We start from the raw sequence: 54,088 nt of genomic DNA, 5'->3' as shown, positions 1-54,088 counted from the left end.
TTCTGCGCGTGCGGGCCGCCCCCGTTTTTGTGGGGGGGGGGGGGTGTCGGGGTGGGGTGACGGGGGGGGGGGGCGGGGCGGCGGGGGGCCCGCGGCCGGCCAGGGGCTGGGGGGTGCCCCCGGGGGGGGGGCCCCCCCACGGCATTGTCCTCAGTGGACGACGATGCCCTCCTGCGGCGAAGGTGCCGCGGTGCTGCGGAAGAGCCGGGCGAACAGCTCCAGGTCGGCCGGCCTGCCGTCGATCGCGATGCGGCCCGTGCGGACCGCCTCCGCGGCGCTCGTCCGGCCGCCGATCACGTCGAGGAGGACCCGGCCGCGGTCGTCGGTGAGCTTGTACACCACGCTCGCGTTCGTGCGGTCATCGGTCCTCACTTCGTGAGTGGGTGGAACTGGTTGTGGTCGCCTTCGGAGATGAGCTCGCGGTGCAGCAGCTGCAGGTCGTCGCACGGCTCGACGCCCAGCTCCTCGGCGAGCCGGCGGCGCAGGTCGCGGTACACGGCCATCGCGTCGGACCGGCGGCCACTGCGGCCCAGCACCCGCATCAGCTGCCCGTGCAGTGCTTCGTCCAGCGGGTTGCCCCCGGTCAGCGACCGCAGCTCGCCGATCAGCTCGCGGTGCCGTCCGCTGGCGATCTCCGCCTCGACCAGCAGGTGCAGCGTGGTGCGGTGCTGCTCGGCCAGCTGGGTCACGTACGACTGCAGCACCGGTCCACAAGAGACGTTCGCCAGCGGCGGGCCCGACCACAGGTCCAGCGCCTCGCGGAACCGGCCCGCCGCGTCGTCGTGCCGCCCGTTCCGTTGCAGGACCTGCCCTTCCTGCTGCAGCCGGTCGAAGCGGAAGACGTCCACCTGCGCGGGGTCGATGCGGAAGACGTAGCCCGGGTTCTTGGTGACGAGCAGGTCGTCGGCGTTCTCCGCGAGCCCGTTCTGCTGGATGCACCGCCGCAGGTGGTAGACGTAGGTGTGCAGGGTGGTCCGCACCGTGCGGATCGGGTCGCTGGCCCACAGCTCCTGCATGATCGAGTCGGCGTGGACCAGCCGGCCCGGCCGGACCACCAGCAAGGCCAGCAGCTGCAGGACCTTCGGCGTCGTCGGCGCGTAGTCGACGCCGTCACGCAGGAGGCCGAGCGGGCCGAGGACCGTGAAGCGGACGACACTTTCGGATGGTTCCCGTGGCCGCGGGGTCGCCGTGGCCGCTAGCCTTGTTTCGGAGTACATTGCCGAACGCCTCCAGTGTGCAGCCGTCTGCCGGCTCCCCAGTAGTGCCGCGTCAGGACCGATGTACTCCCGATGTACCGTCGATCCTCCGGCTGTCCACACTCGAATGTGACAGAGCGGCCGGGGTGCGGCCAGTGAGCCGCCCACCAGAGTCGAACTGTGTTTCTCCGCCCGGGCCCGTGCGTTCCGCACTTTTCGCGGCCGCGTGCCGCGGACTCCCGACCGGCCGGATTGGCCGTCCGGATCATGCCGCCCGGCCGGGCGAACGGCGGAAGGCCGGTGCTCACTCGCCGTGTCGGGGCAGCTTTCACAACGGATCCGTGCGAAGTGCACGACGGGAGCCGTGCCCTTCGCACGGGTTCGGCGTTCCCCGCCGACAGCGCCTTCTCCGGTCTCCGCCGAGGCTCGATCGGTCGTCCACCGACCCGCGACATCCGGCGTCTTACCTGGCGGCGAGGGAAATCCAAGCGGAGGAATTCGAGGTTGGACTGATGATCTTGCGATCGGTTGCGTACCCGGGGGCGCAGCGGGAGGCCGGCGAGCCACCGGAGGACGCGGACCGGCTCAGACGCGAACAACCCGTCCAGCCGGCGATCCTGCGGGCGATCGAGCTGCTGCTCGAACGCTACTTCGAGCCCATCACCCTGTCGGCACTGGCCGCCGAGGTGTACGTGAGCCCCTTCCACTTCTCGCGCATCTTCGCGAAGGCGACCGGGGTCACTCCGGGCCGGTTCCTGACGGCCGTGCGCCTGTTCGAGGCGAAACGGTTGCTGCTGACCACTTCCCTGACCGTGTCGGACATCGTCTGCAGCGTCGGCTACAGCAGCGTCGGCACCTTCACCAGCCGGTTCGTCCGGGCCGTCGGCATGACGCCGACCGAGTACCGCGAACCGGACGTCGGCGAGCTGCTCGTCGCGCACTCGGCGTACTTCCAGCGGCTGCCGTCGCAGCGGTCGCTGCGCGAAGCCGGCTGCGCTTCGCAGCCGATGGGCACCGGCCACCTGGACGTCGACCTGGTGTTGCCGGACGACGCGGCCCCGGCCACCGTTCTCGTCGGCGTGTTCGCCGACAACGTGCCGCAGCGCGGCCCGGTCGCCTTCGGCGGCTCGGCCAACACCCGGTCCGGGCGGTTGACCGTGCACGGCGTGCCGGAAGGCAACTGGACCGTGATTGCGATCGCCGACCACAGCGTGCACGCCAAGAGCGGCCCCGCTTTCACGGTCGGGACCGCCTCGGCCGCCGTGTCGCCGTTCGACCCGCCGGGCGTCACCGTCCGGCTGCGTCGGCCCGCGCTGACCGACCCGCCGATCGCGATCACCCTGGCGTCGCGGCCGACGCCGTCGAGCCGGCAGCAGTTCGCCACGCAACGGCCGCACCTGCGCGCCGTCGCCTGAGCCCCGTTCCTCCGACGACAGGAAGATCCGGATGTCGACTCTGCTCGGCGTGCTGCGCAAGCGCGTTCTCGCTCCCTCCCTCGCGTCCGTCGGCTTCGCCGAGCGCGGGTTCCCGGTGGTGCACACCGACGCCACGGCCCGCCTGGAAGCGGTGCCGCAGGCGGTCGTGTGCGGGTTCGAATGGGCCATCGAAGGCGCGTCGCTGTGGGAGATCGAGCGGCGCCTCGCGCTGATCGAGCCCGAACAGCGCGGGTTCGCCTACGAGGGCGCGGCGATGGGCTATTCCGTCCTCGACGCCATGCCCGGCGGCGGCTCGGACCGGACCCGCGAGCTGCTCGAAGGACCGGGCCGCCCGCACATCTTCCTGACCTACATCGGGATCGGGTTCGCGATGGCGCGGCTGCCGCGTCCACTGTGGAAGAAGATGCTGCCCGAGCTGACCGGGGTGGCCTACCACCCGGTGATGAGCTGGCTCGCCGTCGACGGCTACGGCTTCGACCGCGCCTACTTCGACACCGGGAAGTGGGTGGAGCGGCAGGCGGCCCCGGAGCCCTACCCGTGGGCCGGCCGCCCGGAGTACTTCGCCCGCGCGTTCGACCAGGGGGTCGGCCGCGCGCTGTGGTTCATCCACGGCGGGAACCCGGACGCGGTGGCCGCCGCGGCCGGCCGGTTCGCCGAATCCCGCCGCGCCGACCTGTGGAGCGGGATCGGGCTCGCCGCGACGTTCGCGGGCGGCAGCGACGAGCTCGGGCTGGCGCGGCTGCGCCGGGCGGCCGGCGGGTACCACGACGAGCTCGGCCTGGGCGTGGTGTTCGCGGTGAAGGCGCGGACCTATTCCGGATACGTCCCGGCGCACACCGACCTCGCGTGCGGTGCCCTGGCCGACCTGACCGTGCAGGAGGCGCAGAACCTGGCCGACCGCACCGAGCGCGCCGACGGCGACGACGGGCCGGTGCCGCCCTACGAGCTGTGGCGGGAGCGGATCCGGGAAGAGCTCCGTCCCGCCGCCGCGCGACGGGCGAGCTGAGCGGTGATCTCACGCAACCGTGGAGTAGACCGCCGACCAGCGGATCTGTGACCGTGGAAGAGACGAGCAGAACCAAGTCTCATTCGACCCGTGAGGGGGAGAGTGCGTTGGGCAATGGCTGGCGCGCGCTCAGACGCCGCATCCTGACACCGAACGTTTCGGAGACCTCGCTGGAAAAGCGTGGCTTCCACCGCAAGAGCCCAGCCGCTCAAGAACGACTCGAGACCATCGGGGAGAAATTCCTCCTCGGGTACGCGCACGCGGTCGAGGCCCGTTCGGTCGAGCAAGCCGAAGAATGGCTGGAGCGCATCCCACCGCAGTTCCGCGGCTTCGCCTACGAAGGCGCGGGAATGGGGTACGGCGTCCTCGACGGGCTGCCGTTCGGCAAGAGCACGAACATCGCCGAATTCCTGGCCGGCCCCGGTGAGAAGCACGACTACATCATCTACGTCGGGGTCGGCTGGGCCATGTGCCGGCTCCCGCGGTTCGCGTGGCCGAAGGCCTCGGCGTTCGACCCGCTGCTGCGCTGGCTCGTGCTCGACGGCTACGGCTTCCACCAGGCGTACTTCAAGACCGACCAGTACATCCGGCAGCAGTACCAGGAGCCGGGTTTCTCGTGGCCGGACAAGCGCTACGACGGTTACGCGTTGCGCGCCATCGACCAGGGCATCGGCCGGGCGCTGTGGTTCATCTGCGGTACCGACGTCGAGCTGGTGACGAAGACGATCGAGGAGTTCCCCGAGTCGCGCCACGGCGACCTCTACGCCGGGGTCGGGCTGGCCTCGACCTACGCGTGCGGCGTCACGGCCGACGAGCTGCGGGAACTGGTCGACCGGGCCGGCATCCACCACGGGCCGCTGGCGCAGGGAAGCGCGTTCGCGGCCGAGTGCCGGGTGCGCTCGGGCCTGATGATCCCGGAGACCGAGATGGCGGCCCGGGCGATCTGCGGGCTCCCGGCCGAGCGCGCGGCGGCCATCACGCAAGAGGTCCGGCCGGAGGTGGTCGTCGACGGTGACGACGTCCCGGCGTTCGAAACCTGGCGGCGGCGGATCGCCGACGAAGTCCTGACGCACGGAGGTGTGCACGAATGACCGCGACCTTGGGCCGGCTGCGCAAGCAGCTGGCGGGCATCGTGGCGCTGGCGCTGATCTTCACCCTGTTCCTGGTCGCGCGCCTGCCCAGCGTCTCCGCCGCCGAGCAGGACTCGATGGCGAGCAAGTTCCACTTCACGCCGATGTCGATCGCGCTGCCCGCGGCGAAGAAGGCGCAGTCGATCCGCACGGTGAACAAGGAGTACGAGGACATCGCCGCGTGGATCTCCTCGGTCGGCGCCGCGATCGCGCTCAACGACATCAGCGGCACCGGCAAGGCCAACGACCTCTGCCTGGTCGACACCCGCAGCGACCAGGTCGTCATCACGCCGTCGCCGGACTCGGGCCCGCGGTACGCGCCCTTCGAGCTCGACCCCGCGCCGGTGCTGCCGACGTGGGACTACATGGCGCCGATGGGCTGCGTCCCGGGTGACTACAACGAAGACGGCCGTACCGACGTCCTGGCCTACTACTGGGGCCGCACGCCGGTGCTGTTCCTGCAGAAGGCCACCGCGGCGAAGTTCGACGCGGCCGCGTTCCAGCCGGTCGAGCTGGTGGCGGGCAACCACCGCGGCCCGGACGGGAAGTACAACGGCCCGATGTGGAACACCGACTCCGCCACCATCGGCGACTTCGACGGTGACGGGCACGTCGACATCTTCATCGGGAACTACTTCCCGGACAGCCGGGTCCTCGACCCGAACGCCGACGGCGGCATCACGATGAACCAGTCGATGTCGCACGCGCTGAACTCGGGCGCGAAGTACATCTACCGCTGGACCGGCGCCGCGTCCGGCGCGAACCCGAGCGCGCAGTACGTCGATGCTTCGCAGGGCATCCCGGAAGTCGCCCGCTACGGCTGGACGCTGGCCTCCAGCGCGACCGACATCGACGGCGACAGCCTGCCGGAGCTCTACATCGCCAACGACTTCGGGCACGACCGGCTGCTCTACAACAAGTCCACGCCGGGTCACATCGAGCTCGCCGAGGTCACCGGCGTCCGCGGGATCACCGACCCGAAGTCGAAGGTGCTGGGCAACGACTCCTTCAAGGGCATGGGCGTCGACTTCGGCGACCTGAACCACGACGGGCTCTACGACCTGTTCGTCAGCAACATCACCACGTCGTGGGGCATCGAAGAGTCGAACTTCCAGTTCATGAACACCGCGAAGAACACCATGGACCTGCGCAAGCAGCTGCAGGACGGGGTCGCGCCGTTCGACGACGTGAGCGGCAGCCAGGGGACCGCCTGGTCCGGCTGGGGCTGGGACGTCAAAATCCAGGACTTCAACAACGGCGGCGAGAACCAGATCGCGCAGGCGACCGGGTTCGTCAAGGGCCAGGTCAACCGCTGGCCGAACCTGCAGGAGCTGGCCACGGCGCACGACGGCCTGCTGTCCAACCCGCTCTGGTGGCCGAACGCCCGTGCCGGTGACGACATCGGCGGCGACCACACCCTGCACTTCTTCGTGAAGAGCGCGGACGGCCGGTACACCGACCTCGCGCCGCAGCTGGGCCTGGCGGTCCCGGTGCCCACCCGCGGCATCGCCGTCGGCGACACCGACGGCGACGGCCTGCCCGAGTTCGCGGTGGCGCGGCAGTACGAGGCGCCGATCTTCTACCACAACGACAGCCCGAACCCGGGCAAGTACCTGCAGCTGAAGCTGACCACCGACGCCCCGGTGGCGCCCGGCCCGCTGCCCGCGGCCGGCCCGCCCGCGATCGGTGCCCAGGCCACCGTGACGACCGCGGACGGCAAGAAGTACCTCGGCCGGGTCGACGGCAGCAGCGGTGAGGCCGGCCGGCGCAGTTTCGACGTCCAGATCGGCCTCGGGCACGACGTCAGCGGCCCGCTCGACGTGCACCTGCAGTGGCGGGACCGGACCGGGCAGCTGCGGACCCAGAACCTGAAGCTCGAACCCGGTTGCCACATGTACCAGCTCGGCACCACGGCGAAGGAAGCGATGTGACGTGATGGCCACCCCGACTCTGACCAAAGTGGACACCACGCCACCCAAGCGGACCAACAAGGTCGTCACCGCCTTGCGCCGCTTCGCGATCTCGATCACGATCTTCAACATCATCGGCTACACCGTGCTCGGCTTCGAGCAGCCGTGGCTGTACCCGTTCGTCGCGCTGGCGACCGCGTACACCACGGAGATCCTGCTCGAAATCATCAACGCCCGCGTCACCTCCCGTGCGGTCCGCTTCAAGGGCAACGGGTTCAAGGGTCTGATGGAGTTCCTGCTCCCGGCGCACATCACCGGGCTCGCGCTGAACATGCTGACCTACGTCAACGACCGGATCCTCGTGATGATCTTCGGCGTGGTCGTCGCGGTCGGCGCGAAGTGGATCCTGCAGGCACCGGTGTACGGCCGGATGCGGCACTACATGAACCCGTCGAACTTCGGCATCACGATCATCCTGCTCGTGTTCCCGTGGGCGAGCATCGCCCCGCCGTACCACTTCACGGAGCAGATCCCCACCTGGGGCGGCTGGCTGATCGTCGGCATCATCCTCGTGTCGGGCACGGTGCTCAACGCGCTGCTGACCGGCCGGATGTTCCTCATCGCGGGCTGGCTGAGCTTCTTCGTCATCCAGGCCGTCGTCCGCGGCTGGCTCTTCGGCACGTCGATCCCCGGCGCGCTGGCGATGGCCACCGGTGTCGCGTTCGTGCTCTACACCAACTACATGGTGACCGACCCGGGCACGTCGCCGTCGAAGCCGGGTTCGCAGTTCGCCTTCGGGGCCGGGGTGGCACTCGCGTACGGCTTCTTCACCGCCGTGCACGTGGCCTACGGGCTCTTCCTGGCCACCGCGACCGTCTGCCTGATCCGCGGCATGTTCCTGTGGGCGCTGCACTTCTCGAACAAGGCGCGGATCAAGTTCGAGGCCGAGCAGGCCGAGCAGAAGGCGAAACTGGAGCTCGCGCCCGCGCCGGCGGAAGCGGACGGCGAGAAGCCGGGAACCGTCGCGGCATGACCGGCCGCCAGCACCGAGCCCGGGCGGCGCACCTCGCGCCGCCCGGGCCGCCGCGCCGGGCGACCCTCCGGTTGCTGAAGCAGCTCTTCACCGACCGGCTCGCGCTCATGGGCGACAACGCCGAGATCTACGGCGACGTCGTCCGCATCGCCATCGGCCCGAAGGCGATGTACCTGGTGAACCACCCGGACCTCGCGAAGCACGTCCTCGCGGACAACGCCGCGAACTACCACAAGGGCATCGGCCTGCAGGAGGCCCGCCGGGCCCTCGGCGACGGCCTGCTCACCAGCGACGGCGAGACGTGGCGCGAGCAGCGGCGGACCATTCAGCCGGTGTTCCAGCCGAAGCGGATCTCGCGGCAGGCCGCCGTCGTCGCGGCCGAAGTGGACGCGCTGATCCAGCGGCTCGCCGCGCACGACGGGCCGGTCGAGATCCTGCACGAGATGACCGGCCTGACCCTCGGCGTGCTCGGCAAGACGCTGCTCGACGCCGAGCTCGGCGGGTACGAAACGCTCGGCCACTCGTTCGAGGCCGTGCAGGACCAGGCCATGTTCGAGGCGGTCACGCTCAGCGCGATCCCGCAGTGGGTGCCGCTGAAGAAGCAGCTGGAGTTCCGCACCGCGCGCGACGACCTGCGCCGGATCGCCGACGAGCTCGTCGAGCAGCGGCTGGCGAACCCGGTCGAGAACGGCGAGGACGTGCTGTCGCGGCTGATCGCGTCCGGGTCCGCGCAGGGTGCGTCGCGCGAACGCATGCGGGACGAGCTGATCACCCTGCTGCTGGCCGGGCACGAGACGACGGCGAGCACGCTCGGCTGGGCGTTCCACCTGATCGACGAGCACCCGGACGTCGGCGAGCGGCTGCACGCCGAAGCCGTCGAAGTGCTGGGTGACCGCCTGCCCGAGCACGAGGACCTGCGCCGGCTCACCTACACCGCGGCCGTGGTCGAGGAAGTCATGCGGCTGTACCCGCCGGTGTGGCTGCTGCCGCGGGTCGCCCAGGCCGACGACGAGATCGGCGGGTACCACGTGCCGGCCGGCTCCGACGTCGTCGTGGTGCCCTACACGCTGCACCGGCACCCGGGGTTCTGGACCGACCCGGAGCGGTTCGACCCCGGCCGGTTCGACCCGGCGAACCCGGCCGGACGGCCGCCGCGCTACGCCTACATCCCGTTCGGCGCCGGGCCGAGGTTCTGCATCGGCAACAGCCTCGGCGTGATGGAGGCGGTGTTCGTGCTCGCCATGGCGGCGCGGGACCTGGTGCTGCGGAAGGTGCCGGGCAAGGTCGTCGACCCCGAAGCGATGCTCTCGCTGCGGGTGCGCGGCGGGCTGCCGATGACCGTGCACCGCCGGGAACGGGTGCGGCGGGCCGAGGCCGCCTGAGTTCACTGTGGACATTCGATGAGGAGGTAGGCCGGTGCAACCCGAAGCCACCGAAGAAGAACGCGTCAAGAACCTGACCCTCGAGGCCTACGCGGACACGATCGTGCCGGGGGAGAAGCGGAACGAGGACGACCGGGCGATCGCCGGGGCCGCGCCCGGCCCCGGCGCGGTGGCGGCGGGCGCGCTCGAGCTGCTGAACTTCGACGCGACCGGCGTCACCGTCGGCCTGCCCTACCTCGCGCAGTCGCTCAACGATCACGCGAAGACCTACGCGGGCGAAGTGGAGCTCGCGCTCGACCACGACGTCCCGCCGTTCGTCGCGCTGCCCTACGAGCACCGCCGCGAGCTGGTGCGGCGGCTGACCGCACCCGGCCACCCGGAGAAGGACGGCTGGGTCAGCCTCGCGCTGTTCTGCAACATGGCCTTCGACAGCGCCGCGCACAAGCACACCGCCGACGCCATTCGCGAAGGGCACCCGGGCCTGCTGGCGTTGGGCTACACCCCACCGGATGCCGACGGGTTCTGGCGGTTCCCGAAGTACGGCTACGGCCGCAAGCTGGCCGAGCTCCACCCCGACACCACGCCTTCCGGGAGCCCCGCATGACTGCCATCGACAAGACCGACGTCGTCATCGTCGGCAGCGGCTTCGGCGGATCCATCCCCGCCTACCACCTCGCCGCCGGCGGGGCCAAGGTCACCGTGCTGGAGCGCGGGCCGTGGCTGGCCTCGGCCGACTTCGAGCACGACTACCTGCTCGGCTCGTCCTACACGCGGGCGTTCGACTTCGTCGTCGGCGACGGGATGAGCGTGCTCGGCGGCAACTGCGTCGGCGGCGGCAGCGTCGTGTACTTCGCCGCGATGCCGCGGGCGCCGAAGTTCGTCTTCGAGCGCCACGGCAGCATCGGGCGCCGGATGTGGCCGTGGGTGATCAACCGCGACTCGCTCGAGCCGTGGTACGACCGGGTCGACGAGTCGCTGCCCGTGTCCAAACAGGACTGGAGTGACGTCTCCTACGCCGGCGGGCTGTGGGCCGCGGCCTGCAACCACTCGGGCCGGACGGCCAACCCGGCGCCGGTCGCGGTCGACAACGCCACCTGCGTCAACTGCAACTTCATGATGGCGGGCTGCAAGTTCGACGCCAAGCGCTCGATGCTGACGAACTACCTGCCCGCGGCCCTCTCACACGGCGCGGAGATCCGCCCGCTGCACGAAGTCCAGCGGCTCGAGCGCACCGAGGACGGCGGCTACCGCGTCTACTTCGACCTGATCGACGAGGAAGACTACCGGATCCACACCGGTAGCGGCGTGATCGAGGCGAAGATCGTGATCATCGCCGCCGGCGCGGGGGCCACCCCGGTGATCCTGCAGCGCTCGGAGGCCGCGCTCGGCACGATGCCGCACGGTGTCGGCCGGTACTTCTCCGGCAACGGCGAGCGGCTCAACACCGCGATCATCGACGAGGACCGCGTCCGCGAGGTGCTGGGACTGTCCCGTGAGGACGGTCCGGTCTACTCGGCCAACCACATCGGCAAGGGCCCGACCGTCGCGAACTGGGACAAGCTCGACGGGTCGCTGCCGGAGTACGAGCGGTACTCGCTGGAGCAGCTGTACTTCCCGCCGGGCCTGGGCACCATCCTCGCCCAGGTGCCCGGCGGCGAGGAGCCGCGCTGGTTCGGGGCGGAGAAGAAGGAAATCCTCAAGCAGTGGGCCAACTGGCTGACGATCTTCCTGATGACCGAGGACGACAACGAAGGCGTGTTCGGCGCCCCGCCGCCCACCGGAAACGCCTACCGGATCTCGCAGCAGATGCTCGGCCGCGGCTCGCTGCGCTACGAGCCGACGACGAACACCCGGCGCGGCTGGGCGCTGGCCGACGCGGACTGCAAGGCGATCATCGAGAAGGACGGCCTGGCGAAGGTCGCGCCGTGGACCAACGACGTCGTCGGGGCGTACACCGTGCACCCGCTGGCGTCCTGCCGGATCGGTGACGACCCGGCGACGTCGGCGCTGTACCCGAACCACGAGCTGCGCAACCACCCGGGCATCTTCGTCACCGACAGCGCGGCGGTGCCGGGCGCGCTGACGGTGAACCCGGCGATGACCATCGCCGCGCTCGCCGAGCGGTCGATCCCGGGCATCGTCCGGGCCCTGCAGGCCCGCGACGTCGACGTCAAGTACGGCGCGCCGGCCCCCGACGGTTCGATCACGGGCCGCCGGGCGGTGTCCAAACTGGACCTGGTCGCCGGGAACTGAGGCACGAAACCCGGAACTCGCGTGATTGAAGCCGGAACTCGCGTGATTCGGCGCGGTACGGCTCTGATCACGCGAGTTACGGCTCCGATCACGCGAGTTCCGGCTCTGATCACGCGAGTTACGGCTTCCGGTACGCGGGTTCGCCGGGCTGAGGAGGAAGTATGGCGGCGGGGTTGGTGCGGGTTGCCTTGCGGCGGGTGCTGCGGGAGGTGCGGTACGTCGACGTCGTGCGGCCGGGGCGGGCGCAGGGGCTCGTGCGGGAGGTCTACCGGCAGGTCGAGCGGGACTTCGGGATGCTCGCCCCGCCGATCGCGCTGCACTCGGCGTCGCCGGAGGTGCTGGCCGCGGCGTGGCTGATGCTGCGGGAGTCGCTGGTGGCGGGCGGGTCGGCGAGCCGGGCCGGCAAGGAGGCCGTCGCGGCCGCCGTGTCCGCGGCGAACTCGTGCCCGTACTGCGTCGAGGTGCACGCGATGGCGCTCGGGTCGCTGGGCGAGCCGGCCGCCGCCGCGGCCATCGGCGCCGGGACCATCGCGTCCATTCCGGACGGTGCCCTGCGCGCGCTGACCGCGTGGGCGGGCGGCGAAGGCAGCCTGCCCGCGGACGTGCCGGACGACGTCGCGGCGGAGTACACGGCCGTGGCCGTCGCGTTCCACTACCTCAACCGGATGGTGAGCGTGTTCCTCGGGCCGTCGCCGCTGCCGGAGGCCGTTCCGCCGTCGGCGCGGGCGAAGGCCAAGGCCGTGCTGGGCTTCCTGCTCAAGCCGGGTGCCGCGCCGCCGGCCGGGCAGGCACTGGACCTGCTGCCCGCCGCGCCGGGGCCGGAGCCGGGCGACACGCTGTCGGACGCCTTCGCGCGGGCCGTGGTGGCGATCGAGGCCGCCGGGGAACGCTCGGTGCCGTCCCGCGTGCGGGAGCTCGTCCGCCGGGAACTCAAGGCGTGGGACGGGACACCGCCCGGGCTGAGCCGCGCGTGGGTGGAGCCGGTCCTGGCCGAACTCCCGGCGGAGGAACGCGCCGCCGGCCGGGTCGCCCTGCTGACCGCCCGGTCCGCCTACCAGGTGACGGACGCCGACATCGCCGCGGTCAGTCCGGAGCGGACAGACCACCGCGGGGTGGTCGAGCTGGTGTCGTGGGCGGCCCTCACCGCGGCCGTGGCGGCGGGCGACCGGCTCCGCCCGCGAAGAGAAGACTTCCCAGGCCGCAACGGTGATGATCGATCGGGAGAAGACGTCGCATCGGGGAAAGGACTGACAGGTGACTGACACCACGGGCGTGATCGCCGACCTGACCGCCGAGGCCGCCGAGGTGGACGCGCTCGTCGCGGGGCTCACCGAGGCGGAGTGGGACACCCCCACGCCCGCGCCGGGTTGGACCGTCCGCCACCAGATCGCGCACCTCGCGTTCATCTTCCGGATCGCGGGGCTGTCGGCGGCGCAGCCGGAGGCGTTCGTGGCCATGACGAAGTCGCTGTCCGGCGGGTTCGAGGCCGCGGTCAACGCCGCGCTGGAGGACTACGTCCACGACCCGGCCGAGGTGCTCCTGACGCGCTGGCGGGCCGAGCGGGACGCGGGGCTCAAGGCCCTCGCGGCCGTGCCCGGGAACCAGCTGGTGCCGTGGCTGGTGAACCCGCTGCCGCCGTACGTGCTGGCGTGCGCGGGGATGATGGAGGTGTTCGGCCACGGCCAGGACATCGCCGACGCGCTCGGCGTGCGCCTCGAGCGCACCGACCGGATCCGGCACATCGCCGGGTTTTCCGTTCGGGTCCGGGACTTCGGCTACGAGGCGCGGAACCTGACGCCGCCCGCGGAAGAGTTCCGGTTCGAACTCACCGCGCCTTCGGGCGCGCGCTGGGCGTTCGGGCCGGAGGACGCGGCCCAGCGGGTCACCGGCAGTGCCGAGGACTTCTGCCTGCTCGTCACCCGGCGGCGGCACCGCTTCGACCTCGACGTGCGGGCGACGGGCACGCTGGCCGACCAGTGGCTCGACATCGCCCAGGCCTATCGCGGGCCGGCCGGGGCGGGGCGCCGCCCCGGCCAGTTCGACGCATGAATCCTTTGTGGACAGTACAGGTCGGTGTCCGGTCGTGCTGACGACCCGGGCACGGGCAGCAAGAGGAGAAGCCGGTCCGCATCGCCCGGAGATGCTGGACCGGATGGCCCGGCGACCCGGAGCACCGGGCAGCGGCGGCGCCGCCAGACGGAGACAGGCCAGCGCCTGGACCCCGGGTCCCGCACCAGTGGGCAGCGGGGACCGGATGGTTCCGATGGTATGGGGCTCGAGAGCCAGTGGGAGTGCGGTGGCATGAGCGTAGAGCGGATTTCGATCGTCGGTATCGGTCTCCGGTACCCCGACGCGAGTTCTCCGGAGGAGCTCTGGGAAAACGTGCTCGCCGGGCGGCGGGCGTTCCGCAGGCTGCCGGACGAGCGGATGAACCGGGCGGACTACTACTCACCCGATCCGAAGGCACCGGACCGCTTCTACTCGCAGAAGGCGGCCGTGCTGCGGGGTTACGAGTTCGACCGGGTGACGCACAAGATCGCCGGCAGCACCTTCCGGGCGACCGACACGACGCACTGGCTGGCCCTCGAGGTCGCCGCGGAGGCCCTCGCGGACGCCGGGTTCGGTGACGGCGAAGGCGCCCCGAAGCAGAGCACCGGCGTCGTCATCGGCAACAGCCTGACCGGTGAGTTCTCCCGCGCCAACATCATGCGGCTGCGCTGGCCGTACGTGCGCCGCACGGTCGCGGCGGCGCTGACCGCCCGCGGCTGGGAGGACGAGGAGACCGCGAACTTCCTGCGGGAGCTCGAAGTCCAGTACAAGGAGCCGTTCCCCGAGATCAACGAGGACTCTCTCGCCGGCGGCCTGGCCAACACGATCGCCGGCCGGGTCTGCAACTACTTCGACTTCGCCGGCGGCGGGTACACCGTCGACGGCGCCTGCTCGTCCTCGCTGCTGTCGGTGGTGACCGCGGCCAACGCGCTCGTCCAGGGCGACTTCGACCTCGCCATCGCCGGTGGCGTCGACCTGTCGATCGACCCGTTCGAGGTGATCGGCTTCGCGAAGACCGGCGCGCTCGCCAAGCGCGAGATGAAGGTCTACGACGCCGATTCGAACGGCTTCTGGCCCGGCGAGGGCTCGGGCATGCTGGTCCTGATGCGCGAGAGTGACGCGCTGGAGCAGGGCAAGCGGATCTACGCGTCGATCGGCGGCTGGGGCGTGTCGTCCGACGGCAAGGGCGGCATCACCCGGCCCAAGGCGTCCGGGCACCGGCTGGCTCTCGAACGCGCCTACGACCGCGCGGGCTACGGCGTCGAGACCGTCTCCTACTTCGAGGGCCACGGCACCGGCACCGCGCTGGGCGACGAAACCGAGATCGAGGCGCTGTCCACGGCCCGCCGCGACGCCGACCCGCTGGCCAAGCAGGCCGCGCTCTCGACGATCAAGGGCAACATCGGCCACACCAAGGCCGCTGCCGGCGTCGCCGGCCTGATCAAGGCGACGCTGGCGGTGTACCACCAGGTCATCCCGCCCGCGACCGGACACCACACCCCGCACGAGTCGCTCACCGGCTCCTCGGCGCGGATGTACGTCCCGCGCGAGGCGACGCTGTGGCCGGAGGACCAGCCGGTCCGTGCCGGTGTCTCCGCAATGGGCTTCGGCGGCATCAACTCCCACGTCACGGTTACCGAGGCGCCGACCGCACCCCGGCGCCGGGAGCTCGACGAGCGGGCCCGTTCGCTGGTCGCCGGCCGCCAGGACGCCGAGCTGCTGCTGTTCGACGCCGACGACCTCGCCACCCTGCGCGGGAACATCGCCGCGGTGCTGGAAACCGTGCCGAAGCTGTCGTTCGCGGAGCTGACCGACCTCGCCGGCACGCTGGCGAAGGACCTGTCGGGCAAGCCGGTGCGCGCCGCGGTCGTCGCGGCCAACCCCGAGCACGCCGAGCGGAAGCTGACCAAGCTGCTCGAACAGCTCGAGTCGGGTGACTCGGTCTTCGACAGCGCCGACGGCATCTTCGCCGGCAGCCGCGGCTCCGCGCCGAAGATCGGCTACCTGTTCCCCGGCCAGGGTTCCGGCCGCGGTGGCGACGGGGCGCTGCGCCGCCGGTTCGCCGTGGCGGACGAGATCCACCGCGCCGCCGCGCTGCCCATCACCGGCGACCAGGTCGCCACCGAGGTGGCGCAGCCCCGGATCGTCACCGGTTCGCTGGCCGCGCTGCGGGTGCTGCGCTCGTTCGGCATCGAGGCGGCGACGGCCACCGGCCACAGCCTCGGCGAGCTGACCGCGCTGCACTGGGGCGGCGCGCTCGACGAGCGGGCGCTGCTGAAGCTCGCCACGATCCGCGGCAAGGTGATGGCCACGACCGTGGGCGACGGCACCGGCGCGATGGCGAGCATCGCCGCTTCGCCCGGCCGGGTCGAGGAGCTGGGCCTGGGCGACGACGTCGTCATCGCCGGGTACAACGCGCCCGAGCAGACGGTGATCTCCGGGCCGGCCGGGGCGATCGACCGGATCGTCGCCCGGGCGAAGGCCCAGGGGGTCACCGCGACCCGCGTCAAGGTCTCGCACGCCTTCCACTCGCCGGCGGTCGAGCCGGCCGCGAACGCCATGACCGAGCGGCTCGGCGAGTTCGCTTTCGCGCGGTTGGAGCGGCCGGTCGTCTCGACCGTCAGCGGGGACGTGCTGCACGCCGCGGAGGACCTGCCCGGGCTGCTGCGCGACCAGATCGTGCTGCCGGTCCGCTTCCGTGAGGCCGCCGCCAAGGTGGCCGAGCGCAGCGACCTGGTGGTCGAGGTCGGGCCCGGCCGGGTGCTGACCGGGCTGTTCGAGGAGATCGAGCCGGAGACCCCGGTGCTCGCGATCGACACGGACAACGCGTCGCTGCAGGCCCTGCTGCGGGTCGTGGGCGCGGCGTTCGCGCTCGGCGCGCAGATCTCGGTGGACGCGCTGTTCGAAGGCCGGATCGTCCGCGCCCTGCCCGCCGACGGCCAGTTCACCTTCCTGGCCAGCCCGTGCGAGGCGGGGGCGTCGATCGACAGCGAGCTGGCCGCCGAGCTGGCCGCGGAGAAGGCGGAGGCCGCCGCCTCGGACGCCGAGGCGTCCGACGCGGACACCGGTTCGACGCTGGACCTGCTGCGCAAGTTCGCCGCCGAGCGCGTCGAGCTGCCCTTGGAGGCGGTCACCGCCGACACGCACCCGCTCGACGACCTGCACCTGTCGTCGATCACGGTCGGGCAGCTGGTCAACGACGTCACCCGGGCGCTGGGCCGCCCCGCGCTGGAAGGCATGCCGAACTTCGCGACGGTGTGCCTCGGCGACCTCGCCGAGATGATCGACGAGCTGGCGCAGACGGCGAAACCGGCCGACACCGCCACCGGCGAGGCCCCCGGCGTGGGTCCGTGGGTCCGGCCGTTCGCGGTCGAGTACGTGCCCGCGCCGCGGCCCGCCGCGGACCTCACGTCGGGGGCGGGGAACGCCGAATGGCAGGTCTTCGCGACGCCGCGCCACCCGCTGGCCGAACCGCTGAAGGCCGCGCTCGCGCGGTCCGGCGCCGGGGACGGCGTGCTGCTCTGCCTGCCGGCGGACTGCGACGCCAGCCACGTCGGCCTGTTCCTCGAAGCCGGCCGCGCGGTCATGGCCGCCCCCAACGGCACGCGGTTCGTGGTCGTCCACCACGGCTACGGGGCGGCCGGCCTGGCCAGGACCCTGCGCCTGGAGGACCCGTCGGCGAAGACGACGATCATCGACCTCGCCGACCCGGAGCCGTCCACTGTGGACGCGATCGCGTCGGCCGTGACGACGGTGGTGGCCGAGGTCGCCGCGACCACGGACTTCACCGAAGCGCGCTACGGCGCCGACGGCGGGCGCACGGTGCCTCGGCTGTCCGCGCTGCCCGCCCCGAAGCCCGGCCCGCTGCGCGACTCGCTGGACGCGACCGACGTCCTGCTCGTCACCGGCGGCGGCAAGGGCATCACGGCGGAGAGCGCGCTGGCGCTCGCCAAGGATTCCGGGGCGCGGCTGGCCCTGCTCGGGCGCAGCGACCCGGAGTCCGACAGCGAGCTGGCGGAGAACCTCGACCGCATGGAGGCGGTGGGCATCCGCTACCGCTACGAGCGCGCCGACGTCACCAGCGCCCCGCAGGTGGCTGCGGCGGTCGCCCGGATGGAGGCCGAACTCGGCCCGGTCACCGCGATCCTGCACGGCGCGGGCCGCAACGAGCCGGCTGCCCTCTTCAGCCTGACCGAGGACAGCTTCCGCAAGACCCTCGCCCCGAAGATCGGCGGCCTCAACGCGGTGCTCGCCGCGGTCGACCAGGACCGGATCAAGCTCCTGGTCACCTTCGGCAGCATCATCGGCCGGGCCGGCCTGCGCGGTGAAGCGCACTACGCCACGGCGAACGACTGGATGACCGAGCTGACCCTGCGCTTCGGCCAGGAACACCCGAAGGCCCGGGCGATCGCACTGGAGTGGTCGGTCTGGTCGGGCACCGGCATGGGCGAAAAGCTCGGCGTGGTCAGCGCCCTGATGCGCGACGGCATCACGCCGATCCCGACCGAGGAGGGCATCGCCGTCCTCCGCCGGGTGCTGGCCGACCCGGCCGCGCCGCCGGTGCTGGTGGTCTGCGGTCGCACGGCGGGCCTGCCCACGCTGCCGATCCGGAAGCGGGAGCTGCCGCTGACCCGGTTCGTCGACCGCGCGATCGTGCACTACCCGGGTGTCGAGCTGATCACCGAGGCGGACCTGTCCGACGGGGCCGACCCGTACCTGACCGACCACCTGCTCGACGGGCAGCTGCTGTTCCCGGCGGTGCTCGGCATGGAGGCGATGACGCAGGCCGCGGCGGCGACGCTGGACCGCACCGGCACCCCGGTGCTCTCCGACGTCGAGTTCCTCCGGCCGATCATCGTCTCGCCCGGCGGGTCGACCACGATCCGGCTGGCCACGCTGGCCCGCGACGCCGACACCGTGGACGTCGTCATCCGCAGTGACGAGACCGGCTTCAGCGCCGACCACTTCCGGGCCCGGCTGAGCTTCGCCCGGCCGGCCGAGCTGGGGGAGAAGGCCGCCCGCGACGTCGCGCTGCCGCCGGTTCCGGTGGAGCCGATCAGCGAGCTGTACGGCTCGGTGCTGTTCCAGGGCAAGCGGTTCCAGCGCGTCCTCGGCTACCGGCGGGCGAGCGCCCGGCACGCGGTCGCCGAGATCGCGACCACCGCGGACTTCTCGTGGTTCGCGCCCTTCCTGCCGCAGGAGCGGCTGCTGGCCGACCCCGGCACGCGGGACGCGATGATGCACGCGATCCAGTGCTGCGTCCCCGACGCGACGCTGCTGCCGCAGGGCATCGAGAAGCTGTACCTGGCCGAGCCGGGCCGTCAGCACGACGAGTACGTCCTGCTGGACGCGAAGGAACGCTTCCAGGACGGCGACAGCTACGTCTACGACCTGGACGTGCGCAACCCCGACGGGACGCTGGTCGAGCGCTGGGAAGGCCTGAAGCTGCGCGCGGTCCGCAAGCGCGACGGCGCCGGGCCGTGGGTCCCCTCGATGCTGGGGTCCTATGTGGAGCGTTCCTGTGAGCGCCTGCTCGGCGGGACGCGGTCGGTGGTGCTCGAGCCGGACCCGGCCGGGCGCCCGGCCGGGGGCGTCGCCGAGCGGAGGGCGCAGACGGCGCTCGCCGCGGGCCGGGCGCTCGACCGGCCGGTCGAGATCCGGTACCGCCCCGACGGCAAGCCGGAGTGCGACGGCGGGGTCCACATCACCGCGTCGCACACCGCACAGCTGACCCTCGCGGTCGCCGGCACCAGCCCGGTGACCTGCGACATCGAGACGGCGATCGAGCGCAGCGAAGAGGACTGGGCCGGGCTGCTCGGCGAAGAACTCCTCACCCTCGGCCGGCTGCTGGCCGCCGACACCGGCGAACCGATCAGCGTGGCCAACACCCGGGTGTGGAGTGCGCTGGAGTGCGTGCGCAAGACCGGGTCGATGACCCAGGCGCTGACCGTGCGCCAGGTCGACGCCGACGGGTGGGCGCTGCTCGCTTCCGGGAACGCCCGGATCGCCACCTGGTCGACCACCGTCAACGACCGGACCGCCCCGATCGTCTTCGCCGTGCTCCAGGCAGAGGGGAACTGAGATGTCCGACTACTACGAGATCCGCCACACGGTCGGCTTCGAAGAGACCAACCTGGTGGGCAACGTCTACTACGTGAACTACGTGCGCTGGCAGGGCCGGTGCCGGGAGATGTTCCTGAAGGAGAAGGCGCCCGCGGTGCTCGAAGAGGTCCGCCACGACCTCAAGCTGTTCACCCTCAAGGTGGAGTGCGAGTTCTTCGCCGAGATCACCGCGTTCGACGAGCTGTCCATCCGGATGCGGCTGGAGGAACTCACCTCGACGCAGGTGCAGTTCGCCTTCGACTACGTCCACCTCACCACCGACGGCGAGGAGCGGCTCGTGGCGCGGGGCCGGCAGCGGATCGCCTGCATGCGCGGGCCGAACACGGCCACCGTGCCGTCCCGGGTCCCCGAGCAGCTGCGCGAAGCGCTGGCGCCCTACGCGACGGCCGCGGTCAACGGCAAGGGAGTCTGACGTGGGCCACGACGCAGAGCCTTCCGAGGGGGCTCCCGCGCTCAAACGGCTGCGGACGTCACGCGCCCGCAGTGGCCTCTCCGTCCAGCCGGGCCTGCGGCAGGTGATGGCCCAGTTCGCGACCGGGGTGACGGTGCTGACGGCGGGCGGGGAAGACACGCACGGCATGACCGCCAACGCGTTCTCGTCGGTGTCGCTGGAACCGCCGATGGTGCTGTGCTGCGTGTCCAAGGCGGCCCGGATGCACACCGCGATCGTCACCGCGGGCTCGTTCGGGGTCAACATCCTCGCGGCCGAGCAGCAGGAGCTGTCGAAGTACTTCGCCGACTGGCGCCGTCCCGACGGGATCGCCCAGTTCGACGCGGTCGGCTACACGGCGGGCGAGCTGACCGGCGCGCCGCTGCTCCACGGCGCGCTGGCGTGGCTCGAATGCGAGCTCGCCCAGGTGGTGGCGGGTGGTGACCACTCGATCTTCCTCGGCCGGGTGGTCGCCACCAGCCGCGGCGAAGGCGAACACGCGCTCGTCTTCTACGGCGGCGGCTACCACCGGATCGACGGGCGGGCCCGCGCGGCCTGAGGGAGGCGAACGTCATGCTGATCGCGGTCACCGGCGGCACCGGCTTCCTCGGGACCCACACGGTCGCGGCCCTGCTGCGGCGGGGGCACCGGGTGCGGCTGCTCGCCCGCGACCCCGGCCGGACCGTGCCGTCCACTGTGGACGTCGTGACCGGCGACGTCACGGACCCCGCCGCCGTCGCCCGGCTGGTCGACGGTGCGGACGCGCTGCTGCACGCGGCGGGCGTCTACACCTTCGACAGCCGGCGCCGGGCCGAGCTGTGGCGGGTGAACGCGGGCGGCACCGAAGTCGTGCTCGCCGCCGCACGCCGGGCGGGCACCGGGCGGATCGTGCACGTCTCCACCGTCGGGGCGCTGTACCCGGCGGCCGGGCCGGCGATCGGGGCGGCCAGCCCGGTCGGCACCCCGCGGGAGGCCTACCTCGCCTCGAAGGCCGAGGCCGAGCGGATCGCCCGCGCGCACCGCGCCGACGGCGTCCCGGTCACCGTCACCTACCCGCCGGCGCTGCTCGGACCGCACGACCCGCACCTGGGCGACCAGAACGCGCGGCTGCGGGACCTGCTGCGCGGGCTGATGCCGATCTGGCCGTCGGGCGGGCTGCCGATCGGCGACGTCCGCGACTCGGCGGAACTGCACGCGCGGCTGTTCGACGGCGTGCCCGGCGACGGGTACTTCGGGCCGGGCCACTTCCTGACCACCCGCGAGTACCTCGCCGTGGTCCGGGCCGCGACCGGGCGGCGCCTGCCGGCGGCGTTCCTCCCGGCGCGGGCGATGTTCCCGGTCGGCCGGGGTGCCGACCTGCTGCAGCGCGGCTGGCCGTGGCACATCCCGGCCGAGTACGGCGCGCTCTACGTCTGCGCCTCCGCCGTGCCCGTCGCCGCGGACGCACCCGGGGCCGACGTCCCGGCGCGGCCGGTGGCCCGCACCGTGCGCGACACGGTCGCCTGGTTGCACGCGACCGGACGCCTCACCGACCGGCAGGCCGGCGCGGCCGCCCTGCCCACTGTGCCCATGACGACGACAGCGGTCCCGGCCGAGCCGGGACCGTCCCGACCGAGGAGGGTCCTGCCATGACCGCCAGCGACGCCATCGAGCCCATCCGGCCCGGCTCCGACACGGCCCCGACGGCCTTGACGGACGTGCCGGACGGCTGGCAGGCCCGGCCGATGCCCCGGTTGGGACGGGGCATCGTCTGGTCCGACCTCGTCGCCGAGATCGAGCACGACTACGAGGTCCGGCTGCGGGATGCCGCGTGAGCGGAAGTCACCGCGCGGACGCCGCGGTGAGGCACTCGCCCTCGCGCTGAACCGCTGCCGTCGGACCGCCTCGGCCACTCGACGGCCGGTATCCCGGGATGCGGCGAGATTCGTCCGATTCGTGAGCTTTCCGGGCCGGGCGGGAGAACGGTGGAAACGCCATGACAGCTCCGGCGTTGCCGGCCGGGAAGGGCCGGGCCGACGGAAAGCCGGCCGAACCGAGCGGCCGGTTCCCGCGCGCGGACTCGCCGCGGGAACCGGCCGCGCCGGCCGAGCGGGAGTACCTGCGTGAGCACATCGTTCTCGGTTACCGCTGAACGTCCCGCGGCCGGGCGGGTGCCGCGTCACGGGCGCGCGCCTGCCGGTCCGGCGCACGCACAGAGATGACGCGGTCACCGCGAGGGCGGGACACTGGAACCTCACCGGGGCCGGAGTGCGGGGCGGGACTCGCCGTGCGCGCCCGGCGCCCGGCCGAAGTTCGGTTGGGAGGCCGGTGGATGGCGATGCGCCTCCAGCTCACCGCGGGAGTGCAGGTGCTCGGGGACTGGGCCGAGTCGGCGACACAGGCCGAACGGAATGTCGTCTACGAAGCATTGTTCGCCGTGGGCGACGGGTCGGCTTTCCTGGTCTACGACATTTTCGGCGACCCGCACGATCCCGGTAATTTCATGATTATGGTGAAACCGGGTCTGGTGCTGAAAATAATGGTGCAGCGGGCGGAATCCGCATTCGAAATTCGTTATGTCGGCCGGCTGCAGGACGGTGTCGACGCTCCGGCCGGCCCGGGCTTGCCGGGGCAGTGAGCACTGGCCGCGAGATGACGTTGAGGCTTACTCCGGCCAGGCTGCCGCGGCTCGGCCCCATGACGGTTCGTGACCGGGGTGGTCGGGCGACGGCCGACGGCTGAATGAGCGGCACTGCGCCGAACGGGGTAAGCCGTCGCCCGGATGGCGTACGCTCCCGGTGGGCGCAATGCAATGCATGCCGCGGAACGGGTATTCCTCATCTTGACAATGTCTCTTGTGGTATGAAAACCTCGTCGTGTTCGCCGTTGCGGCCGTTATTTTCTGGGGTGAATAACGAGGAGGCTTCGTCATGTCGTCGCCCGAATTGCCAGGACTCGATGTTTCCAGCCGGGTTCGCGCCCGGGACATTCAGATGACCGGCGTGGCCGATGTCGGCCGCCGGGTCCTCATGATCACCGGCGCGATCGACACCACCGATCACGACGTTTCGGTGAGTGTCAGCCTTCCGGAGCCGGGGCGCTGGCAGGTCATCAAGGCCGAGACCAACCTGACCGACCGGACGTGGGTCGCCATGCAGGCGGTGCTGGACGAGGACTCGGTGTTCATCGACGACGCCGCGCTGATGTCGCCCCAGTTCGCGAAGAGCTTCATGACGCCCGACCAGCGGCGGCTGACCTTCTACGACGGTGAGGTCCGGCCGGGCGAGGCCGTGCTCAAGACGTACTCGATGGAAACCGGCGGCAGCAAGCCGACGTACTTCTCCTCCCGGTACAGCCCGCTCGCCACCGACAGCGCCGAGCGGTCGCAGCAGACGCTCGAAGAACTGGTCACCAACGGGATGCGGCAGCGACCGGTGGTCGAGCTGATCGTGCCCATCACGGTGATCGGCTGAACCGGCGCGGTCTCGGGCGTGAGGGGAATTCGTGATCAAGTTCGTCCCGGAACCGCACCTGCTGGACTCACCCCGCGGGCGTGACTGGCCGCGGTTGCCCGCCCCGCCGGCCGCGGACCGCGGCACCCGGCCGGCCGCGACCGCGGAGGTCGTCGTCGTCGGGGCGGGGCCGGCCGGCCTCGCCGTGACGTCGGCGCTGTGGCACCACGGCGTCCGCGACGTCGTGGTGATCGACCGTGACGGCCGCCCGTGCGGGCGGTTCTTCGACCGGATCGACCGGCTCGGCCAGCGCGTTCTCCGTTCGCCCTACGAGCACCACCCCGGTGTCGAGGGCTACCGCGACTGCGAGCTGGTCGACTTCGCCCGGCTGCACTGGGCGCGGCTGACCCCGGTCGAACGCCGGGAGATCCGGATGTCGCAGGCCGGCCACCGGTCCGTCGTGCCGGTGGACGTCTTCGAGGCCTACTGCGCGCACCTGGCGGCGAGCCACCACGTCACCGAGAAGACGTGGCGGGGTGTGGTCCGCGAAGTGCTGCCCTCCGCCGACGCGGTCACGGTGCATGCCGACACCTTCACCGTCACCGCCCGCCACGTCGTGCTCTGCCTCGGCGAGGAACGGCGCCCGGCCCCGGATTCGTGGTGGGGCGGCGGCCCGCCACCTCCCGGGGTCTCGTACTGGGACGAGTCCGTGCCCGACAGCGGACGGCAGATCGTCGTCGGCGCCGGGCTGACCGCCGCGCACCTGATCGGCAACGCGCTTTCGGCCGGGCGGGAGGTGCACTGGGTGCTGCGCGACCCCGGCGAGCGGTACCAGTGCGCCGACGTCAACTCGACGTTCTTCCGCCCGGAGGGCCGCAAGCGGTTCGACAGCGTCGGCTGGGCCGACCGGCTCGCTCTGATGAACCAGTTCCGCCGGGCGTCGATCATGTTCGAGTTCCAGCCGTTGCTCCGGCAAGCCGAAGCGGACGGCCGGCTGGTCGTCCACCGCGGCGAAACCGTGGCCCGGATCGCGACCGGCGTCGGCGGGACGGTGACGGTGCGCCTCGCGAGCGGCCGCCGGATCGTCGCCGACCACGCCGTCCTGGCGCTGGGCACGGCACCGTCGATCGGCGACGGCCTGCTGCCCGCCGAACTGGTCGGCGAGCGCGACGGATGGCCGGCCCTGGACGAGCGCACCCTGGTCTTCGAGCGCGCCCCCCGCGTTTCGGCGGTCGGCGCCGCCACGGCGATGGTCCTCGGCCCGGCGGCCCGGAACATCGACGGGCACCGCGTGGCGACGACCCGGGCGGCCGCGGCCATCGCGGCCGCCGTCCGCGAGGAAAGCCCCGTCCGGACGCTCCGGGAGGCTGTCGGTGTCTGAGCCCGCCGACAGCCGGTTCGCCCTGCCCGACGACAGCCGGTTCGCCCTGCCCGACGTCGACGCGCCCGCCGACGTCGAGGTCGGCATCATCCTGCTCGGCCTCGACCCCGACCGCCTGCTCGGCGGGCTGGGCCTGGCGCGGATCGCCGACGATCCGGCGCTGGTCACCCAGCTGGTCGACCAGGTGCGCCACGGGGGCAGCAGTTTCGACCTGCCGGGCCTGGTCGCCCTCGGCCGGGCCCATTGGCGTTCGGTGCGCAGCGCCCTCGACGAGCCGGCGGCGGACACCCCGGGCTCGCTCCGCCAGGAGTGGGTCAAGACCGCCGCGCGCGTCGCCGCCGTCGCGCCGGGCGCGGGGCACGCTTCGATCGCGTACCTGACCGCGTGCGTGCTGCGCCGCGCGGACGTCGACCCCCGCGCCGACGCACCATCGAACGGAAAGGACCCGCGATGTCCTACCTGAAGTCCCTGCCGGCCGAGACGACCCTGCTCCAGGTGTTCCAGGCCTATCCCGAGCCGGCCCGGCACCTGCTGGCCTTCCACGAGCTGGTGCTGCGCGGCGAGTCCCCGTTCACGCCGGGCGAGCGTGAGCTGATCGCGGCCTACGTGTCCGGCCTGAACAGCTGCGACTACTGCCACGGCATCCACACCGTCACCGCCGAGGCGTTCGGCATCCCGGAGGGCACGCTGGCGGCGGCACTCGCCGACCTCGAGTCCGCCCCGGTGGACGACCGCCTCAAGCCGGTGCTCGCCTACGTGGGCAAGCTGACGGCGACGCCGTCGAAAATGACCGACGCGGACGCCGAAGCGGTCTTCGCGGCCGGCTGGGACGAGCGCGCACTCCACGACGCGGTCCTGGTCTGCGCCCTGTTCAACTTCATGAACCGGATGGTCGAGGGACTCGGCATCCGCGCCGCCGAGGGCTACACGACGACCTCGGGCGAGAGGCTGAAGAACGCGGGCTACGCGGGTCTGGCGGAGTTGCTCGACGCCCCGGCCTGACCGGGCGCGGGCCGGGCTCACGAGCCCGGCCCGCCCGCTCGTCAGCCGAAGCCACGTCGATGTCGGCGGTGACGGTCGACCGGGCCGGGTCGTCGGCGGTCACGATCTGCGGTGCCTCTCAGCCGTCCTTGACACCGTCCTCCACCGGAGGGCACCTTCGCCGGCGCACTGTCCGGCGGGTATTCATCGGCCCAGCGCCTCCAGATTGGCGACGACATCGAGAGGTGAGAGCTGCGCCGCCATCTCGCGGGCGACGGCCGCGGCAGCCGTGGCGAACGCGGGCGTGCCGAGCAGTTCTTCGCAATGCGCGGCCACGGCTCTCGGGGTGACTTCGTCGGGCAGCATCCTGATCCCCGCCCCGGCCTTGGCGACCGCGTCCGCGTTCTCGAACTGGTCGTCGAACTGCGGCAGCGCCAGTTGTGGCACACCGGCGGAGAAGGCGGTCAGCGTGGTGCCCTGGCCGCCGTGCTGGATCAGCACATCGCAGGCGCCGAGCACCTGGTGCAGCGGCATCCGGCCGGCCTGGCTGACGTTCTCCGGCAAGGGACCCCAGGAGGCGATGGCCCGCTCGTCGACCGCGATCACCACATCGACGTCCAGCCGCCCGAGCTCTCGCACGACGGCCAGCATTTTCCCTTGCAGATCGGGAATTCCGAAAAGCGGAACCAGGGTGCCGAGCGTCAGGCAGATCCTGGGTTTCGTGCGCGGCGCCAGCACCCAGTCGGGAACGTCCGCGGTGCCGTTGTAGGACACGTGCCGGAAGCTCAGCTGGCCCGTCGTGTGCGGCAGGCGCAGGCTGGGGGGCCACGGGCTCAGCGACAGAGCGGGCTCCGGAAGGGTGAGTCCCGCCGCGACCGGCGAGCCGGCGAGCACCTCGACCGCGCCCGCACGGTACTCCGGCAGTTCGGCCACGCCCCACCGCACGTCGGCCAGCGGTGTTCCGTGCGCGGCCGCGGCGAGCGGGCCAGCGAACTCGGCGCGCTCGCTCAGCACGACATCGGGCCGCCAAGCGTCCACAATGGACATCATCCGCGGCAGCGTGGCGGCAGCGATCCGCCCGAACACCCGGCCGTGCACGTGCCGCCGCTGTTCGATCGGGTGCGTGGACAGGTCCGGGCCCAGCTCTACGAAGTCCATCGGCGGCCCGCTCGACACCGCGGGCAGCCCGGACCGCAGAACCGTGTCGACGAAGTTTTCCGGGACGGCGACCAGCACCTCGTGCCCCGCCGCCCGGCAGGCCCAGGCGAGTGGCACCAGCGGGAAGAAGTGCCCGAGCAGCGGCTCGGTGGTGAACAGGATCCGAATGATTGGCTCCGATCTCGGTAACCGGCAGGCCCGGTCAGTGCCCCAAGGCCACTTCGGCGGCTTTGCGCTTGTCGTAGTGCGGAAGCAATCCGCGTTCCCGGGCTTCGGCGAGCGTCGGCGCGACTCGGTCGCGCGCGGACAGGATCGGGGTGAGGTCCTGCGGCAGCGGAAGTCCGAACTCGGGGTCCGTCACCGAGAGCGCGAGCTCGTTCACCGGCACGTACTCCCCGGACATCACGGTGTCGTCCTGCAACGCGATGAACGCGTGGCCGACGCCGATTTGGCACAGCCGGGCGGCGTCGCAGTGAAGTGCACACCCCGGACCACGCCCCGGCGCGACCGGCTGTGACTGGTCTGGGCCACGCTGAAGAGCCGCCGACCGGTGGCCGGCCGGAACGGCGTCCCCTGGAACGGCGAGACGAAGAGGCCGCGATCGTCTGAAATCGGGTTCGGCGTGATTTCCAGGGCACCTTCGACGGAAAGCTCACGTATCTGCATCGCTGTCCCCGCTCAAGAGTGACTCCCACGATGTTCGGACTGCGCCTGGATTCACCGCAGCAAGCGTGGCACCGGCACAACCGGGCCGGCGTCTTCAGCCCTGCTGTTCGCCGCTGGGCGATGGCGGGTGGCGCTTCGCGCGCGGTGTCACCGGACCGCTGTCCTTGTGGAGACAAGACCGCCGGGCTCCGGAGGTCCGGTCCGGTTGCCCGCCCTGCCCGCTCGCCGGCGTCAAGCCGCGTCCGATGTGGAGGCCGGGTGTTCCGTTGGCTCTTCGGGTGTTCGGGGCGGTGGTCCCGGAGTGGGGCGGGCACGGTCGGCGAGGTGGCTGAGCTTGGTCAAGTGGCGTTGGACCAGCCCGGCGCGGCGGGCTTCGTCGAGCGCTGTCCGGGTGATGGTGTTCTGCCGTCGTCGGCGGTGACGACCGCCGGGTGCTTCCTGGTGCACTGGGGGTCTCCTTTCCGTTCGGTGCTTCACTCGATCGTGGGGTGCGTGCGCGCACCGAAGCCGCGGTCGATCGGTCAGGTAACAAGGTTGTTTCGGGAAGAACTCGTTCGGGACCCGCTGGTCCACCCGGGCGCTTACGCGGTGCGCCTTCCGGAGTCCTGCACGCGAGAGGGGACGAGACGCGGGACAGTCCACAGTGGGAGTACGGCCGAGGCGACGAGTGTGGGCCCGATCACTGGCCCGGGGCACGCCGTGCGCTGCTGCGCACGGCGTCTTCCCTGGTGGCGCCCCCGGCAGGACTCGAACCTGCGACCTAGAGATTAGAAGGCTCTTGCTCTATCCAGCTGAGCTACGAGGGCCCGCGCCGACGGCCGCTACCGGTGACCCGGCACTGGCAGCTTAGTCGTCGCCACCCAGTCGATCGTTCGACACCGGCGAATCGTTTCAGGTCTCGTTCGACGTAATTCGGGAGTTTCGCGCACGCAGTGATGATCGGACCCCTGCTTGAAGCGATGTGACCCCTCCTCCTGTGTCCGGGGAAGTGCTGAGCGTGACCGAGCGGGCTTTTCCGCGCGGCCGGAACCTGTAATCTGGCCATCAGAAGGCTCTTGCTGTGTCCAGCCAGAACCCTGCTCGCCCGCTCGACCCGCGGCCGGGCAGGCAGCGCCGTGGGCTTTTGCGCACCGCTGCTTGCCCGGCGCAGCGGGCGGCGAGCCCGGTTGCCGGCCCCCTTTCTGCTGGGAAATCGTGTGCAGGAGGCTCCTGCCTGCAGGAACGTCGGGGGCGACCACCTCGGCCGCCTGGCGTTCGGCCGCTGGGTGCGGTCGACCTGGGGGTTGCCGAGCGGTTAGGGGCCGTCGGGGTCTTGGCGAATGGTGGTTCGGTCTCCGGCGTCGTTGGCGGGTGCGTGCCAGACGGGTGCCCGGCCGCTGGGGTGGTCGGTTTTGTGGCTGCCGCGGGTCCGGCTGTCGGGGCTGTGGTGAGCGGTGGCTCGTCGGGTCGCTGGGTGCGGACGGTGAGTGGTGCCACGGTGCGGGCGCCGGGCGGCTGCCCGGTCCCCGGCGGGCGGCCTGCTGGAGTTCGCCCCCCGGTCGGCTGAAAGCGCCACCCGAGAACTCCAGCAGACCTCCCGCCCGCCCGGAACAGGCTCCCCGTGCGCCCCGGACGGGCCCGTGTGAGCCCCGGACGGGCCGTATGAGCCCGGATGGGCCCCGTGTGAGCCCCGGACGGGCCGCGTGAGGCCCGGATGGGGTGCGTGAGCCCCCTGGAAGGGCTGCCTAGAGCCTCGGATCGGGAGCGTGAGGTTTCGGATCAGGCCGCGTGAAGCCCGGACGGGGCTCGGCGCGCCCCGGATGGGCTCGTTGCGCCCCAGATCGCTGCGTGAGGCCCCGGGAAGTGCTCCCGTAAGCCCCGGAGGGGCTCCTGAGGGCCCAGGGGCCCCGGGACAGGTTGCGGGGAGCCCGTGGGCGCGCCCTGCCGCAAGGGGCGCGCCCACGGGTGGGGCCGCTTCGGGGGAGCGGCCCCGGTCGGGCCCGGCCGCCGCCGCGAGCCGGCTCCCTCCTCGGAGCGGGCGGCTTTGCGGGGCCCGGGTCGGTGTCACTCCCAGATCTGGATGCCCCGGACCAGGAATGGCGCGTTCGGGACGTACGTGCCGCCACCCGGATAGGTGACGAAATCTCCTTCCGTCGAGCATTCCGCGTCCTGGTACACCGTGACGTCGCGGGTCATCAAATTCGCGAACGACGACCCGTCGAATCCTTCCGGCAGTGGCAGGCATTCCTCGGTATTGGCCGAGCGCAGGTCGAACCGCTGGATTTCGCCGGCGTAACCGTCGGACGGCCACAGGCAGAACTCGCCCTTGCGGCAGCCCGGATCCGTGCCCGCGTGTGCGGCTCCGACGCTGGTCAGCAGGCCGACCATGGCCAGGACCACGATGTGCGGCAGGCGGGAACGAAGACGACGTGAAGACATGGTGGATTTCCCCTCCGGAATCGCGGCTCTTGCGGGGCCGCGGTGAACGTGTGATTCCAGATTGGCGGGCGGTGGGGGATTTGTCAGCCCGCGATTTCGAATCTGTGGACAAGTGTCCGGCAATGGAAAGGTTGTCCACAGCCGCCGAGGAAGGTCTTGCGGAAAAACAGCGGCGGTGCTACGCGGGGCCCGTGCTCCCGCGCACCACCAGCGAAACCGGCACCTCAACCGGCGCCGGCACCGACCCGTCGTCCAGCAGCCCCAGCGCCAGTTCCCCGGCGATCCGCCCCTTGGCCGCGAGGTCCTGCCGGACCGTCGTCAGCGGCGGCGACGACCACGACGCCGGCGGGCTGTCGTCGAACCCGGCCACCGACAGCTCACCCGGCACGCTGATCCCCAGCTCACGGGCCGCGGCGAGCACCGCCAGCGCCAGCTGGTCGGACATGCACAGCACCGCCGTCGGCCGCGGCGACGCCCTCAGCAGCGCGAACGCCCCCGCCATCGCACTCTCCGCGCTGAGCCCGGCCGCCTCCTCGACGACGACCGGGCACGACCCCAGCTCGTCCAGGTAGCCGCCCAGCCGTTCGCGGACGTCGTGGAACGGCGCCGCCGAGGCCTCCGCCACGGTCAGCGCACCCCCGCCGGGCCGGAGGTGGCTGCACGCGGCGAAGATCCCGAACCGCCGGTGGCCCAGGTCCAGCAGGTGCCGCGCGGCCGCCGCCGCGCCGATCCGGTCCGCGCAGCCGACCCGCGCCGTGCCGGGCAACAGTGGCTGGTCGATCACCACGAGCGGCAACCCGCGCGTACGCACCGCCTCCAGCGAAGGAGCGCCGTCGGGCAGCGAGTAGACGATCGCGATATCGGCCTGCGCGGCGAGCACGCGGTCGGCGGCCGGCCCGCCGAAAACGCCGCCGGGCAGGAGCAGCAACGCGTGGCCGCGCGGATCGATCACCCGCGCCAGCGCGTCCAGCGTCAGGTACAACGCCGGGTCCGAAAACGCCATCGACAGCGACGTGTCCAGCAGGACCGCGATCGCGCCCGTGCGGCTGGTCGCGAGGCTGCGCGCGGTCGGGTCCGGACCGGGGTAGCCCAGCTCGGCCGCCACCCGCAGGACCTCGTCCCGCAGCCGGGCGGACAGCTGGTCGGGCCGGTTGTAGGCGTTCGAGACCGTCGCGCGCGAGACGCCGACGGCGCCGGCGACGTCGTCGAGCGTGGGACGGCGCCGCCGGGTCATCCGCGCAGTCTAACCACCACGCGGTGGACTTTCTGAAGCGCTTAAGTCACGCTGGAGGCATGCGGGACCGGATCGCGGTGTTCACCGTCTTCGCCCTCAACGGGCTCGCGCTGGGGTCGTGGGCGTCACGCACACCCGCCCTGACCGCGCAGGTGCACGCCTCACCCGGCGTCTTCGGCCTGGCCCTGCTCGGGGCCAGCGTCGGCATGCTCGCCGCCGCCTCGGTGTCCGGACGGCTGATCGAACGGGCCGGTGCCAGGGCGGTCGTCGCCGGGAGCACCGCGATGGCCGCCGGTTCGCTGGTGCTGATCGGACTCGCGCCCACCGTCCCGCTGCTGGCCGGGGCGCTGCTGGTGATCGGCGTGAGCGTCGGGATGCTCGACGTCGCGATGAACGTCGCCGGCGTCGCGGTCGAACGTCGCCTGGGCAAGCCGGTGATGTCCGTCTTCCACGCCGGGTTCAGCTTCGGCGCGCTCGCCGGTTCGCTGGCCGCGGGCCTCGCCGCCGGCCACGGCTGGTCCCCGGCGCGCCACCTCAGCGTGGCCGCCGTCGTCGCGGTCCTCGTGCTGGCCGTGGTGATCCGCGACGTCCCGGGCATCCGCCCCCGGCACACCGAAGAACCCGTGGTCACGCCCGCCCGCGCGCCGATCCGGCGGCCGGTGCTGTGGCTGCTCGCCGCGGTCGCCCTGTGCTCGGCCATCGCCGAAGGGGCGTCGTCGGACTGGTCGGCGCTGCTGATGACGTTCGAGCGCGGCGTCGGCCATGGCGCCGCCGCCCTCGCGTTCGCCGGGTTCCAGCTGGTCATGGCGCTGACCCGGCTGGCGGGCCCGTGGGCGCAACGCCGGTTCGGTCCGACGCGCTGCCTTGCCGCGGGCGCCACCCTCGCCGCAGCCGGGCTGCTCGCCGCGGCCCTGATCCCGGTCGCCGCCGTCGGGTACGCCGGGTTCGCGCTGGCCGGCGCGGGTCTCGCCGCGTCCTTCCCGATGGCCCTCAGCCTCGCGGGGGACGCCGGGAAGCGCGGCGACGGCACCGGCGGTGAGCGCGAGATCGGCTTCGTCACCGCCGTCGCGTACACCGGCTTCCTGGGCGGCCCGCCGATCGTCGGCGGGATCGCGCAGGCGACGGACTACGACGTGGCGTTCGTCTTCGTCGCGCTCGTGGCGGCCCTGATCCTGCCCGCCGCGCTCTTCGCCCGCCGGTCGCGACGGCGGGAAGAGGCGGAGGCGATGATCGGCCGGTAGCCGTTCCGGGCACGAAATCCGTGCCGGAACCGGCGTTTTCGCCACGCCCCGGGCGTTGACAGTCCGCTGGTGCGCGAGGCAAGCTGAACCCCGTCGGTAAACTGAAATGAATACGGCGACGTTTCAATTTCAGGTCGGCTGATCAAGGTAGGGGCCTTGGTCCGGGGAGGACGTCGTGAGGGTTGTGCTGCTCGGCGGAGCGGGGGCGCTCGCCGGCGGAAGCGGGCGGTTCGGCGGGACCGGCCTGACGCTCGTGCGGGACGCCGTGCCGCGGCTCGTGCTGGTGCCGGTCGCGTTCCGGCTGGCGCTGTTCCTGCAGGCCGTCTGGTCCGGCGGTCCGCTGAGCGCGCCGGTGCTCTGGGTCGCCGTCGTCCTCTACCTGGTGCCGAACCTCCTGGAGGTGGGCTGGGTCTTCCGCCGCGCCACCGGGATCCGGCCGGTGCTGGCCGCCGATACCGCGTACACGCTCGTGACGAGCTTCGCCGCCGCCGTGTTCGCGGCGCATTCACCCGAGCTGCTGACCCTGGCCTGGCCGAACATCATGGGCACGGTCATGGTCTGGACCCTGCTGCGCGGCGCGCCCGCCGGGGCCGTCGCCATCGTCGGCGCGCTGCTCCTGCGCTACGGCATGGCCGCGGTGTCGGGGACGTCGGCGCCCGCGACGTGGATCCTGCTCGCCCTGGTCGCGGCCGCCGTGACGGCGCTGGCCATCGTCCTGCTCGTCGCCGGGTCCATGCGGTTCGCGCTCGGGCTGGGCGAACAGCGCGGCCGGGCCGCCGAACGGGAACGGCACCGCCGCGACGTCCACGACACCGTCCTGCAGGTGATGGAGTCCCTCGCACTGCCCGCGCCCGGTGACGCGCTCGACCCGCGCGGCAGCCTCGACCAGGTCCGCCGCACCGCCCGTGCGCACGCCCTCCGCCTGCGGCTGAGCCTCGACGGCGACGCGCCCGCCGAGCCGGGCGGGCTCGAACACCGCCTCGGCGCGCTGGCGGTCGAGATGACGGCCGACGGCCTCCGCGTCGACCTCGTCGTGCTCGCGAAGCCCACTGACGTCCCCGAAGCCGTCGTCAACGCCCTTCACGACGCAACCCGCGAAGCACTGCGGAACACGTTGAAGCACGCGAGGACGGCGAAGGCCGTGGTGTGCCTCGAAGAGCGCGAAGGCGTCGTCACGGTGTCCGTCCGCGACCACGGCACCGGCTTCGACCTCGGCGCGCGCCGCGCCGGGTTCGGCATCGAGAACTCGATCCACGCGCGGATGGCCGAAATAGACGGCGACGCGCGCATCGACTCGGCGCCCGGCCACGGCACCCGCGTCGTGCTGACCGCGCCGCTAAAGCTGGGTTTCCCCGTCGGGTGAGTCGCGCCACTGGGCGAACGGCCGGTCCAGCACCCACTTGCCATCGGACTCGGTGAGGACGCGGTATTCGCAGGTCGCCGGGTTGGACAGGGATTCGAACAATTCGATGCTCCAGCCAAAGAGCCGCCGGCACAGCAGCCGCAGCGTGAGCCCGTGGGAGACGATCAGCACCGTCTCCGGGTGACTTTCCTCGCGCAGGCGCAGGTCCGAGAGGAACGCCGCGACGCGGTCGTCGACGTCCGCGCCCGACTCGCCGAACGGCAGCCGGTAGAAGAAGTGCCCGAACTCGTGCCGCCGCGCCTTCTGGACCTCCTGGTCGGCCGGGTCCTGCAGGTTGCCCCAGTCCTGCTCGCGCAGCCGCGGCTCCTGCACCAGCCGCTCGCACGACGCCCGGATGTCCAGCAGCCGCAACGTCTCCCGGGTGCGCAGGTACGGGCTGACGTACACCGCGGGCCGCACGCCGTCGAGCAGGCGCGCGATCTCCGGCGCCACCGCGCGGGCCTCCCGCTCGCCCTTGGCGGTCAGCGGGAGGGCGTGGTCGGGGATCCGCGTGTAGGCGAGCTCGTCGACGTTGCCGAGCGACTCCGCGTGCCGCAGCAGGATCATCTTCACGGCTCCATCCTGCCCGTCACACGGGCCTGACCGGGCCGGGGCATACCCTCAGGGGCGTGTCCGCCACGAAATCCGACGTCCCCACCCAGCGCCGGGCCAGTGTGCTGCCCCTGCTCGTGGTCGGCGTCCTGCTGGCCGCCGTGGTCGCGATCGGCCTGATCGCGCTCACCGGCGGGGCCGGCTACGCGATCGCCGGCCTGCCCGACCCGGGCCTGGTCACCAAGTACGGCATCACCGTCATGCGCGTGCTGTCCGAATGCGCGTCGGTGATCTGCGTCGGGGCGCTGCTGCTGGCCGCCTTCCTGGTGCCGCCGCAGAAGTCCGGGACGCTCGGGCCGGAGGGCTACGGCGCCCTGCGCGCGGCGGGGATCGCCGCCTGGGTGTGGTTCGGCGCGGCCCTGCTCTCGGTCGCCTTCACCGCCGCCGACACCGCCGGGAAGCCGTTCGGCGACGTGCTGGACCCGCAGACGCTGCTCGACCTCGTCGGCGCCATCGAACAGCCGAAGGCGTGGCTGTGGACGGCGCTGATCGCCATCCTCATCGCGCTCGGCTGCCGGCTCGCGCTGTCCTGGGGCTGGACGGCGGTGCTGTTCTTCCTGGCCGTCGGCGGGCTGGTCCCGGTCGCCGTCACCGGGCACTCCGCCAGCGGCGGCTCGCACGACGTCGCCACCAACAGCCTGCTGTTCCACCTGGTCGCCGCGGCGCTGTGGGTCGGCGGCCTGATCGCCCTGCTGGCGCTGGGGTACCGGCGCGGGAGTCACCTGAGCCTGGCCGCGCAGCGGTTCTCGAAGCTGGCCCTGATCTGCTGGATCGTGATGGCGCTCTCCGGCGCGGTCAACGCGCTGGTCCGGATCGGCCTGAACGACCTGTTCACCACCGACTACGGCCTGCTCGTGGTGGCCAAGACGGTCGCGCTGCTCCTGCTCGGGGTGTTCGGCCACCAGCAGCGCGAGAAGGGGGTCGCGAACCTCAAGAACGGCACAGACGGCAAGGGCGGCGCCCAGCTGCTGCGCCTGGCCTCGGTCGAGATCCTGATCATGTTCGTCACCATCGGGATCGCGTCCGGCCTGGCCAGGACGCCACCGCCGGCGGACGCGATCACCCAGCCGTCCACCACCGAGCTGCTGATCGGCTACAACCTCGACGGCGCGCCGACGGTGTGGCGGCTGCTCTTCGACACGCGGTTCGACCTGGTCTACGGCACCTTCGCGCTCGTCCTCGGCGGCCTCTACCTCGCCGGGGTGCGGCGGCTGCTGCGCCGCGGCGACACCTGGCCGGTCGGCCGCACGATCGCCTGGATCGCCGGGTGCGTGGTGCTGCTGATCGCGACGTCGTCGGGCATCGGCCGGTACGCGCCCGCGATGTTCAGCGTCCACATGGGCAACCACATGCTGCTGTCGATGGTGGCGCCGGTGCTGTTCGTGCTCGGCGGGCCGGTGACGCTCGCGCTGCGCGCCCTGCCGGCCGCGGGCAAGGACGCCCCGCCCGGGCCGCGCGAGTGGCTCGTCGCCTTCGTGCACTCGCCGGTGTCGCGGTTCCTGACCCACCCGGTGGTCGCGCTGGTGCTGTTCGTCGGCTCGTTCTACGCGCTGTACTTCTCCGGCCTGTTCGACAACGCGCTGCAGTACCACTGGGCGCACCTGGCGATGAACGGGCACTTCCTGCTCGCCGGCTACGTCTTCTACTGGCCGGTGATCGGCGTCGACCCGTCGCCGCGGCGGATCCCGTACCTCGGCCGGCTCGGCATGATGTTCGCCGCGATGCCGTTCCACGCGTTCTTCGGCGTGATCCTGATGAGCAAGCAGACGGTCATCGGGCAGGCCTTCTACAGCCAGCTGCACCTGCCGTGGGTCACGGATCTGCTGGCCGACCAGCGGCTCGGCGGCGGCATCGCCTGGGCCGCCGGCGAGGTCCCGGTGCTGCTGGTGCTGATCGCGCTGCTGGTGCAGTGGTCGCGGCAGGACGAGCGGGAGGCGAAGCGGCGTGACCGGCGCGAAGCGGCAACGGGCGACGAAGAGCTGAACGCCTACAACGCGATGCTGAAGAACCTCGCCGAGGGCAAGCGACCCTCGGGTTCCAGTTGAGGTTGAGCCGCCGTCCGGGCGCCGGGAAAACGGCCGTTTTGCTACTCTCGGCGTGATCTCGGGCTGACTTTCGGTAGTCCGACGGTGACCGGCGTCGAGGCGCGATCGAGCGCGCTCTACGATCGTGGGTATGGCCGAGTTCATCTACACCATGAAGAAGGTGCGCAAGACCGTCGGGGACAAGGTCATCCTCGACGACGTCAGCACCGCGTTCTACCCCGGCGCCAAGATCGGCGTGGTCGGGCCGAACGGTGCCGGTAAGTCCACCGTTCTCAAGATCATGGCGGGGATCGAGCAGGCCAGCAACGGCGAAGCGTTCCTCCAGCCCGGCGCCTCGGTCGGCATCCTCATGCAGGAGCCGGAGCTCAACGAGGAGAAGACGGTCCGCGAGAACGTCGAAGAGGGCCTGGGCGAGGTCAAGGTCAAGCTGGACCGCTACAACGAGGTCCTCAAGCTGATGGAGACCGAATACAGCGAAGAGCTGCTCGAGGAGATGGGCAAGCTCCAGGAGGAGCTGGACCACGCCGACGCCTGGGAGCTCGACTCGACCGTCGAGCAGGCCATGGACGCGCTGCGCTGCCCGCCGCCGGACGAGGGCGTCACCCACCTCTCCGGTGGTGAGCGCCGCCGGGTCGCGCTGTGCAAGCTGCTGCTGTCGGCGCCGGACCTGCTGCTGCTCGACGAGCCCACCAACCACCTGGACGCCGAAAGTGTCCTGTGGCTGGAGCAGTTCCTGGCCCGCTACGCCGGCGCTGTCCTCGCCGTCACCCACGACCGGTACTTCCTCGACAACGTGGCCCAGTGGATCATGGAGCTGGACCGCGGCCGCGTCGTCGGCTACGAGGGCAACTACTCGACGTACCTGGAGAAGAAGCGCGAGCGCCTCGAGGTCCAGGGCAAGAAGGACGCGAAGCTCGCCAAGCGGCTGAAGTCCGAACTCGAGTGGGTCCGGTCCAACGCGAAGGCGCGCCAGACGAAGTCGCGCTCGCGCCTCGACCGCTACGAGGAGATGGCGGCGGAGGCGGACAAGCACCGCAAGCTGGACTTCGAAGAGATCCAGATCCCGCCGGGCCCGCGGCTGGGCAACGTCGTGGTCGAGGTCGAGAAGCTGCAGAAGGGCTTCGACGGCCGGGTGCTCATCGACGGGCTGTCGTTCAACCTGCCGCGCAACGGCATCGTCGGCGTGATCGGCCCGAACGGCGTCGGCAAGACCACGCTGTTCAAGACCATCGTCGGGCTCGAGAACCCGGACGGCGGCGACGTCAAGATCGGCGAGACGGTCAAGTTGTCCTATGTGGACCAGAACCGGGGCGGCATCGACCCGCAGAAGACGGTCTGGCAGGTCGTCTCCGACGAGCTGGACTACATCCACGTCGGGCAGACCGAAATGCCGTCGCGGGCGTACGTCAGCGCGTTCGGCTTCAAGGGCCCGGACCAGCAGAAGCCGGCGGGCGTGCTCTCCGGTGGTGAGCGCAACCGGCTCAACCTGGCGCTGACGCTCAAGCAGGGCGGGAACCTGATCCTGCTCGACGAGCCGACGAACGACCTGGACGTCGAGACGCTGGGCTCGCTGGAGAACGCGCTGGAGCAGTTCCCCGGCTGCGCGGTGGTGATTTCGCACGACCGGTGGTTCCTCGACCGGGTTGCGACGCACATCCTGGCCTGGGAAGGCACGGACGAAGACCCGGCCAAGTGGTTCTGGTTCGAGGGCAACTTCGAGGGGTACGAGAAGAACAAGGTCGAGCGCCTCGGCGCCGAGGCGGCGCGGCCGCACCGTGTCACCCATCGCAAGCTGACCCGCGACTGAGGGGGCGGGTTTCCCCGTGGAAGCCAGCAAACAGCACCGGACGGGCCCGTTCTCCCGAGTGGAGAGCGGGCGCTCCGTCAATGCCGGGGGAACCCTCTCCGCAGTCGGACGGCTGATCGAGCGGGCGGATGCCCTGCACCTGCGGGCGCCCGAACTCGCGCTCGTCCTCGGTGAGCGTGCGGCCGCGCTGGCCGAAGCCGCCAGCGCCGACGAGCAGTGGATCCGGGCCGAGAGCCTGGTCGTGTCCGCCCGCGTCCGGCTCGGGATGCGGCCGGCCACGGTCGGGCGCGCGGTCGCGGCGTTGCGCGCGGCCGAGCACGCGGGCTACGGCGACATCGCGGCGCGGCTGCGGATCGACCTCGCCGTCTGCGCGCGAAGCCTGGGCGTGCCGCTGACCGGCCTCGCCGCGTTGCGGCCGGTGCTGACGGATCCGGTGGTCTCGCCGGTGCACCGCGCGGCGGCGTTGTCGCACCTGGTGGGCTGCCTGGGCCAGCTCGGGCGCAAGCCGGAGCTGGACCGCGTGCTGGTGGAGGCGGACAAGCTCGTCGTCGGCGACGACTCGCTGGGGGCGGACACCCAGCTGCTGGTGCGAGCGCTGTTGCGGGTCGGCACGGCCGCCCACCGCCGGCGCCACGGTGATCTGACCGCGGCGGCGGACGCGGCCCGGACCGGCCTCGGGTTCTTGGAGAAGCTGGACAACCCGGCCGACGACGGCGGCCTCGTCCGCATCCGGCTGGTGTTGCTGCTGGTCAGCACGCTGCTCGACCGCGGCGACACCGAAATGGCGTACGAGATCGCGGAGCCGGTGCTGGCCGAGCCGGTGCGGGCGGCGGGCGTCGCGCCGATGGGCTGGCTGCGGCTGGCGGTCGCGACGCGGGTCCACTTGCCTTCGGGAGCCGGTGAGGCGGCGATCGAGCTGGTGCGGGAAGCCGTGGCGAGCACGGATCGGCACGGGCTGTCGGCGATCACCGCGCGGCTGTGGTTGGAACTGGCGCAGCTGCAGGAGCGGTTCGGGCAGGCGGAGGAGGCCATCGCGTGCCTGTACCGCTCGCGGGCGGCGGAGCAGCTGCACGCCCGGGCCCGGCGGCAGGCGTGCAGTGTGCTGGCCGGGGAGTTCGGCAGCGGGGAGCCGGCCTCGGTCGATCTGGACGAGGTGTTGAAGGCGGTGCCGTCGCGGTCGGTGCCGGTGGTCGTCGCTGAGCAGCCGCCGGTCGCTGCCGCCGAGCCGGAGCCTCGTGCGCCGGCTTGGTCGTTCGGGCGGGAGGAGACGCCGTCGCGGGCGCCGGCTTGGTCGTTCGAGCGGCCGCGGGTGACGGCGGACGCGGCGGAAACGACGTTGATGCCGGCGGTGCGGGACGAGCCGCCGGCCGCGCGTCGGCCGGAGCCGGTCGAGGTTCGGCGGGCTGAGGAACGGCCTGAGGTGGCCGAGCCTCGGCCTGAGGTTGTCGAGCGGCGGCCTGGGGCTTTGGAGCCGCGTTCGGGGCGGGACTCGGCGCCGGGCGCGGTTTCCCAGGGGCGGCCTGAGTCTGTTCAGACTGGGCGGGATTCGGCGCCGGTCGAGGCACGGTCGGCCGAGCGCGGTCGGGCGTCGGCTGAGGTGCGGTCGCCTGAGCCGCGGTTGGCGGACCGTGGTCGGGAGCCGGTCGAGGTGCGGTCGCCCGAGTCGCGGTTGGCGGAGCGTGGGCGTGAGCCGGAGATCCGGCGGGAGTCTGGCGATCAGCGTTCGGGGCCTATCGAGGTGCGGCCGCCGGAGCCGCGGTTGGCCGAACGTGGTCGGGAATCCGCCGAGGTGGGGCCACCCGAGCCGCGGTTGGCCGAGCGCGGGCGGGAGCCGGACTTCCGGCCCGAGGCTGCCGAGCCGGTTACCCGTGCGGAGCCTGCCGAGGCCGCCGCGCCCGCCGAAACCGGCAAGACCAAGTTCTCCTGGGCCGCGCTGGCCGAGGCTCGGCTGCGGGAGACCGCCGCCGAGCGGGAATCGGCGCCCACTCGCGTCACGCCGGCCTTGCCGCTCGCGCCCGAGCCCGCTGCCGAGCGGGAGCCGTGGGCGTCGGAGGGGCGACGGGAGGAGCCGCAGCCGTCGACGCGTCACGACGCCGAGCACGGCTCCGTGGCCGCGCGGTCCGTGCTCGACCGCCTGGGCATCTCCGCCTCCGGAGGCGCCGGGGGCCGCCGCCGGGCGGAAGACGCCGAGAGCCCGCGTGCCGAAGAACCGGCCCGTGAGCTCGCTCCGCCGCCGCGGCCGGAGGACGAACCGCCGTCCGTGCCGGACTACCGCGACGAGGCCGAGCCGTGGTTGCCGCGGCTGCGGATGCCACCGTCGCTGGAGCCGATGGAGGATTTCGGACACTGGACGCCGGCGACGGCCCCGTTCCCGGAGAGCTACGCCCGCGCGATCGCGGAGGACGAGCCCCCACCGGACGCGGGCCTGGCCGACCTGCTCGCCCGCGCCCTCGCCGAGCACCAGGCGGGCACGGCGAGCGCGGCGGCCTTGGTCAAGCAGCTCGGCTCCCAGGACACGGGCCGGCGCAACGGTCACGGCCGCAACGGTCACGGCGCCGAGGTTTCGGACTCCCGCGGCCACAGCTCACGCGACTGATCGGCACCTGGCCGCGGGGGCGCCCCCCGATTTCCACGCTACCGGAGACCACCGACAGTTTCGGCGCGCCGGTGAACCGCCGGCGAGGGTTCACCCCGGCCGGCGTCCAGTCGCTGAGACGTCGCGAACCGTCGCCGACCTGCCTCACCCGGTCCACAGTGGGATCCGTCGCACCCCGGCGTCGCCGACCGGCCGACAGCGTTCGCCGAACGGCCCCGCGCCCGATCAACTGAACCGATCACGTTGGCCCCGCGCCGGGTGACGGCCGGCCAGCACGGCTGGTCAGCGCTGCGCCGGAGCGCTGGAGACAACCCGTCAGTAGCTTGACCGATCCCGCGAATCCCGTGCCCCGGAAGGGTTTTCGCGCCTCCCGGAACCTCCGGGTCTTCATGTGATCCCGGATCGCGGCGCATTAGTGTGGGGTGGCCGGCTCAACGCCGAACCGGCACGGTGCCACCTCACGCAAACTGGAGAGTTGCCTCAAATGAGCTCGACCGGAGTCTCGTCCCTACCCGGAACCGGAGCCGAAACCGAACCCGAATTCGGCCAGCGCTCCCCGGCCAGCCCGGAGCAGATCAGGGACGACCTGATCGACGCCGCGGCCGGGCTGGCGCCGGAGATCGGGGAGCTCATCCGGCTCTACTACCGGCACATCCCGGCCGAAGAGATCGTCGGCGACGAGCCGGTCAACCTGGTCGGCGCCGTCCGCTCGCACCTGCAGCTGGCCAAGTCGCGGATGCCCGGCCGCCCGGCCGTGCGGCTGCTGAACCCGACCGTCGCCGAAGACGGGTGGGCGCGGGAAGCCACCGTCGTGCAGGTCGTCACCGATGACATGCCGTACCTGGTCGACTCCATCGCCGCGGAGTTCGCCCGCGACGGCGTGCAGGTACAGCGCATTGTTCACCCGATCGTGGTGGTCAGCCGCGACCTCACCGGCGAGCTCCTCGAGGTCCACCCCGACGCCGACCCGGCCGAGCCGCCCGCGAACTCGGCCGCCGAGTCGTGGATGTACATCGAGATCGACTTCGTCACCGACCGCAACCGGGCCCGCGAGCTCGACAACCGGCTCTCCAGCGTCCTGGGTGACGTCCGCGAGGTCGTCGAGGACGCCGAGAAGATGGCCCAGACGGCCTGCCAGCTGGCGAGCGAACTCGAAACCGACCCGCCGCGGCTGTCCGCCGACGAGGTCGCCGAGGGCGCCCGGCTGCTGCGCTGGCTGGCCGACGGCCACTTCACCTTCCTCGGCTACCGCCGCTACGAACTGATCGAGAACCCGCACCCGGAGTCCGACGAGCCGGCCCTGCGCGCGGTCCTGGCCTCCGGCCTCGGCGTGCTGCGCCAGGACAGCCTCGCCGCCCGCGGCCTGACCGCCGGCCCGGACACCGCCGCCACCGCGCTCGCGCCGACGCTGCTGGTGCTCACCCAGGCGAGCGCGCCCTCGACCGTGCACCGGCCGGTCTACCCGTACTACGTCGGCGTCAAGACCTTCGACGCCGAAGGCAACGTCACCGGCGAACACCGGTTCCTCGGCATGTTCACCACCACGGCGCTGCACGAGAACGTCCTCGACATTCCCGTCGTGTGCAAGCGCGTGCGCGAGGTCATCCACCGCGCCGGCTTCCCGATCGAGTCGTTCTCCGGCCAGCGGATGCTCGAAATCCTGCAGAACTGGCCGCGCGCCGACCTGTTCTCCGCCGACACCGACTCGCTGTACTCGACGACGACCGGCGCGATCACCCTCTCCGACCGCCGCCGGCTGCGGCTGTTCCTGCGCCGCGACCCCTACGGCCGCTTCTACTCCTGCCTCGTCTACCTCCCGCGCGACCGCTACACCACGCGCTCCCGGCTGGCGATGCAGGAAGTCCTGCTCGAAGAGCTCGAAGGCACCCAGCTCGAATACAGCGCGCGGATCGGCGAAACCGTCCTGGCGCAGGTCCACTTCGTCGTCCACACCGACCCGGCGCGCCGGCTCGAGCCGGACACGCTCAAGATCCAGGACCGGCTGAACGACGCCGTCCGCACCTGGGACGACCGGATGGTCGAAGCGGTCCTCGACGAACGCCGGGAGCGCGCCGACGGCGGCGTCGCGGTCGGCATCGTCGGCGAGGAATCGGCCACCGAGCAGGGCCAGCGCTTCGCGATGGTCTTCCCCGAGGGCTACAAGGAGGACTTCACCGCCGAAGAGGCGCTCGCCGACCTCCGCTCGCTGGACTCGCTGACCGACGAAGGCGACCTCGCGCTGTCCTTCTACCAGCCCGCCGACGCCGCGCCGGGCGAGCGGCGCTTCAAGCTCTACCTGCGCGGCGAGGGCGTCACGCTCTCGAAGGTGCTTCCCGTACTGCAGGCCATGGGCGTCGAGGTGGTCGACGAGCGGCCGTACGAGCTGCACCGCGAGGACGGCGGCGCGTGCTGGATCTACGACTTCGGCCTCCGCGTCGACCAGAAGATGCTCGACGACTCCGACGAGCACGCCGTCGAGGAGCTGCGCGGCCGCTTCCAGGACGCCTTCGAGGCCGCCTGGCGCGGCGACGCCGAGGTCGACGGCCTCAACGGGCTCGTCCTGCGCGCCGGGCTCAACTGGCGCCAGGTCGCCGTCCTGCGCGCCTACTCGCGGTACCTGCGGCAGGCCGGCAGCGCGTTCTCCCAGGACTACATCCAGAACACGCTGCTGAACCACACCCAGGTCGCGACCAAGCTCCTGCGGCTGTTCGAGGCGAGGTTCGACCCGCAGCTGTCCGACGCCGACCGCGAGGCCGCCACCGAAGCGCTGGTGGGCGAGCTGAACGCGATGATCGACGAGGTCACCAGCCTCGACGAGGACCGCATCCTGCGCCGCCTGATGGCCGTCATCCGGGCCACGCTGCGGACGAACTACCACGTCACCGGCGCCGACGGGACGCCCCGCGAGTACCTGTCGATCAAGCTCGACCCGGCCGGCGTGCCCGATCTGCCCGAGCCGCGGCCGAAGTTCGAGATCTTCGTGTACTCCCCGCGCGTCGAGGGCGTGCACCTGCGCTTCGGCGAGGTCGCGCGCGGTGGCCTGCGCTGGTCGGACCGCCGCGAGGACTTCCGCACCGAGATCCTCGGCTTGGTCAAGGCACAGGCGGTGAAGAACGCGGTGATCGTGCCGGTCGGCGCGAAGGGCGGCTTCGTCGTCAAGCGCCCGCCGGCCCCGAGCGGCGACGCGAGCATCGACCGCGACGCCCAGCTCACCGAGGGCATCGCCTGCTACCGCATGTTCATCTCCGGCCTGCTCGACCTGACCGACAACCGCATCGAGGGCAAGACCGTCCCCGCGCCCGGTGTGGTCCGGCACGACGCCGACGACTCCTACCTGGTCGTCGCGGCCGACAAGGGCACGGCGAAGTTCTCCGACATCGCCAACGAGGTCTCGGGGCAGTACGGCTTCTGGCTCGGCGACGCGTTCGCCTCCGGCGGCTCGGTCGGCTACGACCACAAGGCCATGGGCATCACCGCGAAGGGTGCCTGGGAGAGCGTCAAGCGGCACTTCCGCGAGCTGGGCAAGGACACCCAGACCGAGGACTTCACCGTCGTCGGCATCGGCGACATGATGGGCGACGTCTTCGGCAACGGCATGCTGCTGTCCGAGCACATCCGCCTGGTCGCGGCGTTCAACCACATGCACGTCTTCCTCGACCCGAACCCCGATGCGGCGACGTCGTACGCCGAGCGCCGCCGGCTGTTCGACCTGCCGCGCAGCTCGTGGGACGACTACGACCGCTCGCTGATCAGCGAAGGCGGCGGGATCTACCCGCGCACGGCGAAGTCGATCCCGATCAGCCCCCAGGTCCACGCGGCGCTCGGGCTCGAGGAGGGCGTCACCGCGCTGGCGCCGATGGACCTCATCCAGGCGATCCTGCTGGCGCCGGTCGAGCTCCTCTGGAACGGCGGCATCGGCACCTACGTCAAGGCGGAGAACGAAACCCACACCGCGGCGGGCGACAAGGCCAACGACGCCATCCGCGTCGACGGCAAGCAGTTGCGCGTCAAGGTGTTCGGCGAAGGCGGCAACCTCGGCCTGACCCAGCTCGGCCGGATCGAGTTCGCGCGCAACGGCGGGAAGATCAACACCGACGCGCTCGACAACTCGGCCGGCGTCGACTGCTCCGACCACGAAGTCAACATCAAGATCCTGCTCGACCACCTCGTCCAGACCGGCAAGCTGGAGCGCGAGCAGCGCAACGAGCTGCTGGAGGAGATGACCGACGAGGTCGGCGCGCTGGTGCTCAAGGACAACTACCGGCAGAACGCCGTCCTCGGCGTCAGCCGCGCGCACGCCGCGCCGATGCTGTCGGTGCACGCGCGCCAGGTGCAGGCGCTGGTGTCCGCGGGCGCGTTCGACCGCAAGCTCGAGGCCCTGCCGAGCAACTCGGAGTTCCGCGAGCTGGAGAAGGCGGGCAAGGGCCTCACCTCGCCGGAGCTGGCGACGCTGCTCGCGCACGTCAAGCTGGAGCTGAAGGACGAGCTGCTGGCCAGCGACCTGCCGGACTCGAAGGTCTTCGCGGCGCGGCTGCCCGAGTACTTCCCGAAGCCGCTGCGCGAGCGGTTCGGCTCGGCGATCGGCGAACACCCGCTGCGGCGCCAGATCATCACCACGCTGATCGCCAACGAGGTGGTCGACGGGGGTGGCATCTCCTTCGTCTACCGGCTGATGGAGGAGATGAACGCGACGGCGACGGACGCGGTGCGCGCGTACGCCGTCGTGACGCAGGTGTTCGACCTCCCCGCGCTCTGGAAGGAGATCGACGCGCTCGACAACGTCGTGCACACCGACGTCGCCGACGCGATGGTGCTGGAGACGCGGCGCCTGCTCGACCGGGCCGCGCGCTGGTTCCTCACCAACCGGCCGCAGCCGCTGGCCCCGCTGTCGGAGATCAAGCGCTTCGGCCGGGTGCTCGGCAAGCTCGTCCCGAACATCGGCGACCTGCTGCGCGGCCGCGAGGCGGAGTCGGTGCAGAGGCACGTCGACGAGCTGATCGCCGCGAACGTGCCCGAGGGGCTCGCCCGCCGTGTGTCGCTGCTGCTGCACACGTACGGCCTGCTCGACGTCACCGAGGTCGCCGAGCTCGCCGAGCAGCAGATCGGCGTGGACGCGGTGCACAGCCCGGCCGAGACGGCGGAGCTGTACTACGCGCTGTCGGCGCACCTGGACATCGACTCGATGCTCACCGAGATCAGCAAGCTCGAACGCGGCAACCGCTGGCACGCGCTCGCCCGGCTTTCGCTGCGCGACGACGTCTACGGCTCGCTGCGGGCGATCACGCTCGATGCGTTGCGGCACAGCGATCCCGGCTCGTCCGGGGACGCCAAGATCGCGCAGTGGGAGAAGACGAACGCGTCCCGGCTGCAGCGGGCGCGCGTCGCGCTCGACGAGATCACCAAGTCCGGCCGGCTCGACCTGGCGACCCTCTCGGTGGCGGCTCGCCAGATCCGGAGCACGGTGCGGTGACCTACGTATCGCACGTCCGCCCGCGCTGGACGGACATGGACGTCTACGGCCACGTCAACCACGCGAAGCTGGTGACGCTGCTCGAAGAGGCGCGCATCCCGCTGCTGTTCAAGGGCGCCGTCGAGGCGGGGCTGGACCAGCTGCCGAAGGGCATCGTCGTGGTGCGGCTGGAAGTGGCCTACAAGGCGCCGATCGTGGTGTCCGGGCAGGAGCTGCGGGTCGACATCGACCTGACGCAGCTGCGCGCGGCGAGCTTCACGCTGGCCTACCGCGTGCACGGCGGGCCGTCCCCGGACGACCCGGTGGCGGTCACCGCGGAGACGGTGCTGGCGCCGTACGACACGGTCGAGTTGCGGCCGCGTAGGCTCAGCCCGGCCGAGTCGGAGTTTCTGAAGCAGGGGTTCGCGGATGCCTGAGTTGTTCGTGCCGGACGCGGCCGACCGGGAGACCCTCGGCGCGTTCGTCGCCCGCGCGGTCCGGCTGGACGGCCAGACGACCGTCCGGCTGCGCCGGCGCGGCGACGGCGTGGTCGAGGCCTGGACGTCGACGCCGTTCGAGTGCCTGGCCACCCGAGCGGTGGCCGGGGACGTGACGCCGGGTGACGTCACGGTGTCCGGCAACGAGCTGCTCGCGGCGCTGACCGTGGCGGGCGGGCCCCGGATGGACCCGGGCCCGGCCCGCGACCTGCTCTGGCACGGCGAGCTGCCGCCGTCCGGCCGCTGGCCGCTGGTCGACGAGCTTCCGGCGCAGGTGGTGTCCGAGCTGGCGGATCGTGGCGTCACCCTGGCCAGGGACAACGTGGGCCCGCACGGCACGCCGCCGGCGTCGCTGATGGACCAGGCGGTGCTGACCGTGAGCGGCGGTTCGGTCGAGGTCAAGGTGCAGATGCGCTGCCTGTTCGCGATGTCCGGCATGGGGTTCGTGGACTCGGACGTTCCCGGTGACGTGGTCCGCGTGACGGCCACGGACTCGTGGATGCGCCTGGACGCGCGCTATGGCGCGATCGTGCGACGCCGTCACGCGCTGTTACCGCTGTTGTTCTGACGAAGTCCTTACGGCGGCCACCGTCCGGCCCGGATCGTGGCACGCTGGAGGCATGACCCCGGACCAGGACCCGACCGCGGACTTCCTCGACGAGGTCCGCGTGTCGGAGCCGCAGTGGCGACGCGACCGTCCGGAGGGCGAGCAGGCGCCGGAGCGCGCCGAAAGACCTGAGAGGTGGGGCCGCACGCGCGCGGCGGGCCGGGCGGCCGCCCAGGCGGCGCCCTACCTCCAGGCCGCGGCCCTGGTGGCCTGGCTGGCCAGCGGGGCGTTCGACGACGGCTCGGGCAACCAGTCGGGCTGAATCCGCGCCTCCATGGGGCAGGGCTCCGCGAAGTCGGGGCCTTTCAGGTGCTCGAGCCAGGGTCTGCCAAAGTCGAAGCGCCTTTGGCAGCTGCCTCACCGACCGGAACGGCACGCCGACGCCCGAACTTGCACTCCACCCAGACCTGCCCCGCCACCCCGATCCGAAGCCAGCACCCGGCCGTAGTGACAATCGAGCTTCGGGGTGGTGGGCACCCGAAACCTCCCAAGTCAGTTGCATCTCCGGGCAGAGACCCAGCCGGCAGACCTGCTTCCACCACACAGCAGCGATCGACTTTGCCGCAGCTCCCACCTCTCCGGCAGAGACCAACCGAAGTTGAGCTGGTGCAAGTGCTCCTCGACCCCACAGGCCCACCGGCTCGCGCGAGTCGCCCGACTTTGCCAGAACCCGGCGCCACGGCCCACCCTCCCTGGGGGATCCCCCGCTTCCAGCGTATCGGCAGCAACCGACGGAAAGGCCGCCCGAAGGACTTCCGGCCGGAGTTGTCCACAGCCGGCGTGAGTTGTGGAAGCGGCCTCAGACCAGCCAGGCGGCCGAATCCGCGGGCAGCTTCCCCTCCACCAGCGGACTGCTCGACAGCAGCACCTCACCCGGCGGCAGCGCGATCGGCGAGGCCGACGTGTTCAGCGCGCACACCAGCCCACCCCCGCGCCGCCGGAAGGCGAAACACCCGGCCGGTGCGCCGTACCACTCCAGCTCGTCGCCGCTGAATGCCGCGTGTGTCTTCCTCAGCTCGATGGCGGCGCGGTACAGCGACAGCGTCGAGTCCGCGTCCTCGATCTGCTTCTCCACCGTCGACCCCGCCCACGAAGCCGGCATCGGCAGCCACGTGCGCGGGTTCCGCGAGAACCCGAACGGCGGCAGGTCGCCCTCCCACGGCAGTGGGACCCGTGCGACGTCGCGGCCGAACTCGGCGCCACTCGTCTTCGCGCGCGGGTCGGCCATCTCCGCCGGCGCCAGGTCGACGTTCGCCAGCCCCAGTTCTTCGCCGTTGTACAGGTACACCGCGCCCGGCAGCGCCAGCTCGACCAGGGCCATCGCCCGCGCGCGCCGCACGCCCACCGAGCCGCCGCCGTAGCGGCTGACCTGGCGCCAGACGTCGTGGTTGCCCAGCGTCCAAGTTGCCGGGGCGCCCGTGCGGGCCGGGACGGCCAGGGAGCGCTCGATGGCCGTGCGCATCGCGTCGGCGTCGAAGTGGGTCAGCACCAGCCGGAAGTTGAACGCCAAGTGCAGCTCGTCGGGCCGCAGGTAGCGCGACAGGCGTTCCTCGTCGGTCACCCAGATTTCGCCGACCGCCATCGCGTCCGGGAACTCGTCGAGCACCTTGCGGATCATCTGGTGGATCTCGTGGACGCCGTCGTGGTCCCACCGCGGGTCGTAGTAGTGGCTCGGCCCCAGCGCGTTCGCGCGCGGGTCCATGTCCGGCAGGCCGGGCGGCTTGGCCATGCCGTGGGCGACGTCGATGCGGAAGCCGTCGACGCCGCGTTCGAGCCAGAACCGCAGCGTGCGCTCGAGATCCGCGGCGACCTCGGGGTTGGCCCAGTTGAGGTCCGGCTGCTGCGGCGCGAACAGGTGCAGGTACCACTGGCCGTCCGGCACGCGCGTCCAGGCTGGGCCGCCGAAGGCGCTGACCCAGTTGTTCGGCGGGTCTTCGCCCTTCGGCCCGACGCCGTCGCGGAAGATGTACCGGTCGCGCTCCGGGCTGCCCGGCGCGGCCGCCATCGCCGACTTGAACCAGGCGTGCTGGTTGCTGGTGTGGTTCGGGACCACGTCCACGGTGACCTTGATGTTCCGCTTGTGCGCCTCGGTGAGCAGCACGTCGAAGTCGCCGAGGGTGCCGAACATCGGGTCGACGTCCCGCGGGTCGGCGATGTCGTAGCCGTGGTCGGCCATGGGGGAGCGGTAGAAGGGTGTCAGCCACAGCGCGTCGACGCCCAGCAGCTCCAGGTAACCGAGCCGGGAGTGGATGCCTTCCAGGTCTCCGACGCCGTCACCGTCCGAATCGGCGAACGAGCGCACGTAGACCTGGTAAAAGACCGCATCGCGCCACCAGGCGGCCGAGGTCATCAGACGAAGCTGTTCATCATGCTGTGCGCCGCCATCTCCAGGTAGGCCCACAGCTGCCCCCGGTACGGTTCTTCGAGGTTCTCTTCGTCGACGGCGATCCGGATGCACCGCAGCCAGGCGTCCCGCTCGAGCGGCCCGATCTTGAACGGCGCGTGCCGCATCCGCAGCCGCGGGTGCCCGCGCTGGTCGGAGTAGGTGTGCGGGCCGCCCCAGTACTGGATGAGGAACAGCCGGAACCGCTCCTCGGCGGGCCCGAGGTCCTCTTCGGGGTAGAGGGGCCGGAGGATCTCGTCGCGCGCGACCTCCTCGTAGAACCGCCCGACGATCCGGCGGAAGGTCGGTTCGCCGCCGACCGCTTCGTAGAGGTTCGCCGGTTCGCTCACTGCAGACACGCCTTCCATTTTGCCCTTGGGGTGCGGGTTCCCGACGCCCGGTCCGCACAGTTCCGGTTCGTCGCGAACCCGCTCCCCAGCGTAATGGCGCCTACTTCTCGACGGCCGGGGCCGCGGGCGGGAACAGCCGGCCGAGCGGCGGTTCGAAACCCGCCTCCTCCAGGGCCGCCAGCAGCTGGGCCCGCAGCGCCCGCTGGACCGCCCACTGCTTGCCCGGCCGGACCTTCACCGTCAGGCGCAGGGAGAGCCCCTCCGGTGTGACGCTTTCCACACCCAGCATCTCCGGCGGCTCGAGGACGTTGTCCTTGAGCGCGTCGGACTCCGTGGCCGTGACCGCGGCGTCGGCGAGCACCGTCGTCGCGCGCTCGACGTCGGCCGTGTAGCCGAGGGGGACGTCGACGACCGCCACCGCGAAGCCCTGGCTCGAGTTGCCGACGCGCAGCACTTCGCCGTTGCGGACGTACCAGACCGTGCCCTTGACGTCACGCAACGTCGTGATCCGCAAGCCCACCGACTCGACCGTGCCGGACGCTTCGCCCACGTCCACGACGTCGCCGACGCCGTACTGGTCCTCGACCATCATGAAGATCCCGGACAGGAAGTCCTTGACCAGGTTCTGGGCGCCGAAGCCGATCGCGACGCCGATGATGCCGGCCGACGCGATGATCGGGCCCAGGTTGATGCCGAGTTCGCCCAGCACGAGGATGAACGCCAGGCCGTAGATCAGGAACGTCGACATCGACTTCAGCACCGAGCCGATGGTCTTCGCGCGCTGGCGGCGCCGTTCGATGACGGCGGAGCCGAGCACCTCCGGGGCGCGCTCGCGCAGGGGGCGCAGCAGCGACGGGAGCTTGCCGCCGGTCTTCGGCAGCGTCGTGACGCGGTTGATCAGCCTTCTCAGGATCAGGCGCACCAGGAACGCGATCACGATGATCATCAGGATCTTGACCGGTTTGGTGATCAGCCAGTTCGCCGAGCCCGCCAGCCACAGGTTGTGCGTGACGTCGTACACCGTGTAGCAGAACGTGCTGGGGTCCTTCACGCACGGCGGGTCGGCGGAGGGGAGCAGGGAAAGCACGGCGGTTCGTTCATCCTTCCGATCGGGTCGGGCACCCCAACGCCGAGTGGATGTTGGGTCGCGCGGATGTGACACGTCTTGTAACACACGTGCGCTGGGGGCCTGTTCTGTGGTCGACTATGCCTACGCCCCTGGAGGTGGTCGAGTGCCAGACCGACAACCCAGCCCCCGCGGCGTCTCCGGCCAAGCCACGGCCGACGAGGCGCCAGAGGTGGTTCTGCGTGCCTACCCGGGGGGTTCCGCATCCGGCGGAACCGTCCCGGCCGGGCCGGGGACCCGCCCAGGGGGAGTGACCCGCCCGCCCGGACAGCGTAGTAGAGGCCGGGATCCGGCCGCCCCGGCCTGGGGCCGGCGCCGGGTGCTCCTGCTCAACGCCACCTTCGAGCCGCTGACGGCGTTGCCGCTGCGGCGCGCTGTGGTGCTCGTGATGTGCGGCAAGGCCGAAGTGGTCCACGGTGACCCCGGCGGGATCGAGCTGCACTCGGCGAAGGTTTCTCTGCCGGTGCCCTCGGTGATCCGCCTCAGCACGTACGTGCGCGTACCGTATCGCGCGCAGGTGCCGCTGACCCGTGCGGGGCTCATGCACCGGGATCGCTACCGCTGCGCCTACTGCGGAGGGCGGGCCGAGACGATCGACCACGTCCTCCCGCGCAGCCGGGGCGGCCCCCACAGCTGGACCAACTGCGTCGCCTGCTGCGCCAAGTGCAACCACCGCAAAGCGGACAGGCTGCTCTCGGAGATCGGCTGGCGGCTGCGGATCGTCCCGCGGGCGCCCCACGGCCCGCACTGGCGGCTGCTCGCGCATTCCAAGGAGGCCGACCCGCTCTGGCGGCCGTATCTGGGCTCCGCCGCTTAGCTCCCCCGGCGGGCGGAGCGCCCCCTGACAAGCCGGCGCCCCGGCTGCCTGTGCGGCGGCCGGGGCGAGCCGGGTGCTTGCGCTGAGGTAGCGCGTCCCTGGAGTACGGGTCAGGCAGCGAGCGCGTAGTCGCTCTGGCAGGTGACGCGGGTGCCCATGGTGACGCGCGTGCCGCGGGTGACCCGAGTGCCTCGCGTGACGCGGGTGCCGCAGGTGACTCGCGTGCCGGCCGTCACACGCGTGCCCATCGTGACGCGAGTGCCGCGCGTGACCCGGGTCCCTCGGGTGACTCGCGTGCCCGCCGTCACCCGGGTGCCCATCGTGACCCGCGTTCCCGCCGTCACACGTGTACCGCGAGTGACGCGTGTACCCCGGGTAACCCTTGTGCCCGCCGTCACACGCGTTCCGGGCACGAATTCGATGTCGCTCAGTGACGACGTGGTCTCGGTGATCGCCTGTGCGGGCGTCTGGACGCTGTTCATGGCAAGGCCTCCTGGGACCGGTGCGTTACCTGCTGGGGCTGGGGAGCGGGGCGCAAGGCCCGTACAGGTGAAAAAGCTACGAGGATTTCAAGGCCCCGACAAGACGACAGCGGCGGGTGCGGCCGCCTGTACGTTGAGTTGCAACCTTTCGGCCCGACGGTCTTCGCCCCAACGTTCCAGTGGCCGCGAGCCAAGCGGCGGACGGCACTCGGCTTACGACGAACGGTCGAGTGCGCCGCGCGCGGTGGGTGCGGAGGTCATCCGATACGCTCACCGGCGTGAACATCGTCGAGACGATCGTGGTCTTCGCCGTGATCCCGCTGGCCATCTACGGCCTCGCCGGGCTGCTGACGCTCCGGCGCAGGTCCGGCGGTGCCCCGCGGCGCCGGTCCGGCCAGGCCTGGGAGTACCCGGCCATGTGGTGGAGCGCCAACCCCGAAGGGGCGGGCACGGCCCACCGGCACGCCGGCACCGAGAACAGCGCGCCCGAGGGCGCCCCGACCGCGGCGGGAGGCGCTCGTGGCAACTGGTGAGCTGACGAAGCGCGTCGACGAGTCCGAGCTGGGCTACGGCGAGGCTCTGATGGCCACCGGACGGGTGTCCGCGGCCAAGATGTACGAGCCGGAGGCGCCGTCCGGGCCGTTCAACACCCGCCAGCTGGCCCGCCTCGACGAGGCGCTGACGTTCGCTTCGCGCGAGACGGGCTTGGACTTCAGCCTGTACCTCGGCGAGCTCGGCGCGGAGAGCCGTGAGACGGCGGAGAAGCTGCACGCGACGACGGCGGACCCGTCGAACTCGGTGCTGATCGCGGTCTCGCCGGGTGAGCGCAAGATCGAGATCGTCACGGGCAAGGCGGCTTATCTGCGCCTGCCGGACCGCGGTGCCAAGCTCGCGGTGGCGAGCATGGTGGCGTCGTTCAAGGAGGGCGATCTGGTCCGGGGGCTGGTCAACGGCCTGGTGAACGCGCTGCGGATGCTCTCGGACCAGGCTGGTCCTGCTCCTCGGTGATCTTTTGGCTTTTGCGGCCCTGCACCCCTCTTGGGTGTGGGGCCGTTTTGCTTTGTGGGCTCTTTTGAGTTGTCCACTGGCGGGTTGGGCTGTGGATAACTGCGCTGCTGGGTTCTGTTGGGGGCGGGTTTTGTCTGATGTCGCCGATACGCTGGAAGCGGGGGCAGCCCCCAGGGAGGGCGGGCCGTGCCGGGGGTCGGCTGTACCGGAGGGGCGGGATGTGCCGGGGACGGCCGTGCCGGGGGCGGCTGTGCCGGGGGTGGGGTTCGGTTGGCTGCCGCAGAGCCTCACCTGAGTGGGGGTCGGTGGAGAGCCTGCCTGAGGGGTTCCCGCCGGCCCGAACGCCGGATTGTTCAACGGCCGGCAGGTCGTGTCAAGGCGGGAAAGCGTGCCTTGACACGACCAGCCGGCCGCGGAGGCGGCTGCGGATCGGGTGGGCAGGGGGGGGT

The 54,088-nt window shown here is 71.7% G+C and carries 45 protein-coding genes and 1 tRNA gene; 33 read left to right on the top strand and 13 right to left on the bottom strand.

Features of this window, described 5'->3' with window-relative positions; all coding sequences use genetic code 11:
• Positions 1-150: 150 nt before the first annotated feature.
• Together ACWEF6_RS29545 and ACWEF6_RS29540 are read right to left on the bottom strand one after the other, a co-directional pair.
• Complete coding sequence (locus ACWEF6_RS29545) at positions 151-372, bottom strand: hypothetical protein (protein WP_449685920.1); 222 nt, start codon at positions 370-372, stop codon at positions 151-153.
• Positions 369-1,217 carry an AfsR/SARP family transcriptional regulator gene (locus ACWEF6_RS29540; RefSeq protein ID WP_449685919.1) on the bottom strand — a complete coding sequence of 283 codons (849 nt, stop codon included), beginning with the start codon at positions 1,215-1,217 and terminating at the stop codon, positions 369-371. Before ACWEF6_RS29540 ends, ACWEF6_RS29545 begins: the two co-directional genes overlap by 4 nt.
• Positions 1,218-1,708: 491 nt before the next feature.
• Here ACWEF6_RS29540 and ACWEF6_RS29535 point away from each other — a divergent pair, with 491 nt between their 5' ends.
• The 21 genes from ACWEF6_RS29535 to ACWEF6_RS29435 all read left to right on the top strand — a co-directional run bounded on the left by ACWEF6_RS29535 (position 1,709) and on the right by ACWEF6_RS29435 (position 25,762).
• Positions 1,709-2,611: a helix-turn-helix domain-containing protein gene (locus ACWEF6_RS29535; protein WP_449685918.1), complete on the top strand. Its 903-nt coding sequence runs from the start codon at positions 1,709-1,711 to the stop codon at positions 2,609-2,611.
• A 31-nt stretch (positions 2,612-2,642) separates the two neighbouring features.
• Entirely contained in the window at positions 2,643-3,638 is a 996-nt protein-coding gene (locus ACWEF6_RS29530) for a DUF1702 family protein (protein WP_449685917.1), read from the top strand.
• Positions 3,639-3,745: 107 nt separating this feature from the next.
• Complete coding sequence (locus ACWEF6_RS29525; protein WP_191307823.1) at positions 3,746-4,729, top strand: DUF1702 family protein; 984 nt, start codon at positions 3,746-3,748, stop codon at positions 4,727-4,729.
• Positions 4,726-6,699: an FG-GAP repeat domain-containing protein gene (locus ACWEF6_RS29520; RefSeq protein ID WP_449685916.1), complete on the top strand. Its 1,974-nt coding sequence runs from the start codon at positions 4,726-4,728 to the stop codon at positions 6,697-6,699. The genes ACWEF6_RS29525 and ACWEF6_RS29520 overlap by 4 nt, the downstream gene beginning before the upstream one ends.
• Positions 6,700-6,703: 4 nt before the next feature.
• Positions 6,704-7,711 (top strand): enediyne biosynthesis protein, encoded by a 1,008-nt coding sequence (locus tag ACWEF6_RS29515; RefSeq protein WP_449685915.1) that lies wholly within the window; start codon positions 6,704-6,706, stop codon positions 7,709-7,711.
• Complete coding sequence (locus ACWEF6_RS29510) at positions 7,708-9,093, top strand: cytochrome P450 (protein WP_449685914.1); 1,386 nt, start codon at positions 7,708-7,710, stop codon at positions 9,091-9,093. The genes ACWEF6_RS29515 and ACWEF6_RS29510 overlap by 4 nt, the downstream gene beginning before the upstream one ends.
• A 34-nt stretch (positions 9,094-9,127) precedes the next feature.
• Positions 9,128-9,697: a DUF5987 family protein gene (locus ACWEF6_RS29505; protein WP_449685913.1), complete on the top strand. Its 570-nt coding sequence runs from the start codon at positions 9,128-9,130 to the stop codon at positions 9,695-9,697.
• Positions 9,694-11,346: a GMC family oxidoreductase N-terminal domain-containing protein gene (locus tag ACWEF6_RS29500; RefSeq protein WP_449685912.1), complete on the top strand. Its 1,653-nt coding sequence runs from the start codon at positions 9,694-9,696 to the stop codon at positions 11,344-11,346. The genes ACWEF6_RS29505 and ACWEF6_RS29500 overlap by 4 nt, the downstream gene beginning before the upstream one ends.
• A gap of 161 nt (positions 11,347-11,507) precedes the next feature.
• The gene (locus tag ACWEF6_RS29495) at positions 11,508-12,608 is read left to right on the top strand and encodes a carboxymuconolactone decarboxylase family protein (protein ID WP_449685911.1); all 1,101 of its coding nucleotides are present in this window, start codon (positions 11,508-11,510) and stop codon (positions 12,606-12,608) included.
• Entirely contained in the window at positions 12,601-13,395 is a 795-nt protein-coding gene (locus tag ACWEF6_RS29490; RefSeq protein WP_449685910.1) for a TIGR03084 family metal-binding protein, read from the top strand. Before ACWEF6_RS29495 ends, ACWEF6_RS29490 begins: the two co-directional genes overlap by 8 nt.
• A gap of 252 nt (positions 13,396-13,647) precedes the next feature.
• On the top strand, positions 13,648-19,476 hold the full coding sequence (locus ACWEF6_RS29485; protein ID WP_449685909.1) for a type I polyketide synthase: 5,829 nt from the start codon (positions 13,648-13,650) through the stop codon (positions 19,474-19,476).
• 1 nt (position 19,477) lies between these two features.
• Positions 19,478-19,930, top strand: a complete 453-nt coding sequence (locus tag ACWEF6_RS29480) for an acyl-CoA thioesterase (protein ID WP_378198168.1) — start codon at positions 19,478-19,480, stop codon at positions 19,928-19,930.
• Position 19,931: 1 nt separating this feature from the next.
• Entirely contained in the window at positions 19,932-20,507 is a 576-nt protein-coding gene (locus ACWEF6_RS29475; RefSeq protein ID WP_449685908.1) for a flavin reductase family protein, read from the top strand.
• A 14-nt stretch (positions 20,508-20,521) separates the two neighbouring features.
• Positions 20,522-21,580 (top strand): NAD-dependent epimerase/dehydratase family protein, encoded by a 1,059-nt coding sequence (locus tag ACWEF6_RS29470; protein WP_449685907.1) that lies wholly within the window; start codon positions 20,522-20,524, stop codon positions 21,578-21,580.
• Entirely contained in the window at positions 21,577-21,762 is a 186-nt protein-coding gene (locus tag ACWEF6_RS29465; RefSeq protein WP_449685906.1) for a DUF6222 family protein, read from the top strand. Before ACWEF6_RS29470 ends, ACWEF6_RS29465 begins: the two co-directional genes overlap by 4 nt.
• Positions 21,763-21,923: 161 nt before the next feature.
• Positions 21,924-22,079: a hypothetical protein gene (locus tag ACWEF6_RS29460; RefSeq protein WP_449685905.1), complete on the top strand. Its 156-nt coding sequence runs from the start codon at positions 21,924-21,926 to the stop codon at positions 22,077-22,079.
• Between the two features lie 180 nt (positions 22,080-22,259).
• The gene (locus ACWEF6_RS29455; protein WP_449685904.1) at positions 22,260-22,565 is read left to right on the top strand and encodes a DUF6235 family protein; all 306 of its coding nucleotides are present in this window, start codon (positions 22,260-22,262) and stop codon (positions 22,563-22,565) included.
• A 355-nt stretch (positions 22,566-22,920) separates the two neighbouring features.
• Positions 22,921-23,400, top strand: coding sequence for a DUF6423 family protein (locus tag ACWEF6_RS29450; protein ID WP_310972665.1), 480 nt, complete (start codon positions 22,921-22,923; stop codon positions 23,398-23,400).
• Between the two features lie 31 nt (positions 23,401-23,431).
• A complete protein-coding gene (locus ACWEF6_RS29445) occupies positions 23,432-24,760 on the top strand; it encodes an NAD(P)-binding protein (protein ID WP_449685903.1) in 1,329 nt (442 codons plus the stop codon).
• A complete protein-coding gene (locus tag ACWEF6_RS29440; RefSeq protein WP_449685902.1) occupies positions 24,753-25,223 on the top strand; it encodes a DUF6187 family protein in 471 nt (156 codons plus the stop codon). The genes ACWEF6_RS29445 and ACWEF6_RS29440 overlap by 8 nt, the downstream gene beginning before the upstream one ends.
• Positions 25,211-25,762, top strand: coding sequence for a carboxymuconolactone decarboxylase family protein (locus ACWEF6_RS29435; RefSeq protein WP_449685901.1), 552 nt, complete (start codon positions 25,211-25,213; stop codon positions 25,760-25,762). The genes ACWEF6_RS29440 and ACWEF6_RS29435 overlap by 13 nt, the downstream gene beginning before the upstream one ends.
• Positions 25,763-25,945: 183 nt before the next feature.
• Here ACWEF6_RS29435 and ACWEF6_RS29430 read toward each other — a convergent pair whose 3' ends face one another.
• The 6 genes from ACWEF6_RS29430 to ACWEF6_RS29405 form a co-directional block, all read right to left on the bottom strand.
• On the bottom strand, positions 25,946-27,016 hold the full coding sequence (locus ACWEF6_RS29430; protein ID WP_449685900.1) for a nucleotide disphospho-sugar-binding domain-containing protein: 1,071 nt from the start codon (positions 27,014-27,016) through the stop codon (positions 25,946-25,948).
• A gap of 85 nt (positions 27,017-27,101) precedes the next feature.
• Positions 27,102-27,320 carry a hypothetical protein gene (locus tag ACWEF6_RS29425; protein ID WP_449685922.1) on the bottom strand — a complete coding sequence of 73 codons (219 nt, stop codon included), beginning with the start codon at positions 27,318-27,320 and terminating at the stop codon, positions 27,102-27,104.
• Positions 27,302-27,565 carry a dTDP-4-dehydrorhamnose 3,5-epimerase family protein gene (locus ACWEF6_RS29420; protein ID WP_449685899.1) on the bottom strand — a complete coding sequence of 88 codons (264 nt, stop codon included), beginning with the start codon at positions 27,563-27,565 and terminating at the stop codon, positions 27,302-27,304. The genes ACWEF6_RS29425 and ACWEF6_RS29420 overlap by 19 nt, the downstream gene beginning before the upstream one ends.
• Positions 27,566-28,294: 729 nt before the next feature.
• Positions 28,295-28,371, bottom strand: a tRNA-Arg gene (locus ACWEF6_RS29415).
• A 1,237-nt stretch (positions 28,372-29,608) separates the two neighbouring features.
• A complete protein-coding gene (locus ACWEF6_RS29410; RefSeq protein WP_191307788.1) occupies positions 29,609-29,983 on the bottom strand; it encodes a peptidase inhibitor family I36 protein in 375 nt (124 codons plus the stop codon).
• Positions 29,984-30,161: 178 nt separating this feature from the next.
• Positions 30,162-31,217 carry a LacI family DNA-binding transcriptional regulator gene (locus ACWEF6_RS29405; protein WP_449685898.1) on the bottom strand — a complete coding sequence of 352 codons (1,056 nt, stop codon included), beginning with the start codon at positions 31,215-31,217 and terminating at the stop codon, positions 30,162-30,164.
• 59 nt (positions 31,218-31,276) lie between these two features.
• Between ACWEF6_RS29405 and ACWEF6_RS29400 the strand changes: the two genes are divergently transcribed.
• A complete protein-coding gene (locus ACWEF6_RS29400; protein ID WP_449685897.1) occupies positions 31,277-32,458 on the top strand; it encodes an MFS transporter in 1,182 nt (393 codons plus the stop codon).
• A gap of 184 nt (positions 32,459-32,642) precedes the next feature.
• Entirely contained in the window at positions 32,643-33,821 is a 1,179-nt protein-coding gene (locus ACWEF6_RS29395; protein WP_449685921.1) for a sensor histidine kinase, read from the top strand.
• Here ACWEF6_RS29395 and ACWEF6_RS29390 read toward each other — a convergent pair.
• Positions 33,795-34,433: a histidine phosphatase family protein gene (locus ACWEF6_RS29390; RefSeq protein WP_449685896.1), complete on the bottom strand. Its 639-nt coding sequence runs from the start codon at positions 34,431-34,433 to the stop codon at positions 33,795-33,797. The genes ACWEF6_RS29395 and ACWEF6_RS29390 overlap by 27 nt on opposite strands.
• Positions 34,434-34,489: 56 nt before the next feature.
• Between ACWEF6_RS29390 and ACWEF6_RS29385 the strand changes: the two genes are divergently transcribed.
• The 7 genes from ACWEF6_RS29385 (at position 34,490) to ACWEF6_RS29355 (ending at position 47,735) form a co-directional block, all read left to right on the top strand.
• Complete coding sequence (locus tag ACWEF6_RS29385; RefSeq protein WP_449685895.1) at positions 34,490-36,517, top strand: cytochrome c oxidase assembly protein; 2,028 nt, start codon at positions 34,490-34,492, stop codon at positions 36,515-36,517.
• Between the two features lie 130 nt (positions 36,518-36,647).
• The gene (gene ettA, locus ACWEF6_RS29380) at positions 36,648-38,324 is read left to right on the top strand and encodes an energy-dependent translational throttle protein EttA (protein WP_449685894.1); all 1,677 of its coding nucleotides are present in this window, start codon (positions 36,648-36,650) and stop codon (positions 38,322-38,324) included.
• A gap of 16 nt (positions 38,325-38,340) precedes the next feature.
• Complete coding sequence (locus ACWEF6_RS29375; protein ID WP_449685893.1) at positions 38,341-40,920, top strand: hypothetical protein; 2,580 nt, start codon at positions 38,341-38,343, stop codon at positions 40,918-40,920.
• Positions 40,921-41,404: 484 nt separating this feature from the next.
• A complete protein-coding gene (locus ACWEF6_RS29370) occupies positions 41,405-46,390 on the top strand; it encodes an NAD-glutamate dehydrogenase (protein ID WP_449685891.1) in 4,986 nt (1,661 codons plus the stop codon).
• The gene (locus ACWEF6_RS29365) at positions 46,387-46,806 is read left to right on the top strand and encodes an acyl-CoA thioesterase (protein WP_310972124.1); all 420 of its coding nucleotides are present in this window, start codon (positions 46,387-46,389) and stop codon (positions 46,804-46,806) included. The genes ACWEF6_RS29370 and ACWEF6_RS29365 overlap by 4 nt, the downstream gene beginning before the upstream one ends.
• Positions 46,799-47,434, top strand: a complete 636-nt coding sequence (locus tag ACWEF6_RS29360) for a hypothetical protein (RefSeq protein ID WP_449685890.1) — start codon at positions 46,799-46,801, stop codon at positions 47,432-47,434. The genes ACWEF6_RS29365 and ACWEF6_RS29360 overlap by 8 nt, the downstream gene beginning before the upstream one ends.
• Before the next feature lie 52 nt (positions 47,435-47,486).
• Complete coding sequence (locus tag ACWEF6_RS29355) at positions 47,487-47,735, top strand: hypothetical protein (protein ID WP_449685889.1); 249 nt, start codon at positions 47,487-47,489, stop codon at positions 47,733-47,735.
• A gap of 537 nt (positions 47,736-48,272) precedes the next feature.
• Here ACWEF6_RS29355 and ACWEF6_RS29350 read toward each other — a convergent pair.
• From ACWEF6_RS29350 to ACWEF6_RS29340, 3 genes are all read right to left on the bottom strand, one after another.
• The gene (locus tag ACWEF6_RS29350; protein ID WP_449685888.1) at positions 48,273-49,823 is read right to left on the bottom strand and encodes a glycoside hydrolase family 13 protein; all 1,551 of its coding nucleotides are present in this window, start codon (positions 49,821-49,823) and stop codon (positions 48,273-48,275) included.
• On the bottom strand, positions 49,823-50,206 hold the full coding sequence (locus ACWEF6_RS29345; RefSeq protein ID WP_086840497.1) for a globin: 384 nt from the start codon (positions 50,204-50,206) through the stop codon (positions 49,823-49,825). Before ACWEF6_RS29345 ends, ACWEF6_RS29350 begins: the two co-directional genes overlap by 1 nt.
• A gap of 100 nt (positions 50,207-50,306) precedes the next feature.
• Positions 50,307-51,257: a mechanosensitive ion channel family protein gene (locus ACWEF6_RS29340; protein ID WP_396136939.1), complete on the bottom strand. Its 951-nt coding sequence runs from the start codon at positions 51,255-51,257 to the stop codon at positions 50,307-50,309.
• A 394-nt stretch (positions 51,258-51,651) separates the two neighbouring features.
• Between ACWEF6_RS29340 and ACWEF6_RS29335 the strand changes: the two genes are divergently transcribed.
• A complete protein-coding gene (locus ACWEF6_RS29335) occupies positions 51,652-52,149 on the top strand; it encodes an HNH endonuclease (protein WP_310972134.1) in 498 nt (165 codons plus the stop codon).
• Positions 52,150-52,259: 110 nt separating this feature from the next.
• Here ACWEF6_RS29335 and ACWEF6_RS29330 read toward each other — a convergent pair whose 3' ends face one another.
• Complete coding sequence (locus tag ACWEF6_RS29330; RefSeq protein ID WP_091316368.1) at positions 52,260-52,631, bottom strand: hypothetical protein; 372 nt, start codon at positions 52,629-52,631, stop codon at positions 52,260-52,262.
• Positions 52,632-52,909: 278 nt separating this feature from the next.
• On the opposite strand from ACWEF6_RS29330, the gene ctaJ reads away from it, so the two are divergent.
• Both ctaJ and ACWEF6_RS29320 read left to right on the top strand, forming a co-directional pair.
• A complete protein-coding gene (ctaJ, locus tag ACWEF6_RS29325) occupies positions 52,910-53,164 on the top strand; it encodes an aa3-type cytochrome oxidase subunit CtaJ (RefSeq protein WP_449685887.1) in 255 nt (84 codons plus the stop codon).
• Positions 53,151-53,639 (top strand): DUF5130 family protein, encoded by a 489-nt coding sequence (locus ACWEF6_RS29320; RefSeq protein WP_449685886.1) that lies wholly within the window; start codon positions 53,151-53,153, stop codon positions 53,637-53,639. Before ctaJ ends, ACWEF6_RS29320 begins: the two co-directional genes overlap by 14 nt.
• The last annotated feature ends 449 nt before the right edge of the window (positions 53,640-54,088 follow it).

The sequence above is a fragment of the Amycolatopsis sp. NPDC004772 genome (genome assembly GCF_053601215.1).
Note: the sequence above shows the minus strand (reverse complement) of the source record. Positions and strands in the feature narration are given on the sequence as shown.

Bases quoted from the DNA above. Each gene is read 5' to 3' on its own strand.
- ACWEF6_RS29510 (WP_449685914.1), top strand. From the start codon at position 7,708: ATGACCGGCCGCCAGCACCGAGCCCGGGCGGCGCACCTCGCGCCGCCC.
- ACWEF6_RS29420 (WP_449685899.1), bottom strand. From the start codon at position 27,565: ATGCAGATACGTGAGCTTTCCGTCGAAGGTGCCCTGGAAATCACGCCG.
- ACWEF6_RS29405 (WP_449685898.1), bottom strand. From the start codon at position 31,217: ATGACCCGGCGGCGCCGTCCCACGCTCGACGACGTCGCCGGCGCCGTC.
- ACWEF6_RS29370 (WP_449685891.1), top strand. From the start codon at position 41,405: ATGAGCTCGACCGGAGTCTCGTCCCTACCCGGAACCGGAGCCGAAACC.
- ACWEF6_RS29465 (WP_449685906.1), top strand. From the start codon at position 21,577: ATGACCGCCAGCGACGCCATCGAGCCCATCCGGCCCGGCTCCGACACG.
- ACWEF6_RS29495 (WP_449685911.1), top strand. From the start codon at position 11,508: ATGGCGGCGGGGTTGGTGCGGGTTGCCTTGCGGCGGGTGCTGCGGGAG.
- ACWEF6_RS29455 (WP_449685904.1), top strand. From the start codon at position 22,260: ATGGCGATGCGCCTCCAGCTCACCGCGGGAGTGCAGGTGCTCGGGGAC.
- ACWEF6_RS29435 (WP_449685901.1), top strand. From the start codon at position 25,211: ATGTCCTACCTGAAGTCCCTGCCGGCCGAGACGACCCTGCTCCAGGTG.
- ACWEF6_RS29535 (WP_449685918.1), top strand. From the start codon at position 1,709: ATGATCTTGCGATCGGTTGCGTACCCGGGGGCGCAGCGGGAGGCCGGC.
- ACWEF6_RS29520 (WP_449685916.1), top strand. From the start codon at position 4,726: ATGACCGCGACCTTGGGCCGGCTGCGCAAGCAGCTGGCGGGCATCGTG.
- ACWEF6_RS29400 (WP_449685897.1), top strand. From the start codon at position 31,277: ATGCGGGACCGGATCGCGGTGTTCACCGTCTTCGCCCTCAACGGGCTC.
- ettA (WP_449685894.1), top strand. From the start codon at position 36,648: ATGGCCGAGTTCATCTACACCATGAAGAAGGTGCGCAAGACCGTCGGG.
- ACWEF6_RS29330 (WP_091316368.1), bottom strand. From the start codon at position 52,631: ATGAACAGCGTCCAGACGCCCGCACAGGCGATCACCGAGACCACGTCG.
- ACWEF6_RS29355 (WP_449685889.1), top strand. From the start codon at position 47,487: ATGACCCCGGACCAGGACCCGACCGCGGACTTCCTCGACGAGGTCCGC.
- ACWEF6_RS29360 (WP_449685890.1), top strand. From the start codon at position 46,799: ATGCCTGAGTTGTTCGTGCCGGACGCGGCCGACCGGGAGACCCTCGGC.
- ACWEF6_RS29500 (WP_449685912.1), top strand. From the start codon at position 9,694: ATGACTGCCATCGACAAGACCGACGTCGTCATCGTCGGCAGCGGCTTC.
- ACWEF6_RS29460 (WP_449685905.1), top strand. From the start codon at position 21,924: ATGACAGCTCCGGCGTTGCCGGCCGGGAAGGGCCGGGCCGACGGAAAG.
- ACWEF6_RS29450 (WP_310972665.1), top strand. From the start codon at position 22,921: ATGACCGGCGTGGCCGATGTCGGCCGCCGGGTCCTCATGATCACCGGC.
- ACWEF6_RS29410 (WP_191307788.1), bottom strand. From the start codon at position 29,983: ATGTCTTCACGTCGTCTTCGTTCCCGCCTGCCGCACATCGTGGTCCTG.
- ACWEF6_RS29485 (WP_449685909.1), top strand. From the start codon at position 13,648: ATGAGCGTAGAGCGGATTTCGATCGTCGGTATCGGTCTCCGGTACCCC.
- ACWEF6_RS29530 (WP_449685917.1), top strand. From the start codon at position 2,643: ATGTCGACTCTGCTCGGCGTGCTGCGCAAGCGCGTTCTCGCTCCCTCC.
- ACWEF6_RS29480 (WP_378198168.1), top strand. From the start codon at position 19,478: ATGTCCGACTACTACGAGATCCGCCACACGGTCGGCTTCGAAGAGACC.
- ACWEF6_RS29515 (WP_449685915.1), top strand. From the start codon at position 6,704: ATGGCCACCCCGACTCTGACCAAAGTGGACACCACGCCACCCAAGCGG.
- ACWEF6_RS29350 (WP_449685888.1), bottom strand. From the start codon at position 49,823: ATGACCTCGGCCGCCTGGTGGCGCGATGCGGTCTTTTACCAGGTCTAC.
- ACWEF6_RS29540 (WP_449685919.1), bottom strand. From the start codon at position 1,217: ATGTACTCCGAAACAAGGCTAGCGGCCACGGCGACCCCGCGGCCACGG.
- ACWEF6_RS29470 (WP_449685907.1), top strand. From the start codon at position 20,522: ATGCTGATCGCGGTCACCGGCGGCACCGGCTTCCTCGGGACCCACACG.